Annotated in this window: 45 protein-coding genes; 11 read left to right on the forward strand and 34 right to left on the reverse strand. The window is 68.1% G+C overall.

The window, feature by feature from the left end; all coding sequences use genetic code 11:
* From LF41_RS12145 to LF41_RS12160, 4 genes are all read right to left on the reverse strand, one after another.
* The coding region (locus LF41_RS12145; RefSeq protein ID WP_036170106.1) for a TPM domain-containing protein at window positions 1–788 on the reverse strand (788 nt) is incomplete at its 3' end.
* A 13-nt stretch (window positions 789–801) separates the two neighbouring features.
* Window positions 802–1,437 (reverse strand): LemA family protein, encoded by a 636-nt coding sequence (locus tag LF41_RS12150; protein ID WP_036170108.1) that lies wholly within the window; start codon window positions 1,435–1,437, stop codon window positions 802–804.
* 97 nt (window positions 1,438–1,534) lie between these two features.
* Window positions 1,535–2,269: a TerC family protein gene (locus LF41_RS12155; RefSeq protein ID WP_036170109.1), complete on the reverse strand. Its 735-nt coding sequence runs from the start codon at window positions 2,267–2,269 to the stop codon at window positions 1,535–1,537.
* A 30-nt stretch (window positions 2,270–2,299) separates the two neighbouring features.
* A complete protein-coding gene (locus tag LF41_RS12160) occupies window positions 2,300–2,680 on the reverse strand; it encodes a diacylglycerol kinase (RefSeq protein ID WP_036170111.1) in 381 nt (126 codons plus the stop codon).
* Between the two features lie 144 nt (window positions 2,681–2,824).
* On the opposite strand from LF41_RS12160, the gene LF41_RS12165 reads away from it, so the two are divergent.
* The gene (locus tag LF41_RS12165; RefSeq protein WP_036170112.1) at window positions 2,825–3,322 is read left to right on the forward strand and encodes a VOC family protein; all 498 of its coding nucleotides are present in this window, start codon (window positions 2,825–2,827) and stop codon (window positions 3,320–3,322) included.
* A 22-nt stretch (window positions 3,323–3,344) separates the two neighbouring features.
* Here the strand turns inward: LF41_RS12165 and LF41_RS12170 are convergent, their stop codons facing one another.
* The 6 genes from LF41_RS12170 to LF41_RS12195 all read right to left on the reverse strand — a co-directional run bounded on the left by LF41_RS12170 (window position 3,345) and on the right by LF41_RS12195 (window position 10,010).
* Complete coding sequence (locus LF41_RS12170) at window positions 3,345–4,370, reverse strand: isoaspartyl peptidase/L-asparaginase family protein (RefSeq protein WP_036170114.1); 1,026 nt, start codon at window positions 4,368–4,370, stop codon at window positions 3,345–3,347.
* Between the two features lie 68 nt (window positions 4,371–4,438).
* A complete protein-coding gene (locus LF41_RS12175; RefSeq protein ID WP_036170117.1) occupies window positions 4,439–5,674 on the reverse strand; it encodes an ABC transporter permease in 1,236 nt (411 codons plus the stop codon).
* On the reverse strand, window positions 5,671–6,387 hold the full coding sequence (locus tag LF41_RS12180) for an ABC transporter ATP-binding protein (protein WP_084073595.1): 717 nt from the start codon (window positions 6,385–6,387) through the stop codon (window positions 5,671–5,673). The genes LF41_RS12175 and LF41_RS12180 overlap by 4 nt, the downstream gene beginning before the upstream one ends.
* Window positions 6,384–7,919, reverse strand: a complete 1,536-nt coding sequence (locus LF41_RS12185) for an efflux RND transporter periplasmic adaptor subunit (protein ID WP_084073597.1) — start codon at window positions 7,917–7,919, stop codon at window positions 6,384–6,386. Before LF41_RS12185 ends, LF41_RS12180 begins: the two co-directional genes overlap by 4 nt.
* A 94-nt stretch (window positions 7,920–8,013) precedes the next feature.
* Complete coding sequence (locus tag LF41_RS12190) at window positions 8,014–9,288, reverse strand: sensor histidine kinase (RefSeq protein WP_036170121.1); 1,275 nt, start codon at window positions 9,286–9,288, stop codon at window positions 8,014–8,016.
* A gap of 8 nt (window positions 9,289–9,296) precedes the next feature.
* Window positions 9,297–10,010, reverse strand: a complete 714-nt coding sequence (locus LF41_RS12195; RefSeq protein ID WP_036170123.1) for a response regulator transcription factor — start codon at window positions 10,008–10,010, stop codon at window positions 9,297–9,299.
* Window positions 10,011–10,131: 121 nt separating this feature from the next.
* On the opposite strand from LF41_RS12195, the gene LF41_RS12200 reads away from it, so the two are divergent.
* Entirely contained in the window at window positions 10,132–10,476 is a 345-nt protein-coding gene (locus tag LF41_RS12200) for a DMT family protein (RefSeq protein ID WP_036170126.1), read from the forward strand.
* Here LF41_RS12200 and LF41_RS12205 read toward each other — a convergent pair.
* The 3 genes from LF41_RS12205 to LF41_RS12215 are packed head-to-tail and all read right to left on the reverse strand — an operon-like array spanning window position 10,473 to window position 15,581.
* On the reverse strand, window positions 10,473–11,363 hold the full coding sequence (locus LF41_RS12205) for a TrmH family RNA methyltransferase (protein WP_036170128.1): 891 nt from the start codon (window positions 11,361–11,363) through the stop codon (window positions 10,473–10,475). The two genes, LF41_RS12200 and LF41_RS12205, sit on opposite strands and share 4 nt — an antisense overlap.
* A complete protein-coding gene (locus LF41_RS12210) occupies window positions 11,360–14,500 on the reverse strand; it encodes an efflux RND transporter permease subunit (protein WP_036170129.1) in 3,141 nt (1,046 codons plus the stop codon). Before LF41_RS12210 ends, LF41_RS12205 begins: the two co-directional genes overlap by 4 nt.
* Window position 14,501: 1 nt before the next feature.
* Entirely contained in the window at window positions 14,502–15,581 is a 1,080-nt protein-coding gene (locus LF41_RS12215; RefSeq protein ID WP_036170132.1) for an efflux RND transporter periplasmic adaptor subunit, read from the reverse strand.
* A gap of 187 nt (window positions 15,582–15,768) precedes the next feature.
* Here LF41_RS12215 and cysK point away from each other — a divergent pair, with 187 nt between their 5' ends.
* Window positions 15,769–16,722: a cysteine synthase A gene (gene cysK / locus LF41_RS12220; RefSeq protein ID WP_036170135.1), complete on the forward strand. Its 954-nt coding sequence runs from the start codon at window positions 15,769–15,771 to the stop codon at window positions 16,720–16,722.
* Here the strand turns inward: cysK and LF41_RS12225 are convergent, their stop codons facing one another.
* Window positions 16,723–17,265, reverse strand: a complete 543-nt coding sequence (locus tag LF41_RS12225) for a hypothetical protein (protein WP_036170138.1) — start codon at window positions 17,263–17,265, stop codon at window positions 16,723–16,725.
* Window positions 17,266–17,364: 99 nt separating this feature from the next.
* On the opposite strand from LF41_RS12225, the gene LF41_RS12230 reads away from it, so the two are divergent.
* Together LF41_RS12230 and LF41_RS12235 are read left to right on the forward strand one after the other, a co-directional pair.
* Entirely contained in the window at window positions 17,365–17,883 is a 519-nt protein-coding gene (locus tag LF41_RS12230; protein WP_036170139.1) for an O-acetyl-ADP-ribose deacetylase, read from the forward strand.
* Window positions 17,880–18,503 (forward strand): DUF6498-containing protein, encoded by a 624-nt coding sequence (locus tag LF41_RS12235; protein WP_036170141.1) that lies wholly within the window; start codon window positions 17,880–17,882, stop codon window positions 18,501–18,503. Before LF41_RS12230 ends, LF41_RS12235 begins: the two co-directional genes overlap by 4 nt.
* Here the strand turns inward: LF41_RS12235 and LF41_RS12240 are convergent, their stop codons facing one another.
* The 5 genes from LF41_RS12240 to pyk all read right to left on the reverse strand — a co-directional run bounded on the left by LF41_RS12240 (window position 18,504) and on the right by pyk (window position 22,964).
* Entirely contained in the window at window positions 18,504–19,517 is a 1,014-nt protein-coding gene (locus LF41_RS12240) for a class I fructose-bisphosphate aldolase (protein ID WP_036170144.1), read from the reverse strand.
* 76 nt (window positions 19,518–19,593) lie between these two features.
* A complete protein-coding gene (locus LF41_RS12245) occupies window positions 19,594–20,193 on the reverse strand; it encodes a hypothetical protein (RefSeq protein ID WP_036170145.1) in 600 nt (199 codons plus the stop codon).
* Window positions 20,194–20,224: 31 nt separating this feature from the next.
* Window positions 20,225–20,833 (reverse strand): hypothetical protein, encoded by a 609-nt coding sequence (locus LF41_RS12250; protein ID WP_036170147.1) that lies wholly within the window; start codon window positions 20,831–20,833, stop codon window positions 20,225–20,227.
* A 42-nt stretch (window positions 20,834–20,875) separates the two neighbouring features.
* Window positions 20,876–21,379, reverse strand: coding sequence for an energy transducer TonB (locus tag LF41_RS12255; protein ID WP_036170149.1), 504 nt, complete (start codon window positions 21,377–21,379; stop codon window positions 20,876–20,878).
* 112 nt (window positions 21,380–21,491) lie between these two features.
* The gene (pyk, locus tag LF41_RS12260; RefSeq protein ID WP_036170150.1) at window positions 21,492–22,964 is read right to left on the reverse strand and encodes a pyruvate kinase; all 1,473 of its coding nucleotides are present in this window, start codon (window positions 22,962–22,964) and stop codon (window positions 21,492–21,494) included.
* Between pyk and LF41_RS16240 the strand changes: the two genes are divergently transcribed.
* Window positions 22,947–23,510, forward strand: coding sequence for a GNAT family N-acetyltransferase (locus LF41_RS16240; protein WP_084073598.1), 564 nt, complete (start codon window positions 22,947–22,949; stop codon window positions 23,508–23,510). The two genes, pyk and LF41_RS16240, sit on opposite strands and share 18 nt — an antisense overlap.
* Here the strand turns inward: LF41_RS16240 and LF41_RS12270 are convergent.
* The 5 genes from LF41_RS12270 to gap all read right to left on the reverse strand — a co-directional run bounded on the left by LF41_RS12270 (window position 23,489) and on the right by gap (window position 32,023).
* Entirely contained in the window at window positions 23,489–25,810 is a 2,322-nt protein-coding gene (locus tag LF41_RS12270; RefSeq protein ID WP_036170152.1) for a tetratricopeptide repeat protein, read from the reverse strand. The genes LF41_RS16240 and LF41_RS12270 overlap by 22 nt on opposite strands.
* Window positions 25,807–27,852, reverse strand: coding sequence for a DUF3857 domain-containing transglutaminase family protein (locus LF41_RS12275; protein WP_036170154.1), 2,046 nt, complete (start codon window positions 27,850–27,852; stop codon window positions 25,807–25,809). The genes LF41_RS12270 and LF41_RS12275 overlap by 4 nt, the downstream gene beginning before the upstream one ends.
* A gap of 51 nt (window positions 27,853–27,903) precedes the next feature.
* Window positions 27,904–29,079 (reverse strand): phosphoglycerate kinase, encoded by a 1,176-nt coding sequence (locus tag LF41_RS12280; RefSeq protein ID WP_036170156.1) that lies wholly within the window; start codon window positions 29,077–29,079, stop codon window positions 27,904–27,906.
* 48 nt (window positions 29,080–29,127) lie between these two features.
* Window positions 29,128–30,792, reverse strand: a complete 1,665-nt coding sequence (locus tag LF41_RS16245; protein WP_161786960.1) for a sensor domain-containing diguanylate cyclase — start codon at window positions 30,790–30,792, stop codon at window positions 29,128–29,130.
* Between the two features lie 229 nt (window positions 30,793–31,021).
* Window positions 31,022–32,023 carry a type I glyceraldehyde-3-phosphate dehydrogenase gene (gap, locus tag LF41_RS12290; RefSeq protein WP_036170158.1) on the reverse strand — a complete coding sequence of 334 codons (1,002 nt, stop codon included), beginning with the start codon at window positions 32,021–32,023 and terminating at the stop codon, window positions 31,022–31,024.
* Window positions 32,024–32,118: 95 nt separating this feature from the next.
* Here gap and LF41_RS12295 point away from each other — a divergent pair, with 95 nt between their 5' ends.
* Genes LF41_RS12295 through LF41_RS12315 form a run of 5 tightly spaced genes read left to right on the forward strand, consistent with a single transcriptional unit; the run spans window position 32,119 to window position 35,983 of the window.
* Window positions 32,119–33,006: a S1/P1 nuclease gene (locus tag LF41_RS12295; protein ID WP_084073600.1), complete on the forward strand. Its 888-nt coding sequence runs from the start codon at window positions 32,119–32,121 to the stop codon at window positions 33,004–33,006.
* 20 nt (window positions 33,007–33,026) lie between these two features.
* On the forward strand, window positions 33,027–33,890 hold the full coding sequence (locus LF41_RS12300) for an MBL fold metallo-hydrolase (protein WP_036170160.1): 864 nt from the start codon (window positions 33,027–33,029) through the stop codon (window positions 33,888–33,890).
* 3 nt (window positions 33,891–33,893) lie between these two features.
* The gene (gene modA / locus LF41_RS12305) at window positions 33,894–34,661 is read left to right on the forward strand and encodes a molybdate ABC transporter substrate-binding protein (RefSeq protein WP_036170162.1); all 768 of its coding nucleotides are present in this window, start codon (window positions 33,894–33,896) and stop codon (window positions 34,659–34,661) included.
* Window positions 34,662–34,664: 3 nt separating this feature from the next.
* Window positions 34,665–35,354: a molybdate ABC transporter permease subunit gene (gene modB, locus LF41_RS12310; RefSeq protein WP_036170164.1), complete on the forward strand. Its 690-nt coding sequence runs from the start codon at window positions 34,665–34,667 to the stop codon at window positions 35,352–35,354.
* 11 nt (window positions 35,355–35,365) lie between these two features.
* Window positions 35,366–35,983 carry an ATP-binding cassette domain-containing protein gene (locus LF41_RS12315; protein ID WP_152600009.1) on the forward strand — a complete coding sequence of 206 codons (618 nt, stop codon included), beginning with the start codon at window positions 35,366–35,368 and terminating at the stop codon, window positions 35,981–35,983.
* Between the two features lie 28 nt (window positions 35,984–36,011).
* On the opposite strand, the gene LF41_RS12320 is transcribed toward LF41_RS12315, so the two are convergent.
* From LF41_RS12320 to LF41_RS17035, 10 genes are all read right to left on the reverse strand, one after another.
* Window positions 36,012–37,457, reverse strand: a complete 1,446-nt coding sequence (locus LF41_RS12320; protein ID WP_036170168.1) for a hypothetical protein — start codon at window positions 37,455–37,457, stop codon at window positions 36,012–36,014.
* 112 nt (window positions 37,458–37,569) lie between these two features.
* Window positions 37,570–38,313 (reverse strand): ZirU family protein, encoded by a 744-nt coding sequence (locus tag LF41_RS12325; protein WP_036170171.1) that lies wholly within the window; start codon window positions 38,311–38,313, stop codon window positions 37,570–37,572.
* 73 nt (window positions 38,314–38,386) lie between these two features.
* The gene (locus tag LF41_RS12330; protein ID WP_161786961.1) at window positions 38,387–40,189 is read right to left on the reverse strand and encodes a ZirU family protein; all 1,803 of its coding nucleotides are present in this window, start codon (window positions 40,187–40,189) and stop codon (window positions 38,387–38,389) included.
* A 352-nt stretch (window positions 40,190–40,541) separates the two neighbouring features.
* Window positions 40,542–42,533: a transketolase gene (tkt, locus tag LF41_RS12335; protein ID WP_036170176.1), complete on the reverse strand. Its 1,992-nt coding sequence runs from the start codon at window positions 42,531–42,533 to the stop codon at window positions 40,542–40,544.
* 50 nt (window positions 42,534–42,583) lie between these two features.
* Window positions 42,584–43,894, reverse strand: coding sequence for a dicarboxylate/amino acid:cation symporter (locus LF41_RS12340; RefSeq protein WP_036170178.1), 1,311 nt, complete (start codon window positions 43,892–43,894; stop codon window positions 42,584–42,586).
* A gap of 57 nt (window positions 43,895–43,951) precedes the next feature.
* Complete coding sequence (locus LF41_RS12345; protein WP_036170180.1) at window positions 43,952–45,604, reverse strand: BatD family protein; 1,653 nt, start codon at window positions 45,602–45,604, stop codon at window positions 43,952–43,954.
* Complete coding sequence (locus LF41_RS12350) at window positions 45,601–47,361, reverse strand: tetratricopeptide repeat protein (protein WP_036170181.1); 1,761 nt, start codon at window positions 47,359–47,361, stop codon at window positions 45,601–45,603. The genes LF41_RS12345 and LF41_RS12350 overlap by 4 nt, the downstream gene beginning before the upstream one ends.
* A complete protein-coding gene (locus LF41_RS12355; protein ID WP_237577763.1) occupies window positions 47,358–48,359 on the reverse strand; it encodes a vWA domain-containing protein in 1,002 nt (333 codons plus the stop codon). Before LF41_RS12355 ends, LF41_RS12350 begins: the two co-directional genes overlap by 4 nt.
* On the reverse strand, window positions 48,356–48,808 hold the full coding sequence (locus LF41_RS12360; protein ID WP_036170185.1) for a DUF4381 domain-containing protein: 453 nt from the start codon (window positions 48,806–48,808) through the stop codon (window positions 48,356–48,358). Before LF41_RS12360 ends, LF41_RS12355 begins: the two co-directional genes overlap by 4 nt.
* A 1-nt stretch (window position 48,809) precedes the next feature.
* Window positions 48,810–49,396: DUF58 domain-containing protein (locus LF41_RS17035; protein ID WP_036170198.1), on the reverse strand; the 587-nt coding region annotated here is incomplete at its 5' end.

Genomic DNA, 49,396 nt, shown 5'->3' on the forward strand with positions numbered 1-49,396 from the left:
CCCCCGCCACCCATGCCGCCCCACCCGCCGTGGCGGGCGAAGCTGCCGCGCGGACCGGAGCCAGCGAGACCCACGAAGAAGCCGAGGAGCGCGCCCAGGCCACCGGCGAACAGGCTGGCCGCGATCAGCCAGGCGATGCCGCCCGCCACCGCGCCGCCGAAGATCCCGCGCACGCCTGCCGGCAGGAACCCGAAGATGCCGCGCGCCACCTGCGCCACGATGAACGCGGCGAACAACGCGAACATCCAGTTGCCGCCGCGCTCGCGATGCGGCGCGTTGTCGGCCATGGGCGCCGGCAATTCTTCGCCGTCGATCAGTTTCACCAGCGCGGCGCTGCCTTCGATCAACCCGCCGCCGTAATCGTTGGCGCGGAATTTCGGCACGAGGTATTCCTGGATCACGCGGTTGGCGATGGCATCGGGGATCGCGCCTTCCAGGCCGTAGCCCGGTTCGATGCGCACGCGGCGATCGTCTTTCGCCACGACGATCAGCAGGCCGTCGTCCACGCCCTTGCGCCCGAGCTTGAACTGCTCGAACGCGCGCACCGTGTATTGCTCGATGGTCTCCGGCTGTGTGCTGCGCACCATCAGGATCTGCAATTGCGATCCCTTGCGCTGTTGCAGCGCGCGCGCCTGCGCGTCCAGCGTGGATATCTGCGCGGCATCCAGCGTGCCCGTCGTGTCGATGACCGGCTTGTCGAGCGCGGGAATCGCCGCCAGCTGCTGCGCGAAGGCCGGCGCGCACGCGAGGAGCGTGCACGCCAGCACGAGGGCGACAAGGCGACGCATCACGTCCGGACGATCAACGCGTCGACGCAGGCGCCGGCGCGGCGGCGCCGAAGTCCACGGTCGGGGCGTCGGAGATCGCGCGTTCGTTCTCGACGGTGAAGTTCGGCTTTTCCTTGTGGCCGAACATCTTCGCCGTGAAGTTCTGCGGGAACTGGCGGATGTAGGTGTTGTAGTCCTGCACGGAGGCGATGTAACGGCCGCGCGCGACGGTGATGCGGTTCTCGGTGCCTTCCAGTTGCGCCTGCAGATCGCGGAAGGACTGGTCGGACTTGAGGTTCGGATAGTTCTCGGTGACCACCATCAGGCGCGAGAGCGCGCTGGACAGATCGCCCTGCGCTTTCTGGAACGCAGCCAGCGATGCGGCGTCTTCGGCATTGACGTTGATCTGCCCGACCTTCGCACGCGCCTCGGTCACGCGGATCAGCACCTCTTTTTCCTGGGCCGCGTAGCCCTTCACGGTATTGACGAGGTTGGGGATCAGGTCGGCGCGGCGCTTGTACTGGTTCAGCACTTCGGACCAGGCCGCCTTGGTGGCCTCGTCCTTCGACTGGATCTGGTTGTAGCCGCAGCCGCTGAGCAACGTGAGCGCCAAGGCGAGCAGCAGGGCGCGCAGGCCGATGGAAACCGTCGACGAGGGTCGAGAGGACATGGACCGCATGGCGTGGAGCTCCGCGTGGGGGACGCGGCATTCCATCACCGGCCGTGTGTGGCCGCAATCAAGGCGCCCTCTACGGGCGCCGCCGGCCTCACGGCGCGAGGCTGCGCCGCGCCGCCCGCCTGCGGGCCCAGAGGTTGAGTACCTCCACGAGAGCCGAGAAGCCCATCGCGCCGTAGAGGTAGCCCTTCGGGATGTGGATCTCGAAGCCGTCGAGCACCAGGTACGCGCCGACCAGCACGATGAAGGCGAGCGCCAGCATCTTGACCGTCGGGTTGCGCTCGATGAAGTGGCCCAGCGGCGTGGCCGCCAGCAGCATGACGGCGACGGCGAGCAGGATCGCGCCGACCATGATCGTGGTGTGGTTGGCCATGCCGACCGCGGCGATGACCGAGTCGAGCGAGAAGACGATGTCGATGATCGCGATCTGCGCGATGACCATGCCGAAGGACGCCAGCGGCTTGGTGTGGATGTCCTCCGACTCGTCCTCGCCGGCGACGAGGTCGCGGATTTCCATCACGCCCTTCACCACGAGGAACACGCCACCCAGGATCAGCACCAGGTCGCGCACCGAGATGCCCTGTCCGAACAGCGAGAACAGGTCCGCCGTCAGCCCCGCGAGCCAGGCGAGCGTGAGCAGCAAGGCGATGCGCGTGATGCACGCGACCGCGATGCCGAACTTGCGCGCCTTCTCGCGTTTTTCGTGCGGCAGCTTGCTGACCGCGATCGAGATGAACACGAGGTTGTCGATGCCGAGCACGATCTCGATCGCACTCAGGGTGAACAAGGTGAGCCAGGCCTGTGGGTCGGCCAACCAATCGAACATCTAGGACCTCTGTCTAAGTCTGCAACCGCTTCAGAAAAACCGCGGGCCCAGGATCAGGCCCCACACCAGCAGGAAGTTGAGCATCAGCACGAACACCGCCGCCGACCCCATGTCCTTCGCGCGCCCGGCGAGCTCATGGAACTCCGGGCCATACCGTTCGATCACCGCCTCGATGGACGAGTTCAACAGCTCCACCGCCATCACCAGCAACCCGCTCCCGACCAGCAGCGCGCGCTCGACGCCCGTTTGCCCGAGCCACAGGCCGAGCGGGCCGAGCACGGCGAAGAGGTAGACCTCGAGCCGGAACGACGACTCGTGGAGCCACGCCGCCCGCAATCCCTGCATCGACCACATCGCCGCCTTCAGGATCCGGGACGGAGCGCGGGGCAGATGCCCGAAATGGTCGGCCATGGCGATCTTCAGGCGCGGGGCAACCGCAAGAAGCCGGGATTCTGCCACGCCGCCGCGTGCCGGTGCGACCGCGAAAGGTCCCGGTCACCCGCGCATAACGTTTTGCGGCGCACGGTGCCGCTTCCCCGAAGCCGGAGTCCCGCCATGGCCGTCAGCCCCATCCCGGAGGGCTACCACACCGTGAACGCCTACCTGATCGTCGACGACGCCGCGCGCGCGATCGACTTCTACGCCAACGCTTTCGGGGCGAAGGAGCTCTTCCGGCTGCCGGTGCCGGGGCCCGATGGCCAGGAACGGGTGGGCCACGCCGAGATCCGCATCGGCGATACGACCCTGATGTTGTGCGACGAATGGCCCGGCATGGGCGCGCTCGGCCCGAAGAGCCGCGGCGGCGCAACGTCGAGCTTCGTGATCTACGGGCCGGATTGCGACGGCGCATTCAAGCAGGCCGTCGGCGCGGGTGCGTCGGTCGACAAGCCGGTGGCCGATCAGTTCTGGGGCGACCGCATGGGCACCGTCGTCGATCCTTTCGGCCACAAGTGGACGCTGGGGACGCACAAGGAAGACGTCTCGCCCGAAGAGCTGGCGTCGCGCATGAAGGAGTGGTCGAAGGCGCAGCAATCGCAGGCCGACGTCACCTGACGCCGGCGCGGTCGCGCATCGACTACTTCTTTTCGGCTTCGTCGCCGTAGATCGCGGTGCCGCGCGTGCCGTCGGGCTTGATCCACGCGCGGTACATCCCGGAGGTGTTGAACGGCATCGCGATGTTGCCCTGCGCGTCCATCGCGATCGCGCCGCCGTCGCCGCCCATCGCGGGGACCACCTTGTTCACGACCTCTTCGGCCGCCACGGCGAGCGCATCGCCCTTGTAAGCGACGCGCGCGCAGATGTCGTGCGCGACCGCGGCGCGGATGTAGAACTCGCCCCAACCGGTGCCCGACACGCCACAGCGTGCGTCGGCCCACGTACCGGCGCCGATGATCGGCGAATCGCCGACGCGGCCCCAGCGCTTGTTCGTCATGCCGCCGGTGCTCGTGCCCGCGGCGAGATGGCCCTGCGAATCGAGCGCGACCGCGCCCACGGTGCCGAAATACGTACCGGGGAAATCGATGCCGGCCTGCTGGTTCGCCTTTTCCTTCGCCTGCGCGTCGTCGAGTTGCTTGCGTCGGCGGTCGGTATCGAACCACGTGTTGGGCACGCGCTCGATGTCGGATCGCGAATCGGCGAATTGCTCCGCGCCCGCGCCCGCGAGCATCACGTGCTTGGAGTGTTCCATCACCGCGCGCGCGAGCTTGATGGGGCTGCGCACCGTCGTGACGCCCGCGACCGCGCCCGCGCGCTGCGTGTGGCCTTCCATGATCGACGCGTCGAGTTCGTGGCGGCCTTGCGCGTTGAACACCGCGCCCTTGCCCGCGTTGAAGTGCGGGTCTTCCTCGAGCACGCGGATCGTCGCGACCACCGCATCCAGCGCGCTGCCGCCCTTCGACAGCACGGCGTTGCCGGCGTCGAGCGCCTTGTCCATCGCCGCGCGGACCTCGGCCTCTTCCTGCTTGGTCATCGAGCCCCGTTCGATCACGCCCGCGCCGCCGTGCAGCACGAGCGCGGTCTTCGCCCTGGCCGGTTCCTCAGCGTGCACGGCGGATGCGAAAGCGCAGGACAACAAGGCGAGTGCGAGCAGGCTGCGGCGCATGGCGGTCTCCCGGGGACATGCGCCGAGTATGGACCGATCCGTGTACGGGCTGCAGCAGGACGATCACGCTACTGCTGGCGCAGCGCCTCGATCGGATCCAGCATCGACGCCTTCCGCGCCGGGTAATAGCCGAAGAACAATCCCGTCGCGATCGAAAACGCAGCTGCCAGCCCGACGACGTTGGCGTTCACCTGCACCGGCAACTCGGAGAACTTGCCGACGAGCAAGGCGCCCGCGATGCCGATCACGATGCCGATGACGCCGCCGATCATCGAGATCAGCATCGCTTCGGCGAGGAACTGGCGCCGCACGTCGCGCGGCCCTGCGCCGACGGCCATGCGCAATCCGATCTCGCGGATGCGTTCGGTGACCGACACCAGCATGATGTTCATGATCCCGATGCCGCCGATGATCAGGCAGATGGTGGCGACCGCGCCGAGCAGCTTCGACATCAGGTTGGTCGTCGCCGTGCGCGTGCTGATGATCTCGGCGATGTTGCGCACGTTGAAGTCGTCGTCGCTCCCCGGCGGGACCTTGTGCCGCTGGCGCAGCAGCGCTTCGACTTCGCCCTGCACGTATCCCAGGTCATCGGCGTTCGCGACGCCAAGCGCGATCTGCATCACCGCGCCGGGCGGCACGCCCATCGCGCCCATCAGGCGCCGGCGCGCGGTTTGCAGCGGCACGACGACGATGTCGTCCTGGTCCTGGCCGAATCCGCCCTGCCCCTTCGACTTGAGCGTGCCGACCACGGTGAACGGCACGCGGCCGATGCGGATGGTCTGTCCGAGCGGATCGTCGTCGCCGAACAACTCGCGCCGCACGGTTTCGCCAAGGATCACTTCCTTCGCCGCGCCGGTGTATGCGCGCGCATCGAACCCTTCGCCGCCGGCGATCTTCCACCCGTTGATGTCGAACCAGTCGGCTTCCACGCCCTGCCAGTTGGTCGACCAGTTGTTCTCCGAATAGACCAGCTGCGTACTGCCGCGCAGGCTTCCGGCGACGTATTGGACTTCGGGGACCTCGGCGCGGATCGCATGCGCGTCCTCTTCGGTCAACGTGAACATGTTCGCGCCGCCGATGCGCACGCCGCCGAAGCCGCGGCCCGAACCGGCGCTGATGTCCAGGCGATTGGAACCGAGCCCGGCGACCATCTTGTCGATTTCCGCCTGCGTGCCCTGCCCGACCGACACCATCACGATGACGGCCGCGATGCCGATGATCACGCCGAGCGACGTGAGCGCGCTGCGCATCCAATTGCCGCGCAGGGCGTAGAACGCGGTGCGCAGGATTTCCATCGGATTCATGCGCGCGTCTCCTCGGTCAGGCAGCCGTCGCGCATGGTGAAGATGCGGTCGCAGTGGTGCGCCACGTCCGGATCGTGCGTGATCAGCACCACCGTGTGGTCTTCCTGCTGCAGGCGCTTGAACAACGCGAGGATTTCCTCGCCGGTCTTCGAGTCCAGCGCGCCGGTGGGTTCGTCGGCGAGCAGGATCGGCGGACGGTTGATCAACGCGCGCGCGATGGCCACGCGTTGCTGCTGGCCGCCGGACATCTCGCTCGGGCGGTGGTGCTGGCGGTTGCCCAGGCCCACCGCTTCCAGCGCCTCGTGCGCGCGCTTGAGGCGTTGCTCGCGATGCACGTTCGCGTAGCCCATCGGCATCGCGACGTTTTCCAGCGCGTCCATGCGCGGCAGCAGGTTGAAGCCCTGGAACACGAATCCGATCTTGTCCAGGCGCAGGCGCGCGCGGCCTTCGGCGTCGAGCGAGGCGACATCGATTCCGTCGCACCAGTACGTGCCAGCGCTCGGCGTGTCGAGGCAACCGAGCAGATTCATCAACGTCGACTTGCCCGAGCCCGACGGCCCCATGATCGCGACGAACTCGCCGCGCCCGATGCGCATGTCGACGTCGCACAGCGCGACCACTTCGGCTTCGCTGCCCGCCGCGTACACCTTGCCGAGCGCGCGCGTCTCGATCACGCCGGTCGGGCGTGGCGTTTCCCGAAGGAGCGCGTTCATTGCGTCGCCTTCGCCTCTGCGCGCTGCGCGCCCACCACGACCTGGTCGCCCGCGGCGATGTCGCCGGAGACTTCGGTGTTCGAACCGTCCGACACGCCGATGCGCACCATCGCCCGCTGCGGCTTGCCGTCGACGAGCTTGTAGATCGGCGCGCGCTTGGCGGTGACCAAGCTGGCGACGCCGGCATCCCACCGTGCCCGCTGCGCGTCGTCGAGCGTCGAGCGGAATGCGGCGAACTGCTGGTTGAGGCGTTCCTGCGCGCGCTGGCGCATCGCACCGCTCATGCCGCCGCCGGCGTTGTTCGCGCTGCCGCCCGGGCCACCGGGCCCGCGACCGAACAGCGCGCTGCCGCCGCCCTGTTGGGCCGCAGCCGGCGCGGCGCGCGCGGCCATGCGTTCCTGCAGTTGCTTCAACGCCGCGTCGAACGCCGATTGCTGCGCGGGATTGAGTTGCAGCGCAGCCGCGAGCTTCGGCAGTTCGCCGGCGAGCGCACCGCGCGGTTGCGTCGGCGCGCCTGCATCGGCCCCGTCGTCCGCGGGCTTGAAGCGCAGCGCGGCGTTCGGCAGCTTGAGGATGTCGTCGCGGCGGCTGACTTCGATCTCCGCGTTGGCGGTCATGCCGGGCAGCAGCACTTCGTCCTTGTTGTCGACGGACACCACCACCGGATAGGTGATCACGTTGTTGGTGTTGGTCGCCGACAGGCGCACCTGCTGCACCGTGCCGCGGAACGTGCGGTCCGGAAATGCGTCGACGGTGAAGCCCACGGCCTGCCCGGCCTTGACCTGGCCGATGTCGGCTTCGTCGATCTGCAGCACGATCTCCATCTTCGACAGGTCTTCGGCGATCTGGAACAACACCGGCGCCTGCAGGCTCGCGGCGACGGTCTGGCCCGGTTCGATCGAACGCGTCAGCACGACGCCATCGACCGGCGAACGGATCACCGTGCGCTCCAGGTTGAGTTGCGAAGTCTGCGTGGACGCCTGCTGCTGCGTGATCTGCGCCTGCGCGGCGGCGACCTGCGCACGGGCCTGCGCACGGGCGGCCTTCGCGAGGTCGAGGTCGCTGCGGGCGATCAATTGCGTCGTCGCGAGGTCGGCCTTGCGCTGATAGTCGACTTCGGCATTGGCGAGCGTGGCGCGCGCGGTTTCGAGGTTGGCGCGCGCGCTGGAGATCTGCGCCGAGCCCTGCGCGATCTGCGCCTGGTAGGTGCTCGGGTCGATGCGCGCGATCACCTGGTCTTTCCTGACGCGGTCGTTGAAGTCGACGAGCACGCCGGTGACCTGGCCGGAAATCTGGCTGCCGACATCGACGGTGGAAATCGCGCTCAGCGTGCCGGTGGCGGAAATGGCGACGCGGATGTCGCCGCGTTCGACGGCCGCGGTGCGGAACGCGCCTTCGGCCGCTTCGGCCTTGCGCTGGGTCCACCACCAGCCGGCGCCGACGAGTGCCACGAGGGCCAGGGTGATCGCGACGGTGCGCGGCGAGGAGGCGAAACGCTTCTTGCGGGCGGGCGCGGGACGGGTGGCAGCCATGCGGGAGGATCGGTCCGGAGGGGAAGGTGTCGAACGCGGGAACGCGCGGTCGCGATGCGCGTTGACCCGCGCATGATGCGGGAGGTTCCGCGGTTCAGGGGGCGAACTGGATCGTCGCCAGCGTGCCGCTGCCGGGCACGCTTTCGAGCACCACCGGCCAGCCGAAGCGTTCGCCGAGGCGGCGCACGACCGACAGGCCCAGGCCCATGCCGCCGGTGTCCTGGTCGGCGCGGTAGAACGGATCGAACGCACGCTGCAGGGTTTCTCGCGACATGCCGATGCCGGTGTCGCGCACGGTGACGCGATCCTTTCCGATGCGCACCTCGATGTCGCCCTGGTCGGTGTACTGACACGCGTTGCTCAACAGGTTGCCGACCATCACCGCGAGCACGCGCGAGGGCGCGTGCAGCTCCGGGTTCGCGTCCTTGATCACGCGCAGCGCCACGGGCTTGCCTTCCAGCAGCGGCTGCACCTTGTCGACTTCCTCGTCGATGATTTCCGACACTGCGAAGTGCTCGGCCTGCGGCTCGATGTCCGCTTCTCTCGCGAGGATGAGGAAGGCGTCGATCACCGCTTCCATGTCGCGGCTTGCACGCTGGATCCTGCGCAGCGAGCGTTCGCCGCGGGCGCTGAGTTCGCGCTCGGCTTCCAGCAGGTCGGCCGCGACGCGGATCACGGTCAACGGCGTGCGGAGCTCATGGCTCGCATCGCGGGTGAAGTTGCGTTCGCGCGCGACGAAGGATTCCACTCTCTCGCCGAGTGTGTGCAGCGCTTTCGCCAATTGGCGCGCTTCGCCGCTGCCGATGTCCGGCGGCAGGCGATGCGGCGCGAGTGCGTCGATGTTGGGTTGTCGCGGGTCCCACGCCGCGACTTCGCGCGCGAGCCAGTTCACCGGGGTCACGAGCCGTTTCGACACGCGGTAGGTGAGCAGCGAGACCGCGAACACCGCCGCGAGCCCGAGCGCGACCGGCAACACCGCGTAGGCGTACATCAGCCGGTCGATGCGGTCCTGGTCGTACACGATGTAGAGCGTGCCGCCGCCGCCCTTCGCCACCCGCACCTGGAGGTCGCGGTCTCGCAGGTCGTGGTGGCCCAGCGGCAGTTGCGCCACGCCCGCGGGCAGCCCGACCGGCGTCTGCCCGTCGGGGACGAACCAGCTCTTGAAGTTGCGCCCGTGCGGCAGCGAGTACGCCGCATCCATGGATTTGCGCACGAAGAAATCCGACGCCTCGGCTTCCGAGGCGGAGCGGATGAAACCGACCCGGATCACCAGCGACACCAGCCAGCCCGCGAGAACGACCGCGAGGCTGACCAATACCACCTGGAGGAGAAAGGCGATCCGGATCTTGCGTGGCAACCCTTGGGGCACGGGGATCCTCAGGCCGGCGGTTGTTCGATGTCGGCGATCCTGTACCCGGCGCTCTGGACGGTATGCAGCAAGGGCTTCTCGAACGGCTTGTCGATGGTCTTGCGCAGATTGTAGAGGTGGCTGCGCAGCGTGTCGGAATCCGGCAGTCCGTTGCCCCATATCTCGCGCTCGATTTCCTGACGGCTCACCACGCGGGGCGATTCGCGCATCAGGATGGTCAGCAGCTTCAGGCCGATCGGCGAAAGCTGCAGTTCGCTGCCGGCGCGGGTGGCGCGCAGCGAGGCCGGGTCGAGGACGAGGTCGGCGACCTTCAGGACCTCGGCGCCCACTTGGCGGCGTTCGCGGCGGATCAGGGCCCGCAGGCGGGCTTCCAGTTCCTGGATCGCGAAGGGCTTGGTGAGGTAGTCGTCGGCGCCGGCGCCCAGGCCGGTGAGCTTTTCGTCGAGGGTGTCGCGCGCGGTGAGCATCAGCACCGGCGTGGACTTGCGGGCTTCCTCGCGCAGGCGCTTGCAGACTTCCAGGCCGTCGAGGCGCGGAAGCATGAGGTCCAGCACGATCACGTCGTAGCTGTTCTCGGCGGCGAGGCGGTAGCCGTCGAGGCCATCGGAGGCATAGTCGACTTCGAAGCCGCGCCCTTCGAGGTACTCGCCGACCATCTCGGAGATGTTCCGGTTGTCTTCGACGATGAGGACGAGGCCAGCGGGTTCTTCACTGCTGCGCATGGGAGTGGGCTCCTGGGTGGGTCTTCAGGTTCGTGAAGGTGCCGATCCGCGGGTCGAGGCTCCGTGAAGAAGCTCATCCGCGTCAATATCCGTGCCATTCCCACCCTTCCGGACCCCACCCATGGGCCTCGACCGCCTCCTCCCGATCCTCCTGCTGCTGGGCTCGAACGTCTTCATGACCTTCGCCTGGTACGGGCACCTGAAGTACCGATCCGCGCCGTTGGCCCTCGCCATCGCGGCCAGCTGGGGCATCGCCTTCTTCGAGTACTGCCTGATGGTCCCGGCGAACCGCTACGGCAGCGCGGTGTATTCCGCGCCGCAGCTCAAGGGCATGCAGGAAGTGATCACGCTGGTGGTCTTCGCCGCGTTCTCCGCGTGGTATCTCGGCCAACCGCTGAAGTGGAACCACTGGGCGGGATTCGCCCTGATCGCGGTCGCTGCGTGGCTGATTTTCCTGGAGCCTTAAGTCCGACGCGCCCACTCGGCGAGCAGCACGGCCGTCGCGGCCGCGACGTTGAGGCTTTCGACCTTTCCGCTGCCGGGGATCGAAACGCGCAGGTCGCATAGTTCGGCGAGCGATGACGACATGCCCTCGCCTTCCGCGCCGATGACGTAGACCAGGCGTTGCGGCAATGCCGCTTCGAACAGGGTCTTGCCGTCGCGCACCACCGTCGCGGCCAATGCGAAGCCTGCGCCGCGCAATTGCGCCAGCGAATTGTCTTCGCGTCCCAACCGCACGAACGGCACGGCTTCCGCGCCGCCTTCCGCGACGCGCGCGGCGGCGCCGGAGAGCGCGAGGTTCGAGTGCTTCGGCAACAGGATCGCCGACACGCCGAAATGCGCGGCCGAGCGCAGGATCGCGCCGACGTTGTGCGGGTTGCCGACGCCGTCGAGCCACAGCGCGCACGCCGGTCCCGCGTGGAGGTGCTGCAACCACGTCGCCAGCGTCTGCTGCGGCTCGCGCAGCATGTCGGCGACCACGCCTTCGTGGTGTTCGCTGCCCGTCAGGCGGCGCAGGTCGCCTTCGTCCTCGACCACGCGATAGCCGACGCGATGCGCCACGCACCAGCGCAACATCGGCTGCAATTGCGGGATGCGGTCCTGCACGAGATACAACTTGCGCAGCGACTCGGGCCGGCGATGGAACGCGGCCTTCACCGCGTTGACGCCGTACAGGCGCAATTCGCTGTCGCGGTGTTCGCGCGCGTGCTGATGTTCTTCGGACGGGGCCTCCTCGCGATGCACGGGCCGTTGCTCGCGCACCTCGCGCGTCGGGCGCGGCTCGCGATGCACGGGCCGATCACCGCGCGGCGGGCCCTTCGGGCCGCGCGACTTCCAGGGCGAATCGCTCACGATGCATCCTCCACCGGGTGGGTATCGCCGACCGGACGCACCGTGGCTTCCAGCGCCTTCAACTCGTGCGCCACCGCTTCGGGCGAACGCGTGTACGGCGCGAGCAGCGCATAGAACGCCGGCACGACGAACAACGACAGCAACGTCGAGAAGCCGACACCGAAGATCACCACGATGCCGATCGTCGCGCGGCTCGCCGAGCCCGGCCCGCCGGCGACGACCAGCGGCACCGCGCCGACCATGGTCGCGATCGACGTCATCAGGATCGGACGCAATCGCACGCCTGCCGACTCGACGATCGCCTGGTGCGCGCTGCGCCCTTCATCGCGCAACTGGTTGGCGAACTCGACGATCAGGATGCCGTTCTTCGCCGCCAGGCCGACGAGCATGACGATGCCGATCTGGCTGAAGAGGTTCAGCGTGCCGCCCGTCACCCACAACCCGATCAGCGCGCCGAGCACGCCCAGCGGCACCGTCAGCATGATCACGAAGGGATGGATGAAACTCTCGAACTGCGCCGCGAGCACGAGATACACGACCAGCAACGCCAGCGCGAAGGTCAGCAACACCGCGCCGCCCGCCTGCTGGTATTCGCGCGACTCGCCCTTCCAGTCGATCTGCGCCTGCTCCGGCAATTCCTGCTTCACGACGTCGTTGAGGAAGGCGATCGCATCGCCCATGCGGTAGCCCGGCGCCAGGCCCATGTTGATCGTGATCGCGCGCAGGCGGTTGAAGCGATTCAATGAACCGGCTTCGGCGACGTCCTGCAACGTGACGAGGTTCGACAAGGGGATCAGCGCGTTGTCGCGCCCGCGCACCTGGATCGCCGCGAGGTCGGCGGGCGTCGCGCGGCCGGTCTTGTTCGCCTGCACGACCACGTCGTATTCCTCGCCGCCGCGCACGAACGTCGTCACGCGCCGCGATCCCATCATCGTTTCCAGCGCATGGCCGATCGCTTCCACGCTGACGCCGAGGTCGGACGCGCGCTGGCGATCGATCTGCACGCGCATCTGCGGTCGCGTTTCCTTGTAGTCGCTGTCCGCGCCGACGAGGCCCGGGTTTTGTTCAATGCGCTCGAGCAGGCGATCGCGCCACTTGGCGAGCTCGGCGTAATCCGGCCCGCCGAGCACGATCTGCACCGGCTGCCCGCGCGTGCGCACCAGCCCGCCGCCGACCTGCGTCGAAATACGCATGCCGGGCATCGTGTCGAGCTTTTTCTTGAGTTCCTGCGCCACCGCCGCGGTGTCTTCGTCGCGCTTGTCCCAATCCTTCAGGAACACGCTGAAGCGCGCGGTATGCATTTCCTCGCTCGCGCCGAAACCGCCGGGCACGCGGGCGTTGGCCCGCTCGATCGGGCCGTGGCCGATTTCCGGGGCGATGATCTTCTCGGCCTGCTGCACCTGCTGCACGGTGTAGTCGTAGCCCGCGCCTTCCGGGCCGGTGAGCGAGACGTTGAAACTGCCGCGGTCTTCGGGCGGCGCGAGTTCGGACGGCACGAACTTGAACAACGCGAAGCTCGCCGCCAGCGCCGCGACCATCAGCAGGCCGAACATCAACGGCCGCTCGACGTTGCCTTCCAGGAAGCGCTTGTAGCGCGTGGTCACCCAGTCCAGGCGCTTGTTCGTCCAGCGATGCACCGGATTGCCCTTCTCTTCCGAGTGCGGGCGGACGAGTTTGGAGGACAGCATCGGCGTGAGGGTCAGCGCGACGAACGCCGACAACGCCACCGCGCCGGCCAGCGCGACCGACAACTCGCGGAACAGGCGTCCGGTGTTGCCTTCCATGAAACCGATCGGCAGGAACACCGCGACGAGGACGGCGGTCGTCGCGATCACGGCGAAGGCCACCTGCCGCGTCCCGCGCGCGGCCGCGACGAGTTTCGGTTCGCCCAGGTCCGCGCGGCGCTGGATGTTCTCCAGCACGACGATCGCATCGTCGACCACCAGCCCGATGCACAACACCAGCGCGAGCAGCGTCAGCAGGTTGATCGAATACCCGAACAGATACAGCGGGAGGAACGCGGCCAGCAGGCACACCGGCACGGTCACCGCCGGGATCAGCGCCGCGCGCACGCTCCCGAGGAAGATCCAGATGACGATCAGCACCAGCACCACCGCCTCGATCAGCGTGTGGTACACGCGCTCGACGGAGGCGTCGATGAAGGTCGTGGTGTCGAAGGCAACGAAGATCTTGGTGCCCTGCGGCAACGAGGGCTGGATGCGCTCGGCTTCGGCGCGCACGGCGCGCGCGACATCCAGTGCGTTGGCGGTCGACGTGCGCGCCACGCCCAGGCCGATGTTGTTCTCGCCGTTGGAGTGGTAGTACGCGCGGCGTTCGGCGGAAGCGAGTTCCACCTTCGCCACGTCGCCGAGGCGCACGACGTAACCATCGGGCCCCTTGCCGAGCGGGATCTGCGCGAAGTCTTCCGGCTTTTCGTAGTCGCGCGCTACGCGCAGCGTGAAGTCACGCTCGGCCGATTCGATGCGACCCGCGGGAAGCTCGACGTTCTCCTCGCGCAGCGCGTTCTCGACGTCCTCCACGGTGAGCGCGCGCGCCGCGAGCGCGTCGCGATCCAGCCAGATCCGCATCGCGTAGCGTTGCTGGCCACCGATGCGCACCTGCGCGACGCCGTCGATGCTCGACAGGCGGTCGACCACGTAACGCTCGGCGTAATCGCTCAACTGCAGCGAGTCCATGCCGGTCGAGCTCATGTTGAGCCAGATGATCGGGTCCGAATCGCTTTCCACCTTGCTGACCTGCGGCGGATCGGCTTCTTCCGGCAGGCGGTTGCTGACGCGGCTCACCGCGCCGCGCACGTCGTTGGCCGCGCCTTCGATGTCGCGGTCCAGCGTGAATTCGATGGTGACCGACGAGCGGCCGTTGACGCTGCTGGACTGGATCGTCTCGACGCCTTCGATGCCCGACAACGCGTCTTCCAGCACCTGCGTCACGCGCGTTTCGACCACCTGCGCCGACGCGCCGGTGTAGCTCACTTCGACCGACACGACCGGCGGGTCGATCGCGGGCAATTCGCGCAACGTCAGGCGCGTGAACGCCATGACGCCGAGCACGATGAGCAGCAGGCTGATGACGGTCGCGAAGACCGGGCGCTGGATCGAGATGTCGGACAGGCGCATGTCAGCCCTTCGCGGTCGTGGGGGCCACGTCGGGTTCGACGATCTTCGCGCCGGGGCGCAGCTTGCCGGTGCCGTCGACGACGATGCGGTCGCCCGCGCCGATGCCCTTCACGATTTCGGCCTGGCCGCCGGTGCGGGTGCCGACCTGCACGTCGACCTGTTCGACGCTGCCGTCGGTCTTGGCGCGATACACGAACGTGCGATTGCCGACCTGCACCACCGCGATTTCCGGCACGAGCAACGCGGTGCGTTGCGCGCGTTGCAGTTCGACGTTGACGAGCATGCCGGGGCGCAGCGCGCGATCGGCGTTCGGGAAATCGGCGCGCACCGTGACCGACCTCGTCGCCGGATCCACGCGCGCTTCCACCGTGGTGACCGTGCCGGTCAGGCGCTTGTCGGGATACGCGGCGGTGCGGCCGAACACTTGCTGGCCGGTCGCCAATTGCGCGAGCGCGGCTTCGGGCACGGGGAAATCGACGTACATGTGCGAGAGGTCGTCGAGCGTCGCGATCGCGGTGCCCGGCGTCACCAGCGCGCCGGGACTCACCTGACGGATTCCGAGCACGCCGCCGAAGGGCGCGCGGATCGAACGATCGCTCAACTGCGCGCGCACCTGGTTCACCTGCGCCAGCGCCTGGTCGCGCGTGGCGCGTTGCGTGTCGAGTTGCGAGGTGGCGATGAGTTGCTGTCGCGCGAGTTCCTGCTGGCGCGCGTAGAGCTGCTGCGATTCCTTCGCCGCCGCTTCGGCCTGCGCGAGCGCCGCCTGCTGCTGTTGCCCGCTGAGCGTGACGAGCACGGCGCCTTTGGCGACTTCATCGCCACTGTCGAAATGCACGGCCTGCACGATTTCGCTCACCTTCGCCGTCACGGTGATCGAATCGGCCGCGCGCGCCGTGCCGATGGCGACGATCGAATCGGCGAACGTCGAGGGCTTCAACACGGTGGTCGTGACGATGACGGGCGCATTGCCGCCGTCCTTGCCACGGTTGGAAGCGGCGGCCTGGTCCTTGCCGCAACCGGCGAGGGCGGTTGCGAGCGCGAGCGCGGCAATGAGGGAGAGAGAACGTGCGGGATGCGTCATGCGCGGATTCTAGGCCGTCCGGTGCGAGGGTTCGGTTACCACGGGCACAAACGGCCCGGCGGGCAGCGGGTTGACCCCGCGGCAACCCCAATGTTCCATGACCAATGCCAGTGGCGCGACGCATTCCGGCGTCCTGCGCGCGTATGGCTTCGCGTTAAACCTTCCCGTCCCCCACGAGAACCCCGCCATGCGCCACGACAGCATCCTCGACACCATCGGCCGCACCCCGGTCGTCCGCCTCAACCGCATCGCGCCGAAGCACGTGACGCTTTACGCGAAGGTGGAGTCGTTCAATCCGGGCGGTTCGGTCAAGGATCGCCTCGCCATCGCGATCATCCTGGACGCCGAAGCGAAGGGCTTGCTGAAACCCGGCGATACCGTCGTCGAAGCCACCTCGGGCAACACCGGCGTCGCATTGGCGATGGTGTGCGCCGCGCGCGGTTACAAGTTCGTCGCGACGATGGCCGATTCGTTCTCCATCGAGCGCCGCAAGTTGATGCGCGCGTACGGCGCGAAGGTAATCCTGACGCCGGCGGCCGAGCGCGGCAGCGGCATGGTGCGCAAGGCCGAGGAATTGGCGAAGAAGCACGGTTGGTTCCTCGCCAGCCAGTTCACCAACCAAGCCAACCCTGCGTACCACCGGCAGACGACCGCGGCGGAAATCCTGCGCGATTTCGCCGGCGACCGGCTCGATCATTTCGTCACCGGCTGGGGCACGGGCGGCACGCTCACCGGCGTGGGCGAAGTGCTGCGCGTCGCGCGGCCGGAAGTGAAGATCACCACGTGCGAGCCGGCAGGCGCGGCGTTGTTGCAGGGCGCGGAATTCGTGCCGCACAAGATCCAGGGCTGGACGCCCGATTTCGTGCCGGAAGTGCTGAATCGCGATGTCGCGGGCTCGTTGCTGAAGATCGACGAGATCCTCGCGCGCGATGTCGCGCGCCGCCTGGCGCAGGAAGAAGGCATCTTCGTTGGCCTCTCCGCGGGCGGCACCGTGGCCGGCGCGCTGGAAGTGGCCAAGCACGCGAAGGAAGGCGACGTGATCCTGGCGATGCTGCCGGACACGGGCGAGCGTTACTTCTCGACCATCCTCTTCGAGGGCGTCAACGAAGGCTCGGACGAGGAGTGGTTGAACAGCCTCTGATCAGGCGGCGAACGTGCCGCCGTCGGCCGCGTGCGGGTCGACGCGGCCGTGGCAGATCGCCATCACGCGGTTGCGCATGCGCTTGGGGTTGTCGAACGACTGGATCGCCAGTGCGGCCATGCTCATCGCGACCGTGAGGTTGGCCAGCGCGGTCTCTCCGTTGGCGGCGAGCATGCTCGGCGTCAGCGCGGCGGCGACAGTGAGCGCGACGGACACGAACACGTACTTGCGGATCGCCGACCACGCGCTCTGGTCCGAGCCCTTGGCGTGGAAACCGCGGCGATACGGCATGCCCATGACCTGGGCGAGCGAATCGGCCAGGCGGATTTCATGCAGCGTGCCCGCGGCCTTGATGATGAAACCGAGCAGCGTGGCGCCGAAGCCCGCGAACGACACCCACGACGGCAGCCCCATGCCCTTGGGCAAGGTGACGCACACGCAGGCGAGCACGAACAGGACGAGGCCGAGGCGATGGAAGCGCGTGGCGACATCGACCTTCGACTGCAGGCGGTCGACATTGAGGAGGGTGAAAGGCGATTTCATGGTGCTAAATACTCCGCAGGCGCGCATTTCACCACGCTTTCACGCCATGCTCATGAATGCGATGGTAGCGGCCGTTCGACCTGCGACGGGGATCACGGGATGAAAATCGAGGTCATCGAAGGCGACATCACGGCCCTGTCGGTCGAGGCCATCGTCAACGCCGCCAACAGCAGCCTGCTGGGCGGCGGCGGGGTCGACGGCGCCATCCATCGCGCCGCAGGGCCGGGCTTGCTGGAGGAATGCGAGGCGCTGCCGGCCTACATCGCCGGCGTGCGGTGCCCCACCGGCGAGGCGCGCATTACGCATGGGCATCGCCTGCCGGCGAAGTTCGTCATCCACACCGTCGGCCCCGTGTGGCGCGGCGGCCGTGGTGGCGAGCCCGAGCAACTGGCCGCTTGCTACAACGCGAGCCTGGCGCTGGCGGCCGACTACGACTGCGCATCGGTCGCGTTCCCGGCGATCAGTTGCGGTGTGTATGGCTATCCGGTCGAACTCGCGGTGCCGATCGCGGTGCGCGCGGTGCGCGCGTGGCGCGGTGCGATCCCGTCGCGCGTGGTGTTCGCGTGCTTCGATCCTGGCATGGCTGCGCGGTACCGGGCGATGCTGGCGCTCGCATGAGTCCGTCGACGCGCCTGCTTTTGTTGTCGAACGTCGCGACATTGGCCGCGGCGCTGGTGTTCCATTGGCCGGCGGGCTGGCTGCTGTGGCCGTACTGGATCCAGAGCGTGGTGATCGGCTGGTATGCGCGCAAACGCATGCTCGCGCTCTATCGCTTCAGCACCGAAGGCTTCACCTCGAACGACCAGCCCGTGCCGGAAAACGCGCAAGGCAAACGCTCGACGGCGAACTTCTTCACCCTGCACTACGGGTTCTTCCACCTGGCGTACCTGGGCTTCCTGTGCGCGGAACATCCGCTGGAAGCGGGGTGGGACCTGATCGTGCTCGCGGCGTGCGCGGCGTCGTTCGTGTTGTCGCAGCGCCAGACGTACGCGGTGCAGCACGACGCCGACCTGCGCGGCAGGCCGAATCTCGGCACGCTGATGTTCGTGCCCTACCTGCGCGTGTTGCCGATGCACCTGTCGATCATCATCGGCACGGCGCTCGGCGGCGGGACGGGGTTGATGCTGTTGTTCACCGCACTCAAGACCGCGAGCGATGTCGGGATGGATGCGGTGGATCGGCGGCTTGCGGAGCGGCAGTCCCCTCCCCTGTTGCCAGGAGAGGGGCGCGTCGAGTGATTACGCGGCCTTCGACTTCCACTGGCCGAGCGCGGCCATGCCGTTGTCGCGGGCGCGGGCGTAGACGGTGTCCTGCGCCTTGCGCACGTTGTTGACCAGGTCCTGCGACCAGATCTTCAGCGCGGCCGACTGCATCGCGCGGCCGTAGGAGAACGACAGCGGCCACGGGTTCGGGCCCATGCGGTTCATCGCGTCGAGGTGCGCGGTGGCGTCTTCGTCGCTCTGGCCGCCGGAGAGGAACACGATGCCCGGGAGGATCGCCGGCACGGCGGTCTTCAGGCACATCAGCGTGTTCTCGGCGACGTCCTCGACCGACGCTTCTTCACCGCTGTCCTTGCCCGGCACGATCATCGAAGCCTTGAGGATGGTGCCTTCCAGCATGACGTTGTGGTTGTACAGGGCGTCGAACAGCGCGCGCAGCGTGACTTCGGTGACCTCGTAGCAGGTCTGGATGTCGTGCTCGCCGTCCATGAGCACTTCCGGCTCGACCATCGGCACGATGCCCACTTCCTGGCACAGCGCGGCGTAGCGCGCGAGTGCGTGCGCGTTGGCTTCGATGCAGGTGCCCGACGGGATGTCGTCGCCGATGTTGATCACCGCGCGCCACTTGGCGAAGCGGGCGCCGAGCTTGTAGTACTCCTCCAGGCGCGCGCGCAGGCCGTCGAGGCCTTCGGTGACCACTTCGCCCTGGAAACCGGCGAGCGGGAAGGTGCCCTTGTCGACCTTGATGCCCGGGATGATCCCGTTGTCCATCATGACCTTGGTGAAGGGCACGCCGGCCTTGGTGGACTGGCGGATGGTTTCGTCGTACAGGATCGCGCCGGAGATGTAGTCGCCGAGCTTGGGCGTCGTCAGCAGCATCTCGCGATACGCGCGACGGTTTTCCTCGGTGTTCTCGATGCCCACGCCCGCGAAGCGCTTGGCGATGGTGGCGTTGGATTCGTCGATCGCGATGATGCCCTTGCCTGCGGCGACCATCGCCTGGGCGGTTTCGGCAAGCTGTTCGATGCTCATTGGCGTCCTGGAGGCGTTGGGGAAAGGCGGAATTATACCGCCCCTCCCCCGTGACGCCGGCGCCGACGCGCAGGCCTCAGCGCGACGGTGCCGCCAGAGCGCCCGCCGGGTTGCCCACCATCGACTGGTTCGCTTTCGCCTGGCGCGCGGTGCGCTCCAGCTCGCGTCGGACCAGGTCGCGGTTGGCCTTCATGCCGGCTTCCTTGATGGTGGTCGCCAGGTCTTCGATGCGGCAGTGGCCGGCCAGTTGCCCGGCGTCCATGGCGTCCTTGCCGCGGAAGGTGATCGTGGCGACGGTGATCGTGCGCTGCGGGTTGGCGATTTCCGCGCGCGGTTCGAATGCCCATTGCGACACCGCACCGGCAGCGGCCGTCGAATACGGCTTCCAATAATCCTTCGTCTGCTTTTCGCCGCCGCCCGACCACTGCTTGAGGGCGGTGAAGCCCCCGGTCTTGCCGTTCTTGTCGATCGCGTAGCCCATCGCGATGCACACGCTGTCGCCGATGTCCTTCATCGATTCGGGATATCCCGGCACGGCGAGCCGGGTGCCCGCGGCCAGTTTCCATTCGCCGCCGATGCTGCCTTCGTTGGCGATGTGCGGCGCGTTGCCCGCTTGCGCCACGAACGACGCGCAGCACAGCGACAGCGCGACGAGCGCGTTAGTGATTCCCTGCATTGTTGAAACCCCCTGTTGAAACGATGGACGATCAGCGACGACCCGTCGGTGCCGGATTCTGGCCCGGGTTGGCGATCATCGAATTGTTGGCGTTGCCCGCGCGCGTGGCGCGTTCCATCTCGCGGCGCACGAGGTCGCGATCGGCCTTGGAACCGGCTTCCCTCAGCGCGGCCTCGAGGTTCTCGATGCGGCAGTTGCCGGCGAGCGTCGCGCCGTCCATGCCGTCCTTGCCGCGGAAGGTCATCGTGGCGACGGTGATCGTGCGCTGCGGATTCTGGATTTCCGGGCGCGGCTGGAACGCCCACTGCGACAACGCACCCGCCGAGGCGACGGAGAAGGGCTTGAAGTAATCCTTCGCCACCTCGGTGCCCGCGCTCGACCATTGCTTGAGCACGGTGAAGTCGCCGGTCTTGCCGGTCTTGTCGATCGCATAACCCATCGCGATGCAGACGCTGTCACCGCGCTCCTTCATTTCCGCCGGATAGCCCGGGACCGGAAGTTGCGTGATGCCGTCGGCCAGTTTCCATTCGCCGCCGATGCTGCCTTCGTTGGCGATCTTCGTCGTGTTGGCGGCGTGCGCGCCCAGGGCCAGGCAGCACAACGACAACGCAACGACGGCACTGTGGGTGATGCGGGACATGGGGGCTCCTTGGAAGCCGGTCGACGATCGAGTGCGCCGATCCTAGCGCAGCTCGAGATCGTCCAGCACGTCGCCGGAGGCGGTGCGCCGGTCGCGCGCGGCCTTCAGTTCGCGCAATCGCTGCACGAGGTTGGGAATTGCGCACTTCGATCGGTTCTGCGCCGCGGCCGAGCTGCCACCGAAAACGAACGTCGCCACGGTGTACACCGGCTTGGCCTGCGTGACCTCGGGACGCGGCTGGAACCGCCAGCGCCGCAACGCATCGCCCGCCGATTCGGCGAAGGCCTGCCAGTAGCCCGCTTCGGGTTCGTCGTCCCCCGCGCTGGTCCAGCCGCGCAGCAAGGCGAAATCGGACGTCGTGCCATCGGGCCGGAGCAGATAGCCGACGCCCAGGCACACCGTGTCGTGCCGTCGGACGAACTGCGCGGGGTATTGCGGCGTGGCGAGCGGCACCCCGGGCGCGAGCATCCACTTGTCGCGGATGCCACCTTCATTCACCACCGCGATGGGGTCCGCGGCGAGCGAGGGCAACGCGAGGGCGAGCATGAACGGAATCGCAACAGCGCAAGCGGACCGGCGCATCGTCGAACTCCCATCGGAGTCTGCCGTGCGACCGGAATAGCACCGGCGGTTGCGGCCGGCAACGACCGCCTGTCGGCTAGAGGTCGCCGAGTCCCTCGGCGCGACCCTCGGGGCCGACGGCCAGGATGCGCAGCGTGTTGGTCGCGCCGTGCGTCTCCATGTGGTCGCCGCTGGTGAACATCACCCGGTCGCCGACGGCCAGCACGCCCTGGTCGTACATCAACTTCAGCGCCTTGCGCGCGGCGTCGCGCGAGGCCAGCCCGCGGCTGTCGAACTCGACCGGGAACACGTCGCGCATCATCGCCATCCGCCGGCGGGCGCCGATGAAACGCGAGAGCCCGTAGATCGGCACCGTCGAACGGAAGCGCGAGAGGAAGCGCGCGGTGCCGCCCGTGTCGGTCATCGCCAGGATCGCGCGCACGCCGATGTGTTCGGACAGGAACATCGACGCCATCGCGATGGCCTGGTCGACGCGCTCGAGGTTGCGCGGCGCCTTCTCGAAATCCGTGTCCATCTCGAACTGGCGTTCGGCGCCCAGGCAAATGCGCGCCATCGCTTCGACCGCCCGCACCGGGTACGCGCCCGCCGCGGTTTCCTGCGACAGCATCACCGCGTCGGTGCCGTCGATGACTGCGTTGGCGACATCGAGCACTTCGGCGCGCGTGGGAATCGGGCTGTCGACCATCGACTGCAGCATCTGCGTCGCGGTGATCACGACTTTGTTGCGCAGCAGCGACTCGCGGATGATCTTCTTCTGCAGGCCCGGCAGCTCGGCGTCGCCGATCTCCACGCCGAGGTCGCCGCGCGCCACCATCACCACGTCGCTCGCATCCACGATCTCGGCCAGGTTCTCGATGGCCTCGGCACGCTCCACCTTCGCGACCAGCGCGGCATCGCTGCCGTGCTTGCGCGCGATGGCGCGGGCTTCCTCCATGTCGCCGGCGTTGCGGCAGAAGGACACGGCGATGAAGTCCGCTTCGATCTGCGCGGCCACCGCGATGAGTTCGCGGTCGCGGTCGGTCAGCGCGCCGAGCGAGAGCCCGCCGCCGAGACGGTTGAGCCCCTTGCGGTCCGACAGCGCGCCGTCGTTGAGGATCGTCGTGCGGATGCGGTCGCCTTCGACCGACTCCACGCGCAATTGCATCATTCCGTCGTCGAGCAGCAGCGTGTCGCCTGCGTGCACGTCGTTGACGAGCCCGAGATAGCTGATGCCGACTTCGCGCGCGGTGCCCGGCTGGGCGTCGGCGCGCGCGACGAGGTCGAACGGCTCGCCCGCCTTGAGTTGCACGCGGCTTTCGGCGAAGCGTTCGATGCGCAACTTCGGGCCCGGGAGGTCGGCGAGGATGCCGACTTCGACACCGACGCGCTGCGCGGCCTCGCGCACCGACTGCGCGCGCGCGACCTGCGCGGCGGGGTCGCCGTGCGAGAAATTGAGGCGGACGACATCGACGCCGGCGCTCAACAGCGCGTCGAGCACGCCGGGCGGATCGGTGGCCGGGCCGAGGGTGGCGAGGATGCGGGTGCGGCGGCGATGTGTACTCTGTGTCATTCCATCGTTCTACCACAGCCACGCGAACCGGCCATTGCGTTGCATACGTTTTCCGTCCCCGGCTTTCCCGCCCTGAAAGGGCGACGCATCCGCCTGCGGCGTCCCGTGCCCGAGGATGCGGCGGCCGTGTTCGCGTTGTTCGCGGACCCCGGCACCATGCGGCACTGGCCGCGCGCGCCGATGCGTTCGATCGACGAGGCGGCCGGCTACATCGCCGAGTGCGCCGGGCACTTCGACGGCGGCGCGCGCATCGACTGGGTCATCGCATTGCCGAATGCGGAAGGCGAGTGCGTCGGCACGTGCACGCTGTACGACATCGAAGCCGGCAATGCGGCAAGCATCGGCTACGCGTTGTCGCCCGCGCATCGCGGGCGCGGGCTGGCGACGGATGCGGTGGAGACCGCGACGGCGTGGGCACTGCGCACGCTCGCGCTGGAACGGATCGACGCCACGGTCGACCCGGAGAACGTCGCATCGCAACGGCTGCTGGCGCGCGTGGGGTTCACGCGCGCCGCGGAAGACCGTTACTGCTTGCTCGCGCGGTAATCCTTGCCCGAGGCGTACAGCGCGAGGCGTTCGCGGAACGTCGCGAGCTGGTCGTCGATCTGCTTCTGCGCATCCTTGTCGCGCGGCTTGCCGCCACGCAGTTTGTCGGCTGCGGCGAGGTCGGCGGCGAACAGATCGATGACTTCCTGTTGCTTGGCCTTCGCTGCGGCGAAATCGCCGGCGGCGGCGTGGCACGCGGCGATCGTGTCGATCTCGCCGATCGTCGGGTTGTCGATCTTCGCGGTCGCCGCCAGCCCGGTCTTGCCGTCGCGCAAGGTGGGATCGTCGATCGTGCACAGCGCCCAGGCGTAGTTGTTCGCGAGGCCGTCACCGACCGCGTCGAAGTCCATCGACGCGCGCCAGATCTCCAGCGCGCGCTTGCGCGCCTCGGGGGTGGCCTTCGTGAAGAACAACCAATAGGCCAGGCCGTCGGCGCCTGCCGCATCGCGGTCCGCGATCGCGCGCTGCATCCACTTCGTGCCTTCGGCTTCGTCGACCGCGCCGAACCCGCCGTGCAGCAACTGATATCCCAACTGCGTTTGCGATTCGTGGTCGCCCTTGTCGGCATCGATCGTGAGCAGGCGACGCGCTTCCTTGACGTCCTTCGGCAGGCCATTGCCCTCGATCAGCCGGAGCGCCAGGGTGCGATTGGCGGCGGCAACGCCACCGGCGCCCAACTCGCGCAGGAGGTTGACGCCATCGGCCTTGCGGCCTTCGACGCCTTTCTTCTCTTCGATGAACAGCGCGGCGATCATCATCAGCGCATCGGTGTCGTCGTTCATGCCCGGATCGCGCAACCAATTCCACGCTTGCGCGTAGTCCTCGCGCACCATTGCGCGCGTGGCGAGCTGCCGCCCGGCCCAGTTGCTGGCGCCATGCGCGGCGCGGACGAGCATCGCTTCGCCCTCGGCATCGTCGCGTTGCGTGCGGTCCGCACCGTAGATCAGCTGCCAGGCGACGTCCGCCTGGGCGTCCGGGCTGCCGGCCTGCGCGGCGCGGCGGGCGTAGTCGAGGGCCTTGTCCTGTGCGCCCTGTTCCTTGGCGCCGGCGGACAGGAGACTCAGGCCGAAGCCCGTGCCGTTCTGGGCCTTGGTCGACAGCAACGCGACTTCTGCGGCGCTGAAGGGCGCCTTCGGGTCGCGCGTGATGCGGTCGAACACCTGCAGCAGCTTGGCCGATTCATTGCCGCCCGAGGCCGCGGAATCGATGCGCGCGCGCAGGTCCGCGGGATATGCGGTGTTCGGATGCGCTTCGCGCCACACCACCGCGTAGTACACGCTCGCGCCCTTGCGTTCCCATCGCTGGTCCGCGGCGTCGAGCAATCGCTTGCCCGCGGCGGCATCGCGCGGCAAACCGACGCCTTCGTTGTAGGCGTACGCGAGCAACGTCATGGGCAACGCGAATTTCCGCTCCGCCATCGGCAGCACGGCGTCGACGAAACCGTCGCCGCATTTTTCCAGCGCCGGATTCTGGGCGCAGGCGATGAGCCAGACGTGCGGCGATACCACACCGCCTGCGACGGTGCCCTGCCGCAGGCGTTCGACGCGTGCGGCGGGGTCGGGGAGCATGCGGGAATCGCGCCACGCGACGTAGTCGACCGCCGCGGTGATGTTGCCCTTCGCATTGGCATCCACGCCGGCGTTGGCCAGCTGCGTCCGATAGTGCGGGTAGCGCGTTTCCGGATCGCGGATCGTGCGCATCATCGAATCCACCCAGTCGAAACGCAGGTGGCGTTCGACCTTCTTCTCCGGATCCCATGCCGCGACGAAGAACGGAAAGGTGCGCTGCATGTGCAACGCCTGGTAATACTCGTAGCGGTATTCCAGCCCCATCGTGGCGACGAGCGCGTACACGTCGTTGTGGCGCAACACGCGGATCGGCGGGCCCATCGGCGAGTCGGCGCCGCCGGACAGCGCGAACTTCGACAGCGCGGCGAGCGGGACGAGCGCGCGCTCGGCGGCCGCGTCGTCGCCCACGGCTTCGGCGCACAGCATGGCCGCGCGGCGCAGCGCGAGCGATACCGGTGCCTTGTCGATCGCCTGCTGCAACGCATCGGCGTTGGCCTTGCAGCCATCGGCGTCGACCGCCACGTCGGTGTAACCGACCTTGGCGAGCACGTCGTAGCCTGGCCACATCTGCGCATAATCGCCGTGGTCGAACTGCCACTGCCACGCACCGGCGGGATCCGTGGCGACGTCGGGCATCGCGGGCTTGGCGGGCGTTGCGGCGTGCGCGTGCGCGCACGCCAGGGCGAGCGCGACGCCGGTGGCGCACGCGCGTTGCATCAGGCGACAGGTCATTGGGCGGTTCCTTCCTGGTCGACGTTGTCGAGCAACGCCTTCAATCGTGCATCGCGCGCCTTCGGGTCCAGGCGCTGGTCGGCCTGGAAGCGCAGCACGCCGGAGAGTTCGTCGCGCATGCGGCGCAGTTCGGCCAGGTGCGGCGAAGCTTGCGCGGCGTCGAGATCGAACTGCGAGACGTGCATGTCGTAGATCATCGTCGCGAACTTGTCGTCGACCTTGAGCTTGCGCGTGTAGGTGAACGCCTTGGACGCACGCGCGCTGGATTCTTCGGTGAACGTGGGATGCCAGCCCGTGGGGACCTGCACGCGGATTTCATGCCGGTACGTGCCGGGGCCGCCGACATCCAGCGGGCCGGTACGCGACATCGTGCGTGGCAGTTCGCTCGCATCGTCCAGCGCGGTGGCGAATACGTCGAGTTTCGGCTTGCCCGCATCATCGAAGGGATGCTTGAGCTGGAAGCTTTCGGTGACGACGAACGTGTTGCGTTCGCGGTCGTCGCGCAGGCCGAGCGCGCCGACGGATTCGAGGTCGCCATAGCGGCGGCGGAAATAGTCGGCGCGGTTGCGCAGCACGTCATCGCTGCGCGTGCGCGAGAGGTTGCGGCGCACGTCGTCGGCGAGCTCGCCCTCGTAGACGGTCTCGATGTCCAGGCGCACCGTGCCGTCCTTCCCCTGCGGCACGTAGGTTTCGACGGTGCGCAGCGCGCGCGTCACCTTCGCCGGCGCGGCGATGTCCTGCAGGTCCGTCGTGCCCGCGACGATCGGCAACACGGCGCCGTAACGGCTCAGGTCGCGGTCGCGCGGCTGGCCGCCGAGCTGCGACATCGTCGGATCGATCCACACCGTCTTGCCATCGACGCTCGCACGCACGATCACGTGGTCGAAGGCGGCGGCGGTCGGCACGACATCGCGCGTGGCGCGGCCCAGCTCGGTCGACACCAGCGCGGGCACGGCCTGGATGCCCAGGCGCGCGAGGATCGTCGAGAGCAGGTAGGTCTTGTCCTTGCAGTCGCCGTAGCGACGCGCCCATGTGTCCGACGGCGCGGTCGGACGATGCGTGTTGCTGCCCATCTCCACGCCGAAGTAACGCACTTCGTCCTGCACCGCGCGCGTGGCGGCGCGCAGGCGCGCGTCGGTATCGGGGAGCTTCTTCCATTGCGCGATGCGCGCTTCGAGGTCGGCGGGCAGTGCCTTCACTTCCGGATACAGCGGCAAGGCCCACGCGACGACGTCCGACCAGGTGCGCGCCGGCCCGAGCTGCGTGCGCGGGTTCGCGTCGAACCACACCGGGTAGCTGCCTTCGTCGATGATGGATTTCGAACCGTGCGCATCGACGGTGGCTTCGACGCTGTCCGCGTTCGCGCGCACGACGGGCGCGGGGGATGCGAGGTTTTCGTGCGAACGCACCTGCGTGCCCGGATCGAACAGCACGCGCATGTGCGAGTCGAGCATCGGGCTGCGCCAAGCGGTGACGATCGAATCGAAGCCGTGGCCGGAGAGGATCGGGTTCGCGCCTTCGACGGTGTAGCTCACGCGCACGAGGTCGCGCGCGCGGACGTCGTCGAGCACGATCAGCGCGGTGACGCGCCCGTCGGCCATGTCGGATTCGAAATCCGTTTCGCGGCGCGCGAGCGTGATCTTGTCGGGCTGCAGGCGGTCCTGCCACGCGCCGTCGCGGCGGATGGCCACGCGTTGCAGCACCAGGCGCTGGTACTCGGGATTGAATTCGATGGTGAACTTGCCGGCGTCGCGCAGGTTCGATTCGGAAATCGGTTCGTAGGCGGTGTCGATGAACGTCACGACCTTGCCGCCGCGGCGATCGACCTGGCGGTCAATCAGCCAGTTGCGCCAGACGTTGTCGTCGAGGCCCGGCGCCTTCGGATCCCACTGCGCGGGCACGTCGCGCTTGAGGACCCAGGCGGGCGCATCGCCGACGAAGAACTTGAAATCGCCGCGCTTGTGTTCGACGTCCGCCGACCAGCACGCCCCCGACACCACCCAACCCGCGACAGCCAGCACCGCCAAAAACCCGCGCTTCATGCCCAACTTCCGGTATTTCCCCGGCGGCAGACTACACCAGTTTTTCCGCGGTCAACCGCGCGCTTCCAAAGCCGCTACCGCAGGTAGCGTCTTGCCTTCCAGGAACTCCAGGAACGCGCCGCCGCCGGTGGAAATGTAGCCGACCTGCTTGGCGATGCCGTACTTGTCCACCGCGGCCAGCGTGTCGCCGCCGCCGGCGATGGAGAAGGCATCGGACGCGGCGATCGCGCGTGCCAGGGCTTCGGTGCCCTTGCCGAATGCATCGAACTCGAACACGCCGACCGGGCCGTTCCACACGACGGTGCCGGCTTGCATGATCAGCTCGGCGTAACGCTGGGCCGTGTCCGGCCCGATGTCGAGGATCATGTCGTCGGCGGTGACCTGGTCGACAGGCTTCACCGTCGCCGGTGCATCGGCCGCGAACGCGGGCGCGACGACGACATCGGTCGGCATCGGAATCTCGGCGCCGCGCGCCTTCGCGTCGGCCATGATCTTGCGCGCGGTGTCGATGAGGTCGGCCTCGTAGAGCGACTTGCCGACCCCATGGCCCATCGCTGCGATGAAGGTGTTGGCGATGCCGCCGCCGACGATCAGCTGGTCGACCTTGCCCACCAGCGAGCCGAGGAGTTCGAGTTTCGTCGAGACCTTGCTGCCCGCGACGATGGCGAGCAACGGGCGCTTGGGCGCCTGCAGCGCGCGCGCCAGTGCGTCCAGTTCGGCCATCAGCAGCGGGCCGCCGGCCGCGACCTTCGCTTCGCGGATCACGCCGTGCGTGGAGGCCTGCGCGCGGTGCGCAGTGCCGAAGGCGTCCATGACGAACACGTCGCACAGTTCGGCGTACTTCTTCGCGAGCGCCGGGTCGTCCTTGCCCTCGCCCATGTTCATGCGGCAGTTCTCGAGCAGCACGATCTCACCGGGCTTCACGTCGAAATCGGCGCTGAGCCAGTCGCGCACCAGGCGTACCTCGCGCCCGAGGCGCTCGGTCAGGCGCTCGGCGACCGGCTTGAGGGAGTCGTCCTCGGTGAAGTGGCCCTCGGTGGGGCGGCCCAGGTGCGACATGACCATGACGGCCGCGCCCTGGTCGAGGGCCGCGACGAGCGTCGGGAGGGCGGCGGCGATGCGTTGTTCGGAGGCGACCTTGCCGTCCTTGATCGGCACGTTGAGGTCTTCGCGGATCAGGACGCGCTTGCCGCGCAGGTCGAGGTCGGACATCCGGACGATGGGCATCTTGGGGCGCCTTCGGGGCAATCGGGGGCGCACATTGTAGCGAGTGCCTTACAGGGCCACGCGGTTCCGCCCCGCATGCTTGGCCCGGTAGAGCGCCGCATCCGCGCGCGCCAGCATCACTTCCGGGTCGTCCCCGTCTTCGGGCAGGTTGGTCGCCACCCCGATGCTCACCGTCAGCACCCCGATGGGCGAGCCGGCATGCGCGATGTCCGCGTGCAACACGCTTGCGCAGATGCGCTCGGCCACGCGCATCGCCTGCTCCAGCGTGGTGTCGGGCAGGAACACGATGAATTCCTCGCCGCCGGGACGCACGATGACGTCCTCGCGGTGATACAGCGCGCTGCGCACGGCGCCGGCGAATCGCTTGAGCGCGTTGTCGCCGCGCGGGTGGCCGTAGCGGTCGTTGTAGGACTTGAAGTGGTCGATGTCGAGCGCGAGCGCCGACAACATGCCGCCCTTGGAATGCGTGTCGTGCCACAACTGGTTGGCGACTTCGCGGAAGCCGCGATAGTTGAGGCAGCCGGTCAGCGCGTCGGTGCGGCTCAGGCGGTCGAGCTCGGCGACGACGTTGCGCAATTCCGCGGTGCGCTGCGCGATCTCGCGTTCGCGCGCATCGACCACCTGCTCCAGCGAGGCGCGCAGGCGGCGTTGTTCCTCCAGACTGCGGCTGGTGGCGCGATACGCGTCGGCCATGCGGTCGCTGAGCTGGTTCATCGCGTCGGCCAGCGGCGCGAGTTCCTGCGGCATCGAGTCCTTCGAGATCGGCGCGGACGCGTGTTCGAGCGCGAAGCGCTGCATCTGCACCAGCAGCCGGTGCACGCTGGTCGACAGGCGGCGCATCTGCCACCACGCGATGCCGAGCACGCCGGCGGCCACCCCGATCAGCAGGCCGACCATCGTGCCGATGGTGCGCAGCAGTTGCGCATCGAGGATCGCCTTGGGCATCAGCACCAGCAACCGCCAGCCGCTCTCGAGCGGCATCGCGATCGCGTAAGCGTCTTCGTCGTCGTGCAGCACGCCTTGCGCGAGCGACCACTCCGCCTCATCGCCCGTGGAGGGGGCGACCGCGCGCAGGCCCGCACCGGCCGGTACGTCATCGATGTCGTCCATCGGCGACAGCGGCAGCCCGCTGCTCGCGTACGCGACTTGCCCTTTTCGATCGACCAGCACCGCTTCGTACCCGTGCATGCGGAGCCACGCGATGCGCTGGCCGGAGTTCTCCACGCGCATGGCGCCTTCGACGATGCCGGCGAAGCGCCCGTTCGCGTGCAGAGGCGCGGCGACGCACGCCAGTGGCGGTGTGCCGGGCGCGGTGCGGTAGACGTCGGAGACGGCCGGCGCGTCCTGGCGCTGCGCCGCATCGAAGCATGGGCCGGGCGCGATGGACGCGCGGTCCGCCGGATCGGCGGCGACGATGCGGCCCTGCGCGTCGAGCACGCGCATCTGGGCGAAGGCGGGGAATTGGTCGCGCAGGCGGCGCAGGTCGCCGGACCAGCGCGCGCGGTCGCCGAGCGAGTTCTCGCCGCTGCGCCGCGACGCGAGCACGGAAGTCACGGCGCCATGCACGCGCAGGGTTTCGTCGAAGTCGCGCTTGGTGATTTCGGCCACCGAGCGCAGTTGCGTGGCGGCGTCGCGGCGCTGCGATGCGGACTGATACCAGGCCAGCACGGCGCACAGGATGAGCGCGGGAAGCACGACGGCGACGACCAACAAGCGCGCAAAGTCGCGCCGCAGCGCCCAGTCGGGGCCTGCCGACCGGATACCGATGGGAACCGCCGCCGCCATGGGTAGGCAAGCTACGGGGTTGGCGCGGGGTCGGCAACGGGGAAAGGCGGCCCGGCTGCGGCACTACGTCGCAGAAATGCGCGACCCCGCAGAAGCGGGGTCGCAAGTTCAGCCTGGATCGTGACCCCGTCCGCAGGACGGGGCCACCCGCGTGGTGTCAGCGGGCGATGACCTTGACCATCTCGAGGCACTTGTTGGAGTAGCCCCATTCGTTGTCGTACCAGCTCACCAGCTTGACGAACGTGCCGTCCAGCGCGATGCCGGCCTCGGCGTCGAAGATCGACGTGCGCGCATCGCCGCGGAAGTCGGTGGCGACGACCTTGTCTTCGGTGTAACCGAGCACGCCCTTGAGCGCGCCTTCCGACTGCGCCTTCATTTCCGCGCAGATCTCGGCGTAGGTGGCGGACTTGTCGAGCTCGACCGTCAGGTCGACGACCGACACGTCGGAGGTCGGCACGCGGAACGACATGCCGGTGAGCTTCTTGTTCAACTCGGGGATCACCACGCCGACGGCCTTCGCCGCGCCCGTGCTGGAGGGGATGATGTTCTCCAGGATGCCGCGGCCGCCGCGCCAGTCCTTGTTGGACGGGCCGTCGACGGTCTTCTGCGTGGCGGTGGCGGCGTGCACGGTGGTCATCAGGCCGCGCTTGATGCCCCACTTGTCGTGCAGGACCTTGGCCAGCGGGGCCAGGCAGTTGGTGGTGCACGAGGCGTTGGAGACGATGGCCTCGCCGTTGTACTTCGCATGGTTGACGCCGTAGACGAACATCGGCGTGTCGTCCTTCGACGGGGCCGAGAGCAGGACCTTCTTCGCGCCGGCGTCGAGGTGCTTCTGCGCGGTGGCCTTGTCGAGGAACAGGCCGGTGGATTCGATGACGATGTCGGCGCCGACTTCGTCCCACTTCAGGTTGGCCGGGTCGCGTTCCTGCGTCAGGCGGATCTTCTTGCCGTTCACGATGAGCGCGCCGCCCTCGACCTTCACGTCGCCCTTGAAGCGGCCGTGCACGGAGTCGTACTGCAGCATGTAGGCCAGGTAGTCCGGCTCCAGCAGGTCGTTGATCGCCACGATCTCGATGTCGTTGCCGAAGTTCTGCACGGCAGCGCGCAACACGTTGCGGCCGATGCGGCCGAAGCCGTTGATACCAACCTTGATCGCCATTTCGACTCCTGGGAGCTGGGGAAGGGTGCGGGCGCGGTGGCCCGCGTCCGGGAAAGCCCGGTATTTTAAAGGAACCCTCCCCGCCGGCCACCGTGATGCCCCGACTTCCGCACGCCCTCGCCCCGCTCGCCCTGTTCCTCGGGGCCCTGGTGGCCGCCCCCGACGCCCACGCCTGGAGCGCATTGGGGCACCGGATGGTGGGGGAATTGGCGCAGCGGCACGTGCAACCGGCCACCCAGGCGCAGATCGACGCGCTGCTGGCCGGCGAAGCGGACCCGACCCTGGCCGGCGTGGCCACGTGGGCCGACGACCTGCGCAACGCCAGCCCCGAGCGCTTCAAGGCGACCTCGCCCTGGCATTACATCAACACCAACAACGGCACCTGCGACTTCGACCTCGTACGCGATTGCCCGGACGGCAAGTGCGTCGTCGGCGCGATCGAGGCGCAGCGCAAGATCCTCGCCGACCGCACGCAACCCATCGAAGCGCGCCGCGAGGCGTTGAAGTTCATCGTCCACTTCGTGGGCGACGTGCACCAGCCGATGCACGCGAGCAACCACTCCGACAAGGGCGGCAACGACTACCAGATCAGCCTGTCGACCAAACTGGAACCCGAGGCCTACGCGAAGAAGAACTACGTCGACGGCGTGATGGGCACCAACCTGCATTCGATCTGGGACTACTACATCCTCGGCGAGGTGGGCGTGGACAAGAAGGGCCACCCCGGCCTCGGCCTGAAGGGCTACGCCGATCGCCTCGACGCCCTGCCCTGGCCGCCGGAAGACGGCGCCGTCAGCCCGCCGATGGCGTGGGCGAAGGAGTCCTGCCGCGCCGTCGATGGCCGTTCGCTGTATCCGAGCGGGCACAAACTCGACCAGTCGTATCTCGACACGATGCGGCCCTTCGCCGAACAACGCGTGCGTCAGGCCGCGTGGCGGCTGGCGAAGTTGCTGGACGACACACTCGGCACGCCCGCGCCCTGACTGATCGCAGGAGCCTGACCATGCGCCCCGATGTCGCGCCCTTCCACGACCCCGCCACCGGCACGTGGAGTTACGTGGTGTCGGATCCTGCGACGCGCGTTGCGGCGATCATCGACCCGGTGCTCGACTTCGACGCGAAGTCGGCGCGCACGACGCATGCGTCGACGCAGAAATTACTGGACCACGTGCAGGCCAACGCGCTCGACGTGCGCTGGCTGCTGGAGACGCATGCGCATGCCGACCATCTGTCGGATGCGCAGTGGTTGCTGGAACGGTTTCCGGGCGCGACGCTGGGGATCGGCAGCGGCATTGCGCAGACGCAGAAGAGTTTCGCGCCGGTGTTCGGGTTCGGGGCGGATGTGGCGGTGGATGGGTCGCAGTTCGGGCGGTTGTTCGATTCGGGCGATCGGTTTGCGCTTGGCGAAATTGAAGTCGACGTGATCGCCGCGCCTGGGCATACGGCGGATTGTGTTGCCTATCGCATCGGCGATGCGTTGTTCTGCGGCGATACCTTGTTCATGCCCGACGCCGGCACCGCACGCACGGATTTCCCGAACGCCGACGCCGCCACGTTGTACCGCACGATCCAGGCTTTCTACGCATTGCCCGACGACACGCGTGTCTTCGTCTGCCACGACTACGGCCCGAACGGACGCGCCGTCGCGGGCGAAACCACCATCGGCGCGCAGAAGCGCGAGAACGTGCATTTGCGTGCGGAGACCAGTGAAGCCGAGTACGTTGCGCTTCGGCAGGCGCGCGATGCGACGCTGCCGATGCCGGCGCTGATCCTGCAGTCGTTGCAGGTGAATTTGCGTGGGGGTGTGCTGCCCTCGCCTTCCGACAATGGCGTGCGGTATCTGCGCATTCCCCTCGACAGGATTTGACGGATGCGTTTCTTGTTTCGCGGCTTGATCGCCGGCTTCCTCGCGCTGGCGTGCATCGCACCCGCGTTCGCTGCCGAGCCATTGACGGTGTTCGCGGCGGCGAGCCTGAAGGAGTCGCTCGACGAGGCGGCGCATGCCTATGAGCTGAAGACGGGGCAAGCGGTGCGTGTGTCGTACGCGGCGAGTTCGGCGCTTGCGCGGCAGATCGAACAAGGCGCGCCGGCGGATGTGTTCGTGTCGGCGGACGTGGAGTGGATGGATTACTTGGCGAAGGCGAAGGCCATCGATTTGGCGACGCGGCGGAACTTGCTCGGCAACACGTTGGTGCTGGTGGCGCCTGCGGACGCAAAGACCGGGGCGATTGCGTTGCAGCCCGGCGTGGATCTCGCGAAAGCGCTCGGCAACGGTCGACTGGCCGTGGCGTTGGTCGACAGCGTGCCAGCCGGCAAGTACGCGAAGCAATCGCTGATCGCACTCGGTGCATGGGACGCGGTGAAGTCGCGCACGGCCGAAGCGGAGAACGTGCGGGCGGCATTGCTGCTCGTGGCGCGCGGTGAAGTGCCGCTCGGCATCGTGTACGGCAGCGATGCGAAGGCCGAGCCTAGGGTCAAGATCGTCGGGACGTTCCCAGACAGTTCGCATGCGCCGATCGTCTATCCCGTCGCGCGCGTCGCCGCGAGCTCGCATCCGAGCGCGCGCGCGTTCGTGCAATGGCTGCAGACGAAGGACGCGCGCGCGATCTTCCTGCGCCACGGTTTCCGGTCGCCCTGACCCGTGCACCTCACGCCCGCCGAAACCGCTGCGATCCTGCTCAGCCTGAAGGTGGCCGTGACAGCGGTGCTGTGCAGCCTGCCGTTCGGCATCGCGCTGGGTTGGGTGCTGGCGCGCAAGCGATTCCCGGGCAAGTTGTTGCTCGACACCGTGCTGGTGCTGCCGTTGGTGTTGCCACCGGTGGTGACGGGCTTCGTGTTGTTGATGGCCTTCGGTGCGCGCGGGCCCATCGGCATGTTCCTGCGCGAGACGTTCGGCATCGTGTTCGCGTTCCGCTGGACCGGCGCGGCGCTGGCGTGCGCGATCATGGGATTTCCATTGATGGTGCGCGCGATCCGGGTTGCGATCGAGACGGTGGATGCGCGTCTTGAACAGGCCGCATCGACGCTCGGTGCGGCACCGTGGCGCGTGTTCCTCACGGTGACGGTGCCGCTGGCGTGGCCGGGGATCGTTGCGGGCGCGGTGTTGGCGTTCGCGAAGGCATTGGGCGAGTTCGGCGCGACGATCACCTTCGTGTCCAGCATTCCGGGCGAGACGCAGACGCTGTCGTCGGCGATGTACGGGTTGATGCAAGTGCCTGGTGGCGAATCCGGCGTTTGGCGGTTGTGCCTGGTCGCAGTGGCGCTCTCCTTCGCCGCGGTGTTCTGTTCGGAATGGTTGGTGCAACGGCAACGGCGCGGGGCTTCGGAATGAGCGACGCCCCGATTTTTGCCATCGACGTCGACTTGGTGCGCGGTGCGTTCAAGCGCACGGTGCGCTTCGAGAGCAATCAGCGCGTGATCGCGCTGGTGGGGCGCTCGGGCGCGGGCAAGACGTCGCTGTTGCATGCGATCGCCGGCCTGGTGCGGCCGGCCCGGGGATACATCGCGATCGGTGGGCGCTGCCTGTTCGACGCCTCCACGCGCGTCGACGAACCCGCGCATCACCGGCGCATCGGCTACGTGTTCCAGGATGCGCGGTTGTTCCCGCATCTGGACGTGCGCGGGAACCTGCGTTACGGGGCGCCGCGCGGACGCGGCGATGAGCGCTTCGTGTTCGACCACATCGTCGAACTGCTCGGCATCGGCGACCTGCTCACGCGCAACATCGACGGCCTCTCCGGCGGCGAAGCGCAACGCGTGGCGATCGGGCGTGCGCTCCTCTCGCAACCGGAGTTGCTGCTACTCGACGAACCCTTGTCGATGCTCGACCCCGAGCGCAAGGCCGAGCTCCTGCCCTGGCTCCAGCGGCTGCGCGACGAAGTCGCGCTGCCGATGGTGTGGGTCAGTCATTCGCAGGAAGACACGGCACGGTTGGCGGATGCGGTGCAGCGATTGGAATGAGATGTGGATGTATTGATCGCCGTCCAGGTCACAATTGGAGGAACATCCCCCCGTCGGTGAAATTGACGCGTTGATCGGGTGCCTGAGTCGACGGCGACAGCCAGAAGTGGAGTACCCAGTTGCCGTTCATGGATTCGCTGGAGAGATCGACCTCGCCATAGTTCTCCTTGAACCCGGGTCCATCTCTGAAAGTGCCCGTCGCCAATACGACATACACAGTGCCGTCGGGGGCGGTCAGTTCAGCGTACGCATCGGCCATGAAATTCGTCTGTGGATTGTAGGACACGCCTACAAACGAGCGAACCTGTCCGTTGCCTGGTCGTCCCGAAACCATGAAGTTCCTTTGACACCTCAGGCCGGAGAAGGCGGGTTTTACTTGGAACGAGCACACACCGCCCTGCGAATTTGCATGCCGCTGCCCCTGCCCCACCGGCAGCGGCGTTCTCGCAATCGCAGTGGCCCCTTCGACACCACTGACAGTACGAGGGGTCACTTCGAAAGCCAGGAACTTTCCAGAAAGCGCTTCGGTTAACGCCAGGGTTGTCCCTGTGGCGCCCTCGATAGGCGTTTGGTTGACCAGTCCGGCCGCGTCGTCCGAGCGCAACCACCGGTACGAATGCACACCCTCGGGGTCATCCACCGGCCCGGAATAGTTCACGTGACCGATCACCGTCGCGCCGACGGTCAGATCGCCTGTGATGGCAGGTTGCGCAGCCGGTGGCGTCGCCATGACGACCTTCGCCGATGTGACAGCGAAGGACTCGACGCCCGTGGTTGGCGCCACCGTGCTCACCGGCACGATGCCGAACACCAGATATTTGTCCAGGTCAGCATCGGCCAGCTTGTACGTGGCGTTCGTCGCACCATCGATCGGCGTGCGCGGCTCCCCGGCGGCAGTGTCGGCGCGATACCAGCGGTACACGTGCGCGCCTGGCGGGTCGTTTTCGGCATCCGCGTAGCCCGGGTTGCCGGTCAACTGGACGCCCACCTTCGGCGCGCCGGTGATCGTCGGGGTCGCGGTCGGTTCGGTATTGGCCGTCACCGCAACGTCCGTGCTGCCCGTTCCGCTGGCAGGGTCGGTGATTGCGGAGTCGGTCGTCGCAATCGCTTCGACCGAAAGCGTTTCGGAGAGGTCGGCTTGGACCACGGTGTAGGTATTGGTGTTCGCGATTTCGACGCCACCGCGAAGCCATCGGTAACTGGTCGCGGTGATCGTGTCGTCATCCGGGTCGGTCGCCGTCGCGGTCGCGCGCAGCGCGTTGCCGACGAGGGCGTCTTCGCCAGGCCGCGTCAGGTTCTCGACGGCCACCGTGACCACCGGCGCGCGGCCGATGACCGTTGCGGTGATCGCTTCCACCTGCGTGGCCAGCAGCGCGGGCACCGATTGCGCGGAGGCGACCGAGAGCAGCGTGACGATGAGGCAGGCCGCGAGCAGCGTGCGAAGCAGTTGGGACTGACGTGGCGAGGCGGTCATGCGAGGAACCTTTTTTCGAAGTGTGTGCGCGCTGTTTGCGTACCGCGATTGCACCTTCGTGCAAATTGCGTGCGGGCCCGCACGTGCGGGCCCGCATTCCTACATTTACTGATTACGGCTGGCTGCCGACGACCTTGATCTTCTTCTTCTGGGTGTCCTTGGTCGGCGTGTACGTCGACGCCGTTGCGCCGGCGATGTTCGTGTACGTGCCGGACCCCACGGCCGTCTCGATCTGCCACTGGTACGTGATGTTGGCGATACACGTTTGGGCACAGGTGGGGACCGCCGTGAGCGTGGTGCCCACGACCGGATTGCCGGTCGGCGTGACCGCGATGGACAGCAGCGCACTCGGCGCAGCCGGCTTGATCTCGCCGTTGTCGCCCGGGTCGGTCGTGCCGCCGCCGCTGCCGTCGGCGCCGATGTCGCTGGCGAGCGTCAGCACGCCCTGGTGGGGATCGGTGATCGCCGAATCCGTGAACGGCACCAGCTTGTAGGTGATGGTCTTGCCCAAATCCGCGGCGGCCACGGTGTACGTCAGGCTCGGCGTGCCGACGTTGACGCCATCGACAGTCCACTGGACGGTGGCGTCGGTGGCGGTCTGATCGATGTCGTCGTTGTCGGCGTCGGTCACGTCGAAGTCGGCGGTCAGCACGTCGCCGACGAGCACCTGGCCCCCCGCGCCCGACGGTGTCACGTCGATGATGGCCCTCGAGACGACCGGCGCGCGGCCCTTGACGGTCGCGGTTTCCGGCGAAGACACGACGGTCTGCGCGTAGGCAAGACCCGACAACGCCAGGCCGAGGAAAGTCGCCAGGAGCGACCTGCGCAGCGTGTTGTTGGATTTGTAGCGTTGCATCTGGGGGATCTCCGGTTGATTTTGCGGGCGTTGCACTAGGAGCCGCGGTCGGCGATGCGACCGCAGGAAGGCATCAGGGCTGGGTCACGAACACGCGGATGCGACGCTTCTGGTCGCCGCCTTGCACGGTGTACGTCGTGGCAGTGGCACCGGCGATGTCGACGTAGGCGCCCGAACCGATCGCGCTTTCGATCTGCCACTGGTACTGCAGCGTGGGAGGGCACGTGCCGCTGCCGTTGCACGTCACCACCGCGTTGAGCACCGAGCCCACCAACGGCGGATCGTTCAGCGCAGCGCCGTTGAACTGCACCTGCACGCTCACCGGCGTGCTGCCGCCGTTGGGGTCGTTGGGATCCAGCGGGTCCGTGCCGTTGTCGATTTCGGTCTTGTCGTCCAGCCCGTCGCCATCGGTGTCGGGGTTGTTCGGGTCGGTGCCGTGCGTCTCTTCTTCGTCGTTGGTGAGGCCGTCGCCGTCGGGGTCGATATCGATGACGTCGATGATGAAGCGCTTGTGCGCGGCCCGGCCGCGCGTGTCGGTGACCGTGACGACGACTTCGAACCGGTTGTCCTCCACCAGCTGTGCGGAGGTGAACTGGGTGGCATCCAGGCGCAGCTCGTTGCCGACCAGCGTGAACAGGCCCGCGTCCGCGCCGGCGATGGTGAAGGAATACGGATCGCGCGCGCCTTCGACCACCAAGGCGTAGGTGTAGACGGCATCCGAATTGATGGTCGCGTTGACGACGATCGGGCCGGCCAACGTGAGCGCCACGACCTTCTCGCGCACTTCGGTGACGATGCGGTTTTCGCGCTCGACGAAGTCGGTGGCGCGCTGGCGGATGTCGTTGCGCTGCGCGACGTTCTTGCGCGCGGTCTGCTCCGACAGTGGCACGCCGAGCTGGTACCTGAAGTTCAACATCACCTTGGTGTCGCTGGTGCCGGTGCCCATCGCCTTGTCGTGTTCGACGGCAATGCCGAACAGCGGCACGGGCGAATAACCCAGGCGCGTGGTGAACACGAACGGATTGCTGAAAAGCTGGCCGCTGCCGAACACGTCGACCTGGTCGCCGTGCCAGCGCGTGCCCTTCAGCGTGAGGTCCAGGCCCGGCGCCTTCGACGGGCTCCACGCCACGCCGAGGTCGTAACCGCTTGCGGCGCGTTCTTCGAAGTCGGGTTTCTTCTTGAGCGTCTGCCACTCATCCGAGGCCGGGGTGTAGGCATTGGCGAACACGCGCGTGGATTTGGTCGCGACCTCGGCGCCGACGCCGATGCGGTGCGCGCTGTTGTCGAAGTCGTGGTCGTAGAAGATGTTGGCGCCGATCAGCCACGCGTCTTCGGGCGCGATCCAGCGGTACACCAGGCCGGCATTCGCCGTGGCGCGGTCGTCTTCATCGTGCGCCCCCAGCTGCGCGAGCAGGTAATGGCGCTTGCCTTCCCCGCCGATGATCTGGCCGATGGTGCGAATGTTGAAATCGATGTCCTGCGTGTCGAGCGTGATCCCGCCTTCGAGGCGCTGCAGGAACGGGTTGGAGGACTGCTGCAATGCGCCGATGCCGGTGGACAACGCGGCATTGGCCGCATCGTTCCTGAATTGGTCGCCCGCGCCGGTACTGGTGGTGCTGGTGTTGTTTTGCGCCGTCTTCGCGGCGGCTTGCGCGGCGCCCAGGAGCTTGCCGGCCATCGCGTCGGTGGCGGCCTTGGCGTGGTTCGGGCCCTGCGCCGCGCCACCGATGTCGGGCAGCTTGTCCTGCGCCTTCTTCGTGTTGTCGCGTGCGTTGCCTTCGACCGACGCCGCGTTGGCGGCCGGAACGACGGGCTTCTTTTTCTTGTCTTCTTCCGCGAACGCGGCAGGCGCGCCAACGAAGAATCCGAGTGTCATGGCGATCGCTTTCGCCAACAAATTTGTGCGGTGCTGCGTGGTCATGGAGGCGTCCCCTACGACGTTCCACAAAGAGGGGCGCATTGTTCCGGCGACGTTCCCGGCCCGGCAGTGGCCGTTTTCCGCTCGAGGGGGAAGAAATGACTGCTAGAGGTGTGCGAATTCATGTCGGCAAGGGAAACGCATAACGCCACACAGGCGCTATGGACACTTCGGGCAACGAAATGCCGCACTGGACTTTTCAGGACGCGTTCCGTCCGCGCGGCCGAACGCCCACGCGACGGGCTTGATCGCCCAATAAAAAAGGCCCGCGAATGCGGGCCTTTTTTTAATTCGACGCGTGGGCTGGGACTTACGCGAGCGCCTTGGCGACCTGCACCACGTTTTCGACCGTGAATCCGAAGTGCGGGAACAACTTCTCCGCCGGCGCGCTCGCGCCGAAGCGGTCGATGCCGATCACCGCGCCGTCGAGGCCGACGTACTTGCGCCAGAAGTCGGACACGCCGGCTTCGATCGCCACCCGGCGGCGGCACGCGTTGGGCAGGACGGATTCGCGATAGCTCGCGTCCTGGCGGTCGAACACGTCCGTGCTCGGCATCGACACCACGCGCACGCCCTCGCCCAGCTGCGCGGCGGCCTGCATCGCGAGGTCCACTTCCGATCCGGTGGCGATGAGGATCAGCTGCGGCGCGCCGACGCTGTCGCGCAGGATGTAACCACCGCGGCGGATGTCGGCGACCTGCTGCGCGGTGCGCGGCTGATGCGCGAGGTTCTGGCGCGTGAACACCAGGCACGACGGACCGTCGTGTTGTTCGATTGCCGCACGCCAGGCCACCGCGGATTCGACGGCGTCGCACGGGCGCCACACGTCGTTGCCGGGGATGTAGCGCAGAGAGGCGACGTGCTCGATCGGCTGGTGCGTCGGGCCGTCTTCGCCCAGGCCGATCGAATCGTGCGTGTACACGTGGATCGCGTGCGCGCCCATCAGCGCGCTCATGCGCACGGCGTTGCGCGCGTAGTCGCTGAAGACCAGGAACGTCGCGTCGTACGGGATGAAGCACTCGTGCAGGCCGAGGCCGTTGCTGATCGCGGTCATCGCGAATTCGCGCACGCCGAAGTAGATGTAATTCGCGTTGGCATCGTCGGAGGTGACCGACTTGCTGCCCTTCCACAACGTCAGGTTGGAATGCGCCAGGTCCGCCGAACCGCCGATCAGTTCCGGCAGCAGCGGGCCGTAGGCTTCCAGCGCCATCTGCGAGGCCTTGCGCGAGGCCACGACGGGGCCGTCGGCCTGCAGCTTCGCGATGTATGCATCGGCGGCGGCGGCCCAGTTTTTCGGCAGTTCGTTGCGCGCGCGGCGCACGAGCTCGTCGGCGAGTTGCGGATGCTGCGCTGCGTACTTGTCGAACAGCGTGTTCCACTGGTCTTCGCGCACCAGGCCTGCGTTGCCGGCGCGCCAGCCGTCGCGGATCTCCTGCGGAATGTCGAAGGCGTCGTGCGGCCAGTTCAGCGCGTTGCGCGTGGCGACGATTTCGTCCTTGCCCAGCGGCGCGCCGTGCGAGGACTCCTTGCCCGCCTTGCCCGGCGAACCGAAGCCGATGGTCGTGCGCGCGCAGATCAGCGTGGGCTTGTCGCTCGAGGCGAGGGCCGCGTCGACCGCGCGCTTGATCGAATCGGCGTCATGCCCGTCGACGCCACGGATCACGTTCCAGCCGTAGGCCTCGAAGCGCTTGCCCGTGTCGTCGGTGAACCAGCCCTGCGTGTCGCCGTCGATGGAGATGTGGTTGTCGTCCCAGATGGCGATCAGCTTGTTGAGGCCCCACGTGCCGGCCAGCGATGCGGCTTCGTGCGAGATGCCTTCCATCAGGCAACCGTCGCCCATGAACACCCAGGTGTGGTGATCGACGACTTCGAACTCGGGGCGGTTGAAGCGCTGCGCGAGCAGCTTTTCGGCGAGCGCCATGCCGACGGCGTTGGCGAAGCCCTGGCCGAGCGGACCGGTGGTGGTTTCCACGCCCGGCGTCATGAAGTTTTCCGGATGGCCCGGCGTCTTCGATTCGAGCTGGCGGAAATTCTTCAGGTCGTCGATCGACAGGTCGTAACCCGACAGGTGCAGCAGCGCGTACTGGAGCATCGAGCCGTGGCCGTTCGACAACACGAAGCGGTCGCGGTTGAACCACGACGGGTTGTTCGGGTTGTGGCGGTAGTAGTCGTTCCAGACGACTTCGGCAATGTCCGCCATGCCCATCGGCATGCCCGGATGGCCGGACTTCGCGGCCTCGACCGCATCGATGGCGAGGAATCGGATGGCGTTGGCGAGGTCGCGGCGGCTGGGCGTCGGCATGTCGGGGGGCGTGGGCAGGCGGGCGGACCCGGATTGTCCCATGCCGGGGGCTACGGCGTGGCGGCCGTATCCCCTGCGCCGAGCTCGGGCTCGCCTGCCGCCACCAGTGTCGCGAGCGTGAGGTCGCCGGTGACGTTGAGGGTGGTGCGGCACATGTCGAGGAAGTGGTTGACGCCCAGGATCATGCCGATGCCGACCGGGTCGACGCCCACCATCGCGCAGATCAGGGCCACCACCGGAAGCGAGCCCGAGGGCACGCCGGCCGTGCCGATGCCGCCCAGGATGCAGACCAGCATCACCATCGCCTGCTGGCCCAGGCTCAGGTCCACGCCGAAGAACTGCGCGAGGAACAGCACGGTCACGCCTTCGAACAAGGCCGTGCCGTTCTGGTTGGCGGTGGCGCCGACGGTGAGCACGAAGCGCGCGATGCGGCGCGGCAGCCCGAGTTCTTCCTCGGCCACGCGCAACGCGGTGGGCAGCGTTGCGTTGCTGGAGGCCGTCGAGAAGGCCATCACCATCGCTTCCTGCGCGCCCTTGAAGAACTTCACGGGCGACTTGCCGGCGAGCTTCAGCGCGACCGAATAGCTGACGAACTGGTGCAGCGCGAGCGCGAGCACCACGACGCCGACATACGCCCCCAGGCGGATGAGCAGGTCGAAGCCGAACAGCGAAGCCAGGTTGAACATGAAGCAGAACACCGCGATCGGCGCCAGGCGGATGACGAGCCCGATCAGCGTCATCGAGATTTCGAGCAGGCCCTCGATCCCGCGCTTGAGCACCTGCGTCTGCGGCGTGTCGGTCAGCACCAGGCCGATGCCGAACATCACCGCGAAGAACATCAGCGAGAGGATCGTGCCGTTGCTCGAGGCCGCCGCGATGACGTTGTCGGGCACGATGGACACGAGCATGTCGATACCGCGCGGTTGTTCGCCGACGCTGGCGACGATTTCCTTCGCGCGGTCCGCGTTGTCGGCCAGCAACTGCTGCGCGAGCGCAGGATCGACGCCCGCGCCCGGCTGCAGCCAGTTCACGAGCACCAGCCCGATTAGCACCGCGACCGCCGACAACAACACGGTGTAGAACAACGTCTTCCACCCGATGCGGCCGAGCGCGCGCACGTCGCCCATCTCCGCGATGCCGACCACCAGCGCCGAGAACAGCAGGGGGACGATCAGCATGAAGATCAGGCTGAGGAAGATCTTCGAGAACGGCGTGGTGACGTAGGTCGTGAAGGCTTGCACCCACGCGGCCTCGTGCACCCCGGTGGCGTGCACCGCCAGGCCCGCGAGGATGCCCGCGATGAACCCGATGGCGATCTTCGTGTGCAGCGGGAGGCGCTTGCGCGCGGTGGGCGTGGCCATGCGGAGTGTCCTGGGCCGCGGACCGCCCGCGGAGCGAGCGCGACTGTAACGCGCGGCTCAGGCCGGCGGATAGAGCGGCGGCAGCGGATCGTGGCCGCGCGCGGGACGCTCGGCCGCAATCGTGCGCACGCCCCGGGCGAATGCGCGGCGCAGGCCTTCACGTGCGGCGCGCGGGTCGCCGCCGGCCCAGCGCGCGCGTTGCAGGGCGTCGAGGGCGTCGCGTTGATCGGTGTCGGCGACGCGCGTGCGGAGGGCATCGATGTCGGCGGCGGGCGGATCGACGCTCGCGCACAAGGTTTCGGCGATGTCGCCGAGATCGCCATCGGCCAGTGCACGCCTGAGGTCGGGGCGCGGCGTCTTGCCCACCGGCGCGGGCGAATCGGCGTTCGTGGTGCGCGGCGGATGGCGCCCGAGGAACCACATCAGCGTGAACAACCACAACAGCGCGAACGCGGCCGCCGCGGCGGCCCACGGCAACACGCGGCCCTGGATGCCGGGGATCGAAATGCGGCCATCGCCGGTGTCGTTCGTCGCGACCGGATCCGCCGGGGCATCCGGCGCGACGTTTCCGTTCGCACCCGTCCCCGGCGCCACCTGCAATTCGATCGGCGGCAACGTGGCGGTGCGCGCGACGCCCGCGCGGACATCCCACCATTCGATGCGCGGCGGGTCGATGCGCAACGCGCCGGCGCGCGTGGGCACGATCGAGAACGTGCGCGACAACGTCGTGCGCGGGCGCCCTTCTGCAAAGGATTCGTCCGACTGCAGTGTCGCGGGGAAGACCTGCGCGGCGCCGTTCGATGCGAGGGCAAGCTCCGGCAACTGCGCGGCGACGGCGCCGTCGGCGATCGCTTCGATCTGCACGGTCGCCGATTCGCCCGCGCGCGCACCGTGCGGCAGGGCGACGTAACGCAGGCGCAGGTCGGTCAGCGGGAGCCAGGGTTGCGGCGCGCTCGCGGGAATCGCGCGCACCTCGATCACGCGATCCGGCGCGTCGGCCGCGAGAGGACGACGCCCATCGCCCAGCAAATCATCGAAGAACCCGCCGACGCCCTGCCCGCGAAAGCGCGCGCCGGGCAACACGATGCGCCCGCTGCGTTCGCCGATAACCAGGTAGCGGCGTTCGATCACGTTGTAACGGCGCCCGCCGGTTTCCTGCGAGAACTGCAGGTCCTGGCCGACCTTGCGCAGCGTCGCGCCTTCGGGTTGCGCCTGGTCGAGCTGGCCCGATACGAGCGGCACCGCGGTATACAGCCGCACTTTCAGTCCGACCGCCTGTTGCACCCACGGGTCGCCGTCGTCGAGTTCGGATTCGATGAAGGCCGCATCGCCCGCCTTCGCCGGCACGCGGCTCATCGGCGCGACGGTGAGCGACAACGGCGGCGTGGTCTGGTTGCCGATGCGCACCGACGGAATCGTGATCACGCCTTCGCGGCGCGGTTGCAGCACCACCGAATATTGCGCGCTCACGGTGATGCGGCCGTTTTCAGCGCGTGCACTGCGCGCACTGGAGTGGCCGCTGAGGATGAAGTCGCGTTCGAGCGGCGCGTAGTCGGGGCCGCCTTGCGCCGAATCGGTCGAGATGTTGAGCGTCGTGGTTTCGCCGGCCTCGATGCGATCGCGATCCAGCCACGCGCGCACCTGCGCGTGCGCCGCGGGCGCGATCAGCGCGAACAACACGAGCAAGGCGATGGCGCATCGGCGCATCATTCGCCACCTTCCAGTTGGCGGCGTTCGTATTCCAGGCGGAACTTGGCGCGCAGCAGGCCGCCCGGATCGTCGGGGACGCGGCGCAGCCAGGCGTCGTTGGCCAAGCGCCGTTCGCGTTCCTGCGGCGTTTCCGCGCGCGCCTGCGCCTGGCCTGGCGTCTGCTTGTCCTGCCTGCCTTGCGCGAGGGCGCGCTGCATGCGTTCGCGCTGTGCCGCGTCGGCCGCTTGTTGCGCTTGCGCCTCCTTCGGCGTCTGCGGCTTCGCGTTGGCCTGCGCCTGTTGCGGCGATGGGCCAGGTTGCGGCGCGGGCTGCTTCTGTTGTCCCGGACGCGGCTGTTGCGACGGCGATTGTCCGGCTTGCTGCTGCGATTGCGGTTGCGACTGGCCGGTTTGTTGCTGCTGGCCGTCCTGCTTGCCCTGCGCGCGCGGATCGTTGCGCTTCGAATCTCCCGACGGCGGCTTGCGTTTCATCGCCGCGGCCACCGCCTTGCGATTGGCGATGGCGTCTTCCATGTTCGGTTGCGCGCGCAGCGCGCGGTCGTAGGCGGCGATCGCGTCCTCGTAGCGCCCTTGCTTCGCCAGCGCATTGCCGAGGTTGTAATGCGCGTCGGCATTCGGGATGCCGTCGTACGCGCTCGCGGCGGCGTCGAACTTGCCCGCGCGATACGCGGTGTCGCCCTGCCCCATCCGCTGCGCGGCCACCTGGTCGGCGCGTCGCCACAAGGTGCCCTGCGGCGCGGACTGCGCATGCACGAATCCCATGGGCAAGCACAACACGACGAGCACCGCGGCGACACCGGCACCGCGGCGGAACGCGAACACCGCGATCAACATCAACGGCGGAATCAACCAATAGCCCGCGTCTTCCCAACTGCGGCCCGCGCGGCCTTGCGTCGACGTCGCACCCGCTGCCTGCGCGCTGAGCACGCCGAGCGCGCGCAGGTCGGCATCGTCGACCGACAGCGTCGCGTAGCGCCCGCCGCCCGCGCTCGCGAGCGACTGCAACGACGCTGGATCGAGCGACACCCGCGAGATACCGCCGCCGACTTGCTGCACGACCGTTCCCGCTTCCGTGCCGAGGCCGAGCACCGATACGCGCATGCCTTGCCTGGCGGCCTGCATGGCCGCTGCGTTGGCCGCCGCGTCGCCGTGGTCGGTGAGCACGAGGATGTCGCCGTGGTCGAATCCGGCCTGGCGCATGAGATCCACCGCCCGCGAGATCGCGCGATCCGGCCGGTGCCCGTCGATGGGCATGACGTCGGGCGCGAGCGAATCGAGGAACAAAGCGACGTTCGCGGCGTCGTCGGTGAGCGGCGCGACGGCATACGCATCGTCGGCGAATGCGAGCAGGCCCACCTGCCCGCCCGCGCGTTCGCGCAGCAGCGTCGCGAGTTTCGCGCGCGCCTGCAGCAGGCGCGACGGCGGCAGGTCCGCGGCGAGCGACGCGCTCGACAGATCGAGCGCGACCACCAACGGCGTGCGGCTCTGCCACGCCGGTTGCGCGACCTGTTTCCATGCCGGGCCCGCGAGCGCGAGGATGGCGAGCGCACACGCGAGCAGGACCGCGATGAGCGTGCCGCGTGTCCTGACGTTGGATGCCGGTTCGAGCAGATGCGGTAACAGGTGCGCATCGACCGACGCGCGCCAGACGTTCTCGCGACGTGCGCGTTGCCACCACAACCAAGCGATCAACGGCAGCGCCAGCATTGCCCACAACCAGGCCGGGCGCAGGAAATGCAGCGCGTCGATGCCGCTCATGCGCGCCTCCGCAGCGGCACCGCGCCGAGTGCGGCCAGGCCGAGCGCGATCGCCAGCGGCAGCGGGTAGCGTTCGATGCGCGGTCGTACCGCTTGTCCCGGGCGACGGATCGGTTCGAGGCGATCGATCTCCGCGTAGATGCCGGCGAGCGATTCGGTGTCGCGTGCGCGGAAGAAGTTGCCGCCCGTGCGGCGTGCGATGTCCCTCAGGCCCGCTTCGTCGATTTCCGTCTGGCCCGCGCCGGGCAGGCGGAAACCGAACAAGGTCACGCCGCCCTCGCCGCCAAAGGCGATCGTGTGCACGCGCACCTTCGCATCGCGGGCGAGCTCGGCGGCCTTCGCCGGATCGAGCACGCCCGCCGTGTTCACGCCATCGGTCAACAGCACGACGACGCGTTGGTCCGAGGGCTGCGATTGCAGACGCTTCACCGCCAGGGCGAGTGCGTCGCCGAGCGCCGTTTCGCGGCCGGCCAGGCCGACGACGCTGTCCTGCAATTGCTGACGCACCGTGGTGAGGTCGAGCGTGAGCGGCGTCAGCGTGTACGCGCGCTGGCCGAACACGAGCAGGCCGACGCGGTCGCCGCCGCGGCGATCGAGGAAATCCGCGAGCACGGCCTTCGCGGCCGTCAATCGGTCGACGATGTTGCCGCCCAGCTCCATGTCCTCTTCGCTCATGCTGCCGGACAGATCCACGGCGAGCATCAGGTCGCGGCCGACCTGCGGCGGTGCGATGGGCGGGCCGAGTTCCTGCGGCCGCGCGCACGCGATGCACAACGCGATCCACGCCAGCCACGCGAGCACGCCGGCGCCGCGGCCGCGCAGCGCATGCCCGTTGCCGGCTTGCGCGACCTTGTCGATGTGCGCGCCGTACGGCACGCGTAACGCCGCGGAGGCCGAACGCCTGCGCGGCAGCAGCCAACGCACCAGCAGCGGGAGCGGAATGGCGAGCAACGCGTACGGCCACGCGAGCGTCGACAACCAGGCGTCGAAGGCGTTCACCGCATCCACTCCAGGTAGCGGCGGCGCGCGCGTTCGCGCAGGCCGGCGACGGCGGCGGCTTCCACGTCGCGACGGAACGCGCCTTCGATCAGCACGGTGCCTGCCTCGCCGGCGAAAAGCGGTTCGCGTGCGCCGGCGTCGAGATGCGCGCGCCAGCGGTCGCCATCGAAGCGGTCGGCGTCGGGATGCGTGCGGCGCGCGGCGCGGCGCAGGAGTTCGGACATCGCGGCGACCTGGGCCGCCGGTGAGTCGGCACGCGCCAGTGTTTCATCGAAGACGCGCGCCACCGCGCGGCGATGCGCACGCCGGCGATGCGCGAAGAACGCGATCACCGCGATGGTCATGACGAGCACCGCGAGCACCATCCACCATCCCGGCGCGAGCGGCCACCACGGCGCCGCGGGTGCGGCGTGGATGTCGCGCAACACGAGGTCCGGCGGCGCACGCATCTCAGGCCACGCTCGCCTGCGGACGGCCCCATGCGCCGAGCCATGCATCGCTCGGTGCGTCCGTCGAAAGCACGTGCACGCGCACGCCGCGCGCGGGCAGCGCCTGCATCGCCGCCTCGACCGGCGCGATGAATTCGCGACGCCAACGCTGGCGTTGCGGCGCACTCGCCAGATCCAGTTCGACGCGATGCGCCTGCGTCGCGAACGGGAGCGCGGCCTTCGGCGGATCGCGTTCGAGCGGGTCGACGAGCAACAGCACCGTGGTGTCGTGGTGCAGGGCGAATGCAGGCCAGCGATGCGGTTCGATCGCGGCGATGCTCGCCGGGTCGGCGAGGATCAGCAGGCGCGAGCCGGGGCGCAGCACGCGCTGCGCCTGATCGAGCGCGATGCCCAGGCCGGCGTCGTTGTCGGGCGGCGAGGCGTACCAGCGCACCAGGGCATCGAGCACGCGTAGTGCACCGCGCGCACCACCGGCCGGGGGAATCGGCGCTTCGCGATGGCTGCCGCGCAACGCGGCGATGCGGTCGCCGTCGCGCAGCGCGGCCCATGCGGCGATTGCGCCGGCGCGCGCGGCCTGCACCGATTTGA

It is taken from the genome of Lysobacter dokdonensis DS-58, assembly GCF_000770795.1.
GTDB classification, from domain to species: Bacteria; Pseudomonadota; Gammaproteobacteria; order Xanthomonadales; family Xanthomonadaceae; genus Noviluteimonas; species Noviluteimonas dokdonensis.

Coding starts and splice junctions, on each gene's coding strand:
- LF41_RS12150 (WP_036170108.1), bottom strand. CDS start 1,437: ATGTCCTCTCGACCCTCGTCGACGGTTTCCATCGGCCTGCGCGCCCTG.
- LF41_RS12155 (WP_036170109.1), bottom strand. CDS start 2,269: ATGTTCGATTGGTTGGCCGACCCACAGGCCTGGCTCACCTTGTTCACC.
- LF41_RS12160 (WP_036170111.1), bottom strand. CDS start 2,680: ATGGCCGACCATTTCGGGCATCTGCCCCGCGCTCCGTCCCGGATCCTG.
- LF41_RS12165 (WP_036170112.1), top strand. CDS start 2,825: ATGGCCGTCAGCCCCATCCCGGAGGGCTACCACACCGTGAACGCCTAC.
- LF41_RS12170 (WP_036170114.1), bottom strand. CDS start 4,370: ATGCGCCGCAGCCTGCTCGCACTCGCCTTGTTGTCCTGCGCTTTCGCA.
- LF41_RS12175 (WP_036170117.1), bottom strand. CDS start 5,674: ATGAATCCGATGGAAATCCTGCGCACCGCGTTCTACGCCCTGCGCGGC.
- LF41_RS12180 (WP_084073595.1), bottom strand. CDS start 6,387: ATGAACGCGCTCCTTCGGGAAACGCCACGCCCGACCGGCGTGATCGAG.
- LF41_RS12185 (WP_084073597.1), bottom strand. CDS start 7,919: ATGGCTGCCACCCGTCCCGCGCCCGCCCGCAAGAAGCGTTTCGCCTCC.
- LF41_RS12195 (WP_036170123.1), bottom strand. CDS start 10,010: ATGCGCAGCAGTGAAGAACCCGCTGGCCTCGTCCTCATCGTCGAAGAC.
- LF41_RS12200 (WP_036170126.1), top strand. CDS start 10,132: ATGGGCCTCGACCGCCTCCTCCCGATCCTCCTGCTGCTGGGCTCGAAC.
- LF41_RS12210 (WP_036170129.1), bottom strand. CDS start 14,500: ATGCGCCTGTCCGACATCTCGATCCAGCGCCCGGTCTTCGCGACCGTC.
- LF41_RS12215 (WP_036170132.1), bottom strand. CDS start 15,581: ATGACGCATCCCGCACGTTCTCTCTCCCTCATTGCCGCGCTCGCGCTC.
- cysK (WP_036170135.1), top strand. CDS start 15,769: ATGCGCCACGACAGCATCCTCGACACCATCGGCCGCACCCCGGTCGTC.
- LF41_RS12225 (WP_036170138.1), bottom strand. CDS start 17,265: ATGAAATCGCCTTTCACCCTCCTCAATGTCGACCGCCTGCAGTCGAAG.
- LF41_RS12230 (WP_036170139.1), top strand. CDS start 17,365: ATGAAAATCGAGGTCATCGAAGGCGACATCACGGCCCTGTCGGTCGAG.
- LF41_RS12235 (WP_036170141.1), top strand. CDS start 17,880: ATGAGTCCGTCGACGCGCCTGCTTTTGTTGTCGAACGTCGCGACATTG.
- LF41_RS12240 (WP_036170144.1), bottom strand. CDS start 19,517: ATGAGCATCGAACAGCTTGCCGAAACCGCCCAGGCGATGGTCGCCGCA.
- LF41_RS12245 (WP_036170145.1), bottom strand. CDS start 20,193: ATGCAGGGAATCACTAACGCGCTCGTCGCGCTGTCGCTGTGCTGCGCG.
- LF41_RS12250 (WP_036170147.1), bottom strand. CDS start 20,833: ATGTCCCGCATCACCCACAGTGCCGTCGTTGCGTTGTCGTTGTGCTGC.
- LF41_RS12255 (WP_036170149.1), bottom strand. CDS start 21,379: ATGCTCGCCCTCGCGTTGCCCTCGCTCGCCGCGGACCCCATCGCGGTG.
- LF41_RS16240 (WP_084073598.1), top strand. CDS start 22,947: ATGTGTACTCTGTGTCATTCCATCGTTCTACCACAGCCACGCGAACCG.
- pyk (WP_036170150.1), bottom strand. CDS start 22,964: ATGACACAGAGTACACATCGCCGCCGCACCCGCATCCTCGCCACCCTC.
- LF41_RS12270 (WP_036170152.1), bottom strand. CDS start 25,810: ATGACCTGTCGCCTGATGCAACGCGCGTGCGCCACCGGCGTCGCGCTC.
- LF41_RS12275 (WP_036170154.1), bottom strand. CDS start 27,852: ATGAAGCGCGGGTTTTTGGCGGTGCTGGCTGTCGCGGGTTGGGTGGTG.
- LF41_RS12280 (WP_036170156.1), bottom strand. CDS start 29,079: ATGCCCATCGTCCGGATGTCCGACCTCGACCTGCGCGGCAAGCGCGTC.
- gap (WP_036170158.1), bottom strand. CDS start 32,023: ATGGCGATCAAGGTTGGTATCAACGGCTTCGGCCGCATCGGCCGCAAC.
- LF41_RS12295 (WP_084073600.1), top strand. CDS start 32,119: ATGCCCCGACTTCCGCACGCCCTCGCCCCGCTCGCCCTGTTCCTCGGG.
- LF41_RS12300 (WP_036170160.1), top strand. CDS start 33,027: ATGCGCCCCGATGTCGCGCCCTTCCACGACCCCGCCACCGGCACGTGG.
- modA (WP_036170162.1), top strand. CDS start 33,894: ATGCGTTTCTTGTTTCGCGGCTTGATCGCCGGCTTCCTCGCGCTGGCG.
- LF41_RS12320 (WP_036170168.1), bottom strand. CDS start 37,457: ATGACCGCCTCGCCACGTCAGTCCCAACTGCTTCGCACGCTGCTCGCG.
- LF41_RS12325 (WP_036170171.1), bottom strand. CDS start 38,313: ATGCAACGCTACAAATCCAACAACACGCTGCGCAGGTCGCTCCTGGCG.
- LF41_RS12330 (WP_161786961.1), bottom strand. CDS start 40,189: ATGACACTCGGATTCTTCGTTGGCGCGCCTGCCGCGTTCGCGGAAGAA.
- tkt (WP_036170176.1), bottom strand. CDS start 42,533: ATGCCGACGCCCAGCCGCCGCGACCTCGCCAACGCCATCCGATTCCTC.
- LF41_RS12340 (WP_036170178.1), bottom strand. CDS start 43,894: ATGGCCACGCCCACCGCGCGCAAGCGCCTCCCGCTGCACACGAAGATC.
- LF41_RS12345 (WP_036170180.1), bottom strand. CDS start 45,604: ATGATGCGCCGATGCGCCATCGCCTTGCTCGTGTTGTTCGCGCTGATC.
- LF41_RS12350 (WP_036170181.1), bottom strand. CDS start 47,361: ATGAGCGGCATCGACGCGCTGCATTTCCTGCGCCCGGCCTGGTTGTGG.
- LF41_RS12360 (WP_036170185.1), bottom strand. CDS start 48,808: ATGCGTGCGCCGCCGGACCTCGTGTTGCGCGACATCCACGCCGCACCC.